Here is a 57,671-nt window from a genome sequence, read left to right on the forward strand (position 1 = left end):
CAACAGGGCTGAAAGTGGCCGATCATGTTATTGAGCTGGTTAGCTGGTTGGAAGAAAATATTTTTGATATTTTGCCCATCGATACGATCAATATGTCACTGTCTTCAAATTGAGATCTTTGATGTTGCTTGTTGCCTAAGTCGATTTAGCCAATAAGCAAGGGTATAAATAATTAAGAGAGCCACCAGTAATTCAACCGCTCTTAAAGCAATAGCATTTAAGCCAAAATCATTGCCATATCTTGCCGCATAAAGTTGATAAGGGATCAAAAAGCCCATTAACGCATCTGCATGAATGGCTCGATCTCCCATTTCAGCATAATGACTCCAATGCAAAATCAAATACACAAGCAAGAATGACACTACAAAATAGGTGAACACTCACTACCTTGCCGGAGTAAACTAGCGAAGCAATTACAGCCAGACTACAGCCACCAATCTGTGACAAGACTCTCTTACCACGTTTCTCATTAAGTCATAACAGAATTTGGGTTAAAAAGGTTTGATTTATTGACGTTTTAGAGGCGGAATTCTTTTGACGCGTTGCGTTATCATAAAGGTTTAGTTGTGTTTTAAATGGATTGCTGTATGAAAACGATTTATCTTGCAGGCCCCGAGGTTTTCCTAGCGAACCCGAAAGAAATTGGCGAAGCCAAAAAAGCCTTATGTAAGAAGTATGGTTTTATCGGTTTATTTCCTCTCGATAAAGACATAAAAGCGCAACCAAGTCGCTTCGAAACGGCCATGGCGATTAGCCAAGGGAATGAAGCTTTAATCATGCGTAGTGATATTGTCGTCGCTAATCTCACTCCATTTCGTGGCCCCAGCGCGGATGCCGGCACTATTTATGAATTGGGCATGGGACGTGCTTTGAATCTGATGATTGCCGGTTATTCGAATTGTCAGACACCATATTTTGATCGGGTCTGGCAAGTCTATGGTCAAGGGGAACAATTAAGTACAGACTCTCGAGAGATTCGTGATTCTGATGGTAACAGCATAGAGAACTTTGGTTTGATGGATAATTTAATGCTAGAAGGTGGCATTCAAGCGTCCAGCCAAGTGTTTGTGACGCAACAGGTAGAAGCTACACAGCGTTTTACGGATTTAACCGCTTTTGAAGCCGTATTAAAACAATTGCAAGATTTATGATGTCTTTACCCTAAAAAAACAATGATCATTTTAGGTCGACAGCATCGCACCAAAATTCGCTGTATCCGTCACAAAAGAGTTCCACTTTTATCGTGCTAAAATCCCGTTGGGTATCTTGCTCTTGGCTGATGGTAATTTGTCTAAAGTCGATTAATTCAATCAAATTCTGAGGGTCATCCAGACGCGTAAATTCAAGTGTTATGCTGTTATCTTGTTGGGCAAAAGTGGCTGTTAGAGAAACCTGTACTTCTTCTAAAGCACGCTTGATGACCAGTTGAGTGATTTTCCATGTATGGTCAAATTCGTATAGGGTTTCATATTGAGACACATTCATTCCTACTATCAAGAAAAATCTATATTAACATGGCGTTGAAGCGTCTAGAAATAACATTGCAAAACGATGGCGAAGACTATGAGGATACCAAATGAACAATAACGCGTTCAGCATTAAAACCATGACGCGATCCGAGTTGGATCTTGCCATGAAGTGGGCGGCACAAGAAGGCTGGAACCCAGGATTTCACGATGCCGACAGTTACTATAAAGCGGATCCAAACGGATTTTTAATGGGCTATCTGGGAGACGAACCGATCGCCTGTATTTCGGTCATAAAATACCATGATTTCTTTGGTTTTCTAGGATTTTATATTGTGAAATCCGCCTATCGAGGCCAAGGTTATGGGATGCAAATGTGGCAGGCTGGGTTGCGCTATCTTGAAGGATGTAACATTGGATTGGATGGGGTGGTTGAGCAGCAAGAAAACTACAAAAAATCGGGTTTTAAATTGGCATACGGCAACATTCGATTTGTTGGGAATACCTCAGACTTTGTGAGTGCCAATAAGCCATTAGCTTCTTCTGAAAATATTGATATTGTGCCTTTAGCTGAGATGCCTTTTTCAATACTCGACGCCTATGATCGAGACTTTTTCCCGGCAGAACGAAGCGAATTTACTCAGCAATGGATCACTCAAAAGGAGAGTAGGGCAGTGGGCGTACTACAAGACGGAGTATTGTCCGGTTATGGTGTGATTCGACCCAGTCAAGACGGTTTCAAGATCGCGCCTCTGTTTGCAGATACACCAGAATTGGCAGAGCGATTATTTTTGCATTTAATCTCTTTAGTGAAAGGCAATGCTGCTATTTTTATTGATGTGCCGAATGTGAATGAGGCAGCCATGGCGCTGGTTATGCGCTTTAATATGACGCCCAGTTTCGAAACGGCGCGCATGTATACAGGCAATGTGCCCGATTTACCCTTATCCAAAACCTTTGGCGTTACCTCTTTCGAAATTGGCTAGTTACGGTAGATGCGCCTCCAAGCGTTGGAGGCGCGTTAAAGAGGCGCAGGCATCAAACGTCCGACTACTTCTAGTTGGTTATTGTCCGGTGAAAGGGCGACGAGCACCATCTCACCAGAGCGTGGAAAGATGCCAGTTAAGGCAGTGATGTTAACCTGATGGGTGACCAAAAGCGTTTTGCTATCACTCGGTAAGCTTGATAAAAATGCTCGCAGTGCTGATGTTTGCGCTTTTGATTTGCCCGGACGGCTGAAGAAAGAATTCAACATGGGCTCGACTTGCACGCTTCCCATCTTCATCAATTCTGCGGTTTCTAAGCAACGACACCATTGGCTACTTAAGACTTGATCAAAACGAATCCCTTGTTGGCGAAGCGCCTCGCCAATCTGGGTCGCTTGCTGTCGCCCCCTGCTGTCTAAAATGCGTTGAGTGGTACAATCATCAACTTGAAAATTCGCAGGGTCTCCCATACCAGGTGCCAAAGCATGACGAACTAAAGCATGTACGCCCGGTTGCGCCATAGTATCCCAAGTGCTTTGATCTGCTTGCGCAGCAGAGCCTAAACACACTGTTAGCAAAACCACCAAAAAACGAACTCGAATTGCGCTTTTCATCCTTCATATCCCCTAGTAATCGACTTTACTTAAGTGTGTACGAGGTAAGCGTTGAATGGGTTTGGTTGTTTTTTTAAGGAACCGAAATTGTCTTATGAAACGAAAATAAATCATATGCCTTCAGAGGCAAGGTAACTTATTCTTGGTTGGTCGGTATAATAAATAGGTTTAAATCTCACTATTTATAAAGGGATTATTTTTTAGTCTTATTGTGGCCAAATCAATGAAAGATCGTATTTTGGCATTTGCTCTTCGGCCATCAACACGAACAATCGATACAGGCAAAGGCGGTTCGTTGTAATCAATTAAGATAGCCTTCAGTAACTGTTTATCTAATTCCTCACCTATTTGATAAGACATCAATTGCGTAATGCCAAGCCCTAACACAGCAGCCTTAATAGCAGACGCATTCTGGTTGCAATACATTCTAGGAGTAAGTTTTACAATCTCTTGCTTACCATTTTTCATAAATTTCCAAGATCGAGAATGGTTCTGGTTTGCTGGAAGTATAATTTGATGTTTCGTTAATTCACTGGGGTGTACAGGTATTCCGTGCTGACGAAAATAGTCAGGTGCACCACAAACCATCTTTCTTACAGAACCCACTTTGGTTGCATAAAGATTAGAATCTTTGAGATTGTCAATTCGGATGGCAACGTCAATCTCTTCTTCCAGCAAATTGGTGATTCGATCATAAAATACCGCCTTTACTGAGACATTGGGATGTAACCTAAGGTATTCATTGATAATAGGAATAATGTGTTTTTCGCCAAATAAGACTGGGGCAGTGATAGTGAGAATGCCACTGGGCTTAATTTGTATGCCTCGCACCGTATCTTCAGCTTCTGCAAGTCGCTCCAGTATTTGTTGAGTATCATGGAAAAACTTTTCCCCAGATTCGGTTAATCGAACAGTGCGCGTTGTTCGATTAAAAAGCTTAACGCCTAACTGACCTTCTAATTCTGCAATGGCTCTTGTGGTGGTTGGTGCTGTGATACCGAGTATCTCGCTGGCAGCGGTAAAGCTTTGTTGCTTTGCCACCTCAACAAACACTTGCATGGTATGAAACTTGTCCATTTGTACACCACTATTGCGAGTTGTGAAATAAACTATTGTGGATTCTTTTAATTATTATCCAAAACGATAGCTGTATATTGGCTTACAAGGGTCAGATTATCAATTCGAAACGACATCGTCTCTCAATGAAATAATTCGTTAAGGAAGATACTTAATTTCCATTGACTGAAAATGGCTTTACTTATGTTAATAAAAAAATGTTTCGGCTTGAAAGTTTTTATCTAGTGCCTGCGCATTAACATAAGGAGATATTGGATAGATTAGAAAGTTTTATTTAGATGGTCATTGGCGTTTTAGCCAATAGCCATCGTGAGTAGAAAAGCTTGGAGTTTAAGCTCTTTTTATTTTTTTACGCATTATAAACAAGGAGAATCGACCATGAATCCGAAATTTCTAACGCAAAGTTCACCGGTTAAATTGTACCGGCATCCAATTTCAGGTCATTGCCATCGTGTTGAATTAATGTTGTCGTTTTTGGATATTCCTTATGAAACCATTGATTTGGATTTGCTTAAGGGAGAGCACAAAGCGCCTGAATATTTAAAAATAAGTCCATTTGGCCAAGTGCCCGCTATTGATGACAATGGTGTGATTTTATCTGATTCAAACGCCATTCTGATTTATTTAGAGAAAAAATACAGTGATGGCTATGATTGGTATCCACAGGACCCTATAAAAGCCGCTGAAGTTCAACGCTGGTTGTCAGTCGCGGCTGGTGAAATTGCATATGGCCCCTGTGCTGTACGCTTAGTCAAAGTGTTTGGCGTTGAGCTTGATTATGATGTTGCTAAGCAAAAAACCATTGCTCTGTTTGATGTATTAGAACCGCTTCTAAATTCTCGTCACTATCTTGCTGGCGATGCTATTACACTCGCTGATGTGGCAGGTTACAGCTACATATCACACGTGCCCGAAGGTGGAGTGAGTTTGGCTGATTATCCGGCGATTCGAGCTTGGCTTGGACGTATAGAAGCTCATCCTCGCTTTGTTGGTATGAAACGCACGCCAGAGCCTACGGAATAAAAGTGTACTTATATGGATTCTAAAATGTCTCAGCCACAGCCTTCTCCGTTTCACCATGGTGAAACCACCATCCAACAACGGGTTGGTGTGGCTGAAGCGGTAGTCCAAAGAAACGCCAGAATGATACGTTCAGAGTTGTTAGCTCAGCATAGAACTTTTTTTTCCAATCTGTCTATGCTGGTTGTTTGCATAACGGATCATGATGGCATGCCTTGGGCCATCCCTTTATTTGGCAATCCAGGTTTTATTCAATCACCTAGTGTCAATAAGCTTGAGATAATGGCTTTACCAACATTAGCTGAGTTACTAAAACTCGATTTTATGCCACACAAAAAAATAGGGTTGCTTGGCATAGAATTGCATACGCGTCGTCGTAATCGTGTGAATGGCACCATTCAAGCAATCGATATTAATGGCTTTTCAGTGTTGGTTGAGCAGAGTTTTGGCAATTGTCCCCAGTACATACAAAAGCGATCATTATCATGGGAAAATACTCATGCTAATCAAACAGATATAAATGATCTTTCTTTAAGTTCTAGGTTGTCCCCTGACGCTATCGATCTAATTCAAGTGGCAGATACTTTTTTTATTGGCTCTCGAAGCAAAAGCCTCTCCAGTGATAGTAAAGAGGGTTTGGATGTATCTCATAGAGGAGGGAAACCGGGTTTTGTAAAGCTTGAAGGCGATACTTTATGTTTTCCCGATTTCAAAGGTAACCGTTTCTACAATACCCTAGGCAATATTCAATCTGATGGGCGAGTCGGCTTGTTTTTTCCAGACTTTAAGAGTGGTAATACCGTATTTATGACTGGAACGGCTGATGTCATCTGGGACTCAAATACACTGGCAGAATTCGAGGGAGCAGAATCGATAGTGGCGATTCAAATCCACAGTAGTCTTTTTATTGAGCGTTTTCTGCCAATGCGAGGAGAGGTTGAAGAACCCTCTCCTTGGTTAAAGACGACAGGTACTTGGAGTCAGTATGAATAATCAAAGACTCATGGACTCCTAGGTTTCAAATCGAAAGCGCAAGTAAAGTAAGTGCGCTTAGCTTAAATTAATATGCCTTAGGCGGTGAATTTGATCATGAAGCCCATGTTGGTTATTACTCAATATTCTGAATCTGTTCTCTCATTTGTTCAATCAATACCTTCAATTCCACCGCACTTTGGGTGGTTTCCACCACAATGGATTTAGACGATAGTGTGTTGGCTTCACGGTTGAGTTCTTGCATTAGGAAGTCGAGGCGGCGGCCAATGGGGCCTTTTTGTTTTAGCTGACGACGGACTTCTTTGGTGTGGGTGACAAGGCGATCCAGTTCCTCGGCCACGTCGGCTTTTTGTGCCAAGAGGACGATTTCTGCTTCTACGCGCATTGGGTCGAGTTCGACTTTGGCGGCTTCCAGTTTGTCGATTAGGTTTTGCTTTTGTGCGGCAATGATGCCGGGGAGTTGGCTTTGTACTTCGGCAACTATGGCATCAATGCTATCAAGACGTTGCTCTATGATGGCGACCAATTGCTCACCTTCGCGCAAACGCATTTGAATGAGTTCGTCTACGGCTTTTGCGAAAAGTTCTACCACGGCTTTTTTGATGGTATCGGCGTCTTCGCTGGTGTCACTTAAGATGCCCGGCCATTGTAGTATGTGCAATGGCGATGGGGTTTTGATGCCATCAAACCAAGTGCCCAGTTGTTGAATGGCGTTGGCTAAGGCTTGGGCGTTATCTGGATTGATGGTTAAGCTGGTGGCTGCTTTGTCGACCGCTTGGAAGCGCAGTTGGCATTCCAGTTTGCCGCGATTGAGTTTTTTTCTTAACAGGTCGCGGAAGGAAAACTCTAATTCACGAAAGCTTTCTGGTAAGCGGAAGTTAGGTTCTAAATAGCGTTGGTTTACTGAGCGAACTTCCCAACTGATGGTGCCCCAGTCGTAGCTGGCTTCTTGGCGTGAGAAGGCGGTCATGCTTGCTGTCATTTTATCTACCTAGGTTAAGAAAAAGTGGCGTTATTGTAACTTAAGCTATATCAAGACGACAGTTTCCCCATTCTGAGGGGGTATTTTTATTTAGGTTCGCTATAATTGCCGCTTTAGAAAAGATTAATCAACAGAGAGAGCTAGTATGCGTCCAAGTGGAAGAGCCCTTGATCAGTTACGTCCCCTTAAAATCACTCGAAATTTCACCAAACATGCCGAAGGTTCTGTATTAATTGAATGCGGTGACACTAAAGTTATTTGTACGGCGACCGTTGTGCCGGGTGTACCGCGTTTTTTAAAAGGCAAAGGTCAGGGATGGATCACCGCAGAATACGGTATGTTACCGCGTTCTACGGGCAGTCGTATGGATCGTGAAGCGGCACGTGGTAAACAAGGTGGCCGCACGGTTGAAATTCAACGCTTAATTGGTCGTTCCTTGCGTGCTGCGGTGGATTTGAAGAAGTTAGGTGAAAATACCATCACTATTGATTGTGACGTGATTCAAGCCGATGGCGGCACGCGTACTGCTTCTATCACAGGTGGTTTTGTGGCGCTGGCAGACGCAATGCGTTATCTGGTAGAAAATAAGAAAATCAAAGAAAACCCGATTGTGTCGCAGATTGCTGCCATTTCTGTTGGTGTGTACAAGGGCTCTCCTGTACTGGATTTGGATTATCCAGAAGACTCTAATGCCGAAACGGACATGAATGTGATCATGAATGACAAGGGTGGTTTTATTGAAATTCAGGGAACAGCCGAAGGCGAAGCCTTTGGCGATGAACACATGATGGGCATGCTAGCGGTGGCTCGCAAAGGCATCGCAGAAATCATCGACCTGCAGCGTGCGGCCCTGTTCGAAAATAAGGCTTAAAAAAATAAGAACTTGAGAAATAAGTTCTTATTCGTAATAGAAAACCTGACCATCAAATAGGGCGGTCAGGTTTTTTTTGGCTCTGAAATCTGTTTAAACAAGAAGGTTATGGCGTTAATTGTTAGTCATTGTGGGTGTTTTTGCACCTTACATAACAAACCTTCTCTGCGATCATCTGATGACAATAACAATAAAGGAGAAGGCTAGTGAAGAAAATGTTAACCATGGGTGTATCCGTAATGCTGCTCAGTGGCGCCTTGCAGGCGGCCAATTTAGAGGGTAAATGGCAGCTACAAGATGCCGCCAATACGCAAGCAAAGTTGGATGAAGCGGTTGAAAATGTGGTGCAAGAAATGAATTTCTTCATCCGCGCTTTGGCAAGACCTGTATTGAAAAAGCAAACGCAAATTTGTCAGCAATGGCTTTTGGCTAAGCAAGCAGGGGAGTTTTCTTGGCAATGTGATCAAGAAGAAGCCGATAGCATTCCTTTGACCGCCAAGGGTGAAGTCTTTAAGACAGATGAAGAAGACATTGAAATTTCTGGTACTTTTACTGAAACCGCACAAGCCATTGTGGTTGTCGTGGAATCTGAGCGCGGTAAACGTACCAATACTTGGCAGAAAATGTCAGATAATGAGCTAAGATACACGGTAAAGTTAGAGTCTGAAAAGTTACCAACGCCATTAACTTGGACATTAATCTACCAGCGTTAAGTCCATAAAACTTTTTTCACAGAGAACAAAAAAATGCCCCGCAAGCTGAGCTTGCGGGGCATTTTACTATAGGGTTGATTTATGTGCCGTTTGATTAGCGTTTAACATCACCTTTTGGTGCGAAGTTAGCCACATCAAGAGGGGCGTTGTTTTGCACGTATTCAACCAAGACATCAGCGTCAACATAACCTGAGTTCACGTAGTTAGCGTGATCGATCACTTTCGGATAACCGTCACCACCAGTTGCCACGTAGCTGTTGATCGCGATACGGTAGCTCTTAGCTGTGTTTAGTGGTTGACCGTTCACCAAGATGCTGGTTGCTTTACCATCTTTCAACGTTAATGAAACACCATCGAATTGAGCGAAAGCCCCTGTACCAGCTTGTTTGCTTGCCACAGCGGATAAGTAGTCAGTCAATTCGGCTGCAGAAAGGTCAACATAAGAAATGGCGTTACCGAAAGGTTGTACCTTAAGTACGCTCTTATAAGTGATGACGCCCGCTTCCATGTTGTCACGGATACCACCAGAATTCATGATACCAATGTCAGCGTTTACTTTTTCTTTCATGGCGCGGGCAATTAAGTTACCTAGGTTGGTTTCTTGGTTGCGAACCACACTGCGTTCACCCACGAAGTCGCCGTTAGCGGAGCCAATTTCAATGTTTAGCTCTTCTTGACCTTTTTCTTGGAAAGGCGTCAACATAGCAAGCATTTCTGGATCTTGAGCTATCTCTTCTTCGATAAAGACGCGTTCCGTTTTGCCGTCAGCGGTTTTGACTTTTTTCTTCAAGTTGACAGGGATGAGTCGGTATTCAGACCATACTATGTCACCATTCTTGAAGACGAAATCGAGACGACCAACGTATTTGCCCCATTCGTGAGCTTGTAGAATAAGGGTGCCGTTTTGCTCATCTGGCTCGAATAATGGGTTTTGAGAGTGACCACCTACTACCACGTCAATACCCGGTACTGTTCGAGCTAGGGTCACATCACCAGGTGCGTTGCCGCCGTAGTTTCCATTGTTGTAATGACCCATGTGCGTGACAGCAATCACAATGTCGGCTTGTTTGCGTAATTTAGGCACTAATTTCTCTGCCACTTTAATGGGCGATTCAATCTTAATGCCCTCTAGGTATTCTGGGTTACCTAATTTAACGGTATCGTCCGTTGTTAACCCCATGACTGCTATTTTTAAATCATCCACTTGGAAGATTTTGTAAGCGTCGAACAATGGCTTACCTGTTTTGGCATCCGTAATGTTTGCTGATAGGAAGGGAAACCCTGCCCATTCTTGCTGCTGTCTCAGTACGGAAAGCGGATTATCAAATTCATGATTACCCAATGCCATTGCATCGTATTGCAACATCTTCATGCCACGGAAATCTGGTTCAGCATCCTGTAGATCCGACTCAGGCACACCTGTGTTAATGTCACCGCCCGATAACAATAACGAGTTGCCATCGTCTAGGGCTACTTCCTCTCGAATGTTGTCGATGAGGGTTTTACGAGCGGCCATACCGTATTCGCCACGACTGTTTTGCCAAAAACGACCGTGATGGTCATTGGTGTGCAATATGGTGACTCGATATTCTTTATCTTCCTGCCAGCCAGGCTGTTTTGGTCCCATCATTGAACAGCCGGCAATGGCGATAACAAGACTAGAGACGGCAAGATGCGTCACAAAACGCGTCGTAGATTTCATGCTATGAGATTCCTTGATTGTGATATTGAGTTTGGTCGAACAAATACATTAATCGAATGCATTTATGTAATAGCATTTCTGATCAATTATTACTGAAATGTATCTCATATTGGTGGCAAGTTCGAGGGATTAAGGAAAAAAGTTGACCTTTTGTACAGTTTTCAACCAAGCAGGCAAAAAAAAGCCCACTCAGCAAAGTAAAGCATCTGAGTGGGCTAAAAACGTTTTGTACAAAAACACAATGTGTCAGATAGTGCACATAACCTTATTGGTCTAGTCGTTTACCTGATTCAGCATCAAATACAACGGCTTTGGATGTATCGAACATCATTTCGATCACAGAGCCAGCGTTAGCAGGGTAAGCCGGATTGGAACGACAGTTGATCTCTGCATCACCAATACGGGTGATGATCATGGTGTCGGCACCCATTGGCTCGGTTACTTCGACCTTGATGTCAGTGGTAGTAACAAAGTTCTGTCCCACCTTGTGTGGCTGAGGCTCGGTAATCATTTCAGGACGCAGACCAAGCAAGACAGTTTGTCCAACCTGTTGAGCAAGTGCTTCTGGTTTCGGGAATGGCAAACTAACGCTAGAGTGGGTTGCCAGTTCCAACATGGGTGTGCCATCGACAGAGACCACTGTTGCTGGAATGAAGTTCATGGCGGGTGACCCCATGAAGCCGGCGACAAACAAGTTTGCTGGATTGTCGTAGATTTCCTGCGGTGTCCCAAGTTGTTGTACTTCACCATCTTTCATTACGGCAATGCGATCAGCCAAGGTCATGGCTTCGATCTGATCGTGGGTTACGTAAACTATGGTGGTGCCCAGCTTTTGGTGTAGCTTTTTGATTTCAGTACGCATTTCCACACGCAGCTTGGCGTCCAAGTTGGATAATGGTTCATCAAACAAGTAAAGCTGCGGACGACGAGCCAAAGCACGTCCCATGGCAACACGCTGACGCTGACCACCAGACAATTGAGCCGGTTTGCGATCCAACAAGTGGTTGATTTGTAGCAATTCTGCGACACGTTGTACTTCAATATCACGCTCTTCTTTTGGCACTTTGCGCATTTCCAAGCCAAAGGAAATATTTTGCGCCACTGTCATGTTCGGATACAAGGCGTAAGACTGGAACACCATAGCGATGTCACGATCTTTCGGGCTGGTGTAAGTTACATCGTTATCGGCAATCAGAATGCGGCCTTCTGACACCTCTTCTAGGCCCGCGATGGAATTCATCAGAGTGGATTTACCACAGCCTGAAGGGCCAACTAGGATAAGAAACTCGCCCGCTTCGATGGAAATATTAATGCCTTTCAGTACTTCTGTCGTACCGTAGCGTTTCTTCACATTATCAATGACTAAATTTGCCATGTTATTACTCCAAAATAGTATCTCACCCATGCCTTACAAGCTTGAGTGTTCAATGCCGAAGGCCTTAGCCCTTCACGGCACCAGCTGTTAGACCGCGGACGAAATATTTACCTGCAAGCACATAGACCGCCAAAGTGGGTAGTGCGGCTATGATGGCTGCGGCCATGTCCACGTTATATTCTTTACCACCAAAGCTGGTATTAACTAGGTTGTTCAAGGCCACGGTGACAGGCTGAGTGTCAAAGCCAGAGAAGGCCACACCGAACAAGAAGTCATTCCAAATCTGGGTAAACTGCCAAATAACCGTGACCACAATGATGGGTACAGACAAAGGCAGAATGATGCGATAGAAGATGGTGAAGAAGCCGGCGCCATCAAGACGTGCTGCTTTCACTAATTCTCCCGGAATTGCTTGATAGAAGTTACGGAAAAACAGTGTGGTGAAGGCCACACCATAGACCACGTGAACAAAGACTAGGCCTGTGGTGGTATTAGCAATACCCAACCAGCCAAGTGTGCGTGCCATAGGTAACAGTATGACTTGGAAAGGAATGAAACAACCTACTAGCAAAGCAGCAAAGAAGAAGTCACTGCCACGGAATTTCCACATGGAAATGACATAACCATTAATGGCGCCGAGTAGGGTCGAAATCGCCACGGCAGGCAAGACGATCTGGAAAGAATTCAAAAAGTAGGGTGAAATGCCTGCACAGTTGTTACCAGTACAAGCGCTGCCCCAGGCTTTACTCCAAGCACTTAAGTCGAGACTACCAGGGAGTGATAACAATGTGCCCGTACGGATTTCTTCCACATCTTTTAGTGAGGTTAACAACATCACCAAGAAAGGCATCAGATAAACGGCAGCCATGATCAGCAAAACCGCATACAGAGCAAAACGTAAAGCCTTTTCTATCCAAGTTGTTTGGCGGCCAGTAGAAGCATTACTCATGGCGTTTACCTCGCAATTCAGAGTACAAGTAAGGAACCAAGATAGCTAACACACAGCCCAACATCACCATAGCAGAAGCGGAACCTAGACCGATCTGACTACGTGTAAAGGTGTGCGCGTACATGAAGTTGGCGGGTAAATCAGAAGAGTAACCAGGGCCACCATTGGTTAAGGCGGCCACCAAGTCGAAGCTCTTAATCGCAATGTGCGACAAGATGACCAGAGCACTGAAGAATACCGGCTTGAGCGATGGTAAAATAATACGACGATAAGTGGTAAAGGTGCTGGCACCGTCCAGGTGAGCGGCTTTGATTAAGTCGCCATCCACACCACGTAAGCCAGCTAAGAAAAGAGCCATCACGAAGCCTGATGCTTGCCAGACGGCAGCAATGACCAAACAGTAAACCACCATGTCTGGGTTGATTAGCCAGTCAAATTTAAAGTTCTCAAAGCCTAGGTCTATCATGAGTTTTTCAAAACCGTTGGTTGGATTAAGTAACCACTTCCAAGCGGTACCTGTGACGATGAAAGAGATCGCCATAGGGTAAAGATAAATGGTTCGAATTGCGCCTTCGGCACGAATCTTTTGGTCTAAGAAAATGGCCAACATCACACCAAGGAACAGGCAGATGAGGATAAATAGCCCACCAAATACCCCTAGGTTGGTTAAGGCAACAATCCAACGGTCATTGTTAAATAGACGCTCATATTGATCGATACCGACAAATTTATAGGTCGGTAACATTCGTGAATTGGTAAACGACAGAATGGCTGTCCAAATCATGTAGCCGTAGATACAAACTAGGGTTACGACAACAGTCGGTGCCATTACGATTTTTGGCATCCAATCAGCCAAACTAAGGCGTGCAGGACGTCCTGACTGAGCCTGTCCCGACCCAGAATTGGCAGCTTTTGTATTCATAATTGATGCTTCACTACAGAGAAGAAACGAAGAGGCTGACCTGAGGGCCAGCCTCGATTACACTTGGCAGTTAGTCTGCCAAATCGGGTTTACATGCTGGCTTTAATTGCACGAGCTAGCTTGTCTACAGCTTCCTGCGATGTCATAGAGTCATCGTTGAAGAAGTTGGTTACTACGTCAAAGATGGCACCTTGAATCATAGAGTTCACAGCCATGCCATGCGCCATACTTGGTACTAGATCACCTGTAGTTGAGCTTGCTAAGAAAGCATCCATTGAAGAGTGTGCACAAGTATCAAATTTTTCGCGAGGCATGTTCAAGCGAGCCGGAATAGAACCCTTGTTCAAGTTAAAGGTTTCTTGGAACTTAGGCTCAAGAATTAAACGTGCTAGGTCTTTTTGAGCTTCTTGTTGGTCGCTACCATCAACAGTAAACATGGCCAAAGAGTCAATGTTGAAGGTGAAGGTGCCGCTGGTGCCTGGTGCTGGGTAACAAACGTAATCAATGCCAGCTTTTTTGCCTGCAGCGGTAAATTCGCCTTTCGCCCAGTCACCCATGATTTGCATGGCTGCTTCACCATTGATCACCATAGAAGTGGCGATGTTCCAGTCACGGCCTGAGAAACCTGGATCTACGAATTCACGCATTTGTTTGAAGGTATCAAATACGTCGATCATATCTTGACTGCGTAGGGTTGTATCAGACAGTGCGATAAAGGCGCTGTTGTAGAATCTTGAGCCTTTTGAAAGGGCAATGGCTTCGAATAGAGTAGCGTCTTGCCAAGCTTGGCCACCGTGTGCCAGCGGAGTGAAACCTGCCGCTTTAATTTTTTTGGCTTCGGTGATGAACTGATCCCACGTGGTTGGGATAGCCGCGCCAGCTTTACGGAATACTTCAGGGTTTGCCCACATCCAGTTTACACGGTGAACGTTTACTGGCGCTGCAACATAGTGGCCATCGTACTTCATAACTTCGCTGACAACGCCAGGTAGGATAACATCCCAATCGCCTTCTTCAGCAACGTCATCAAGGTTGGTTAGGAAGCCTAGATCACCCCATTCTTGAATGGTAGGGCCTTTGATTTGTGCCGCGGAAGGTGGATTGCCAGCAATGGCACGAGATTTTAGTACTGTCATGGCAGACTCACCGCCACCACCTGCGACTGCGAAGTCTTTCCAAGTGTGGCCTGTTTCAACCATTTCTTCTTTAAGAACATTGATCGCAGCAGCTTCACCGCCGGATGTCCACCAGTGAAGTACTTCTACTTCACCTGCTTGGCTGTGCGCAGCAGCCAATGAAAGAGCAACAGAAGTTAATCCTAAGGCAATTTTTTTCATGATAGAAACCTTTGTTATTGTTATTTCGACTTGTCAAATACAATGAAGTTTTGACATTGCGTAATGTTTTTGCGTTTCGACTCAGTTTTCTGATAAATCAATATTCTCTGAAAATCAGCTTAACCTTTGTTCGAACTGACGAATTTATCAAAGTAAAGAAAGTACGGGGGTAAAGTAGAGCAACCTAATGTAACAAAGTCTTGCAAAGTGGTGTCAGCTTCGCTGAGTTTAGTGGCGAGGTAACCAGACTTTGGCTTCTAAGCCTTGCTTAGGATGGTTGCGCAATGTCACTTCACCGCCATGCGCACGGGCGATATTGCGGGCAATACTCAAACCTAAGCCCATGCCAGTAGGATGACCATTGTGCTCATCAATTAGGCGGGTATAAGGTTGGAAGACCTTGTCAATCTTGTCGAGCGGAATGCCGGGGCCTTGATCACAAATACGTATACTGACGCCTTCTTCATCGTCTTCAATATGAATGGTGGCGCGTTTACCATAGTACAAAGCATTATCCACCAAATTACCCAAACAGCGTTTAATGGCGAGTGGCTTACCAATGTATGGGTAGTTAAGCTCGCCTTTTAGAATGATTTTGAGGCTGTGTAAGTTGGCCGTCATCTGCATGTCTTTGAGCATTCGACTTATGTCCACTTCGACGCGATTTTCGTGAATATCTGTCTCTTTTACACTCTGTAATGCGCCTTTTACTAACATGTCCAAATCTTCTAAATCACGAATCATGGCGTCACGAGTGTCGTCTTCATCAAGCATTTCAGCTCGCAAACGAAGGCGAGTAATAGGGGTTTTTAAATCATGGGAAATGGAGGCAAACAACTTTTCTCTATCATTCAAGTAGCGTTGAATACGGCGCTGCATGTCATTAAAGGCTTTTGCTGTGTTGCGTACTTCAACACTGCCGTCTTCTTTAATGGGTTGCCAATCGCCCTGACCAAAACGTTCAGCAGCACGTGCTAAAGTGGCTAAGGGTCTTGTGACGCGGCGCAAAATGACGATGCTTAACAACAGCACAGTAATCACCGACATGGCCATGGAGAATAAACGATCACCACTTAAGGCGGTGGTCTCATCCAAGAAGTAGGGATCGGGCATCAGACTGGCAAGATATAGCCAGTCTTTTTCATTGATCGGAATTTGAATGACGATAATGGGTGGTGTCAGAGGTTTTACCAGTAAACTGTGGTGACCCCAACGTTCAGGTAAATCCATTAGGCGGGTCTGATTGTTGATAACGTGCAAATCGCTGGGGCTAGAAAAGGTGATTTTTGCATTGTGGATACCTAATTGTTTGACTAGAGTCGATTGCACTTCCTGTTTGACTATGTCTTTTAATGGGGAATCTTCCAGTGGGTTGATAAAGATTTCTTCTTTATTCAGAGTGACAAAAAAGCGCGTGCCACCCATGTCTTGCAGCTGGTCTATTACTATGTGGCGATAATTGGTTGGCAAGGAGGTGAAATAGCTGACGGTGGCTGCGATACGAAACGCCATGTGTTTAGAGACTTCACGGACATTTTGTTCTGTCTCGGACTCTAATTGGCGTAACCAAAAACTTGAGCTGATGAATTGCGCACTGGCCACGCCCAGCGCCATGATGATGAGAATCTGTCCCGTTAATGATTGCGACCAAGTTTTCAAGCGTGTTGCAAAATTGTCTGAACGATTAGTCGACATGCTCTTCTACTCTTACCGAAGCGGTCAGAATATAGCCTTGACCGCGTACGGTTTTAATCAGTTGGGGATGGCGAGCATCTTCACGCAGACGATGACGTAAACGACTGACGTGCACATCAATAAAACGATCTAGTGGTGCACTGTCTCGTCCTCGAGTGTTTTCGGCAATGTGTTCACGAGTCAGTACTTCCCCTGGATTATCTAAGAACAGCATTAACAGGTTGTAATCCGCACCTGACAAAGATTCTTTTTCTTGCTGGTAATGCAGTTCCCGTGACAAGGTGTCTAAAGTGAAATTGGCAAAATGATATAGACGAGGGCTGTCATGATGCTGTGTAGGTTCATGACTGACTTCGATTTGTTCCATCCGTCTTAGAATGGCTTTCATTCTGGCCAGTAATTCTCTAGGGTTAAAAGGTTTGGCAAGGTAGTCGTCGGCACCAATTTCTAAGCCAATAATACGATCCATTTCATCGGAATTTGCGGTCAGCATAATGACGGGAACATGGGACTGTTCGCGTAAGGCTCGACAAATGGAAAAGCCATCTTGCCCTGGTAGCATTATGTCTAAGATAACCAAATCAATTTCTTGTTCCGGTCGGAAGTCTGCCAAAAAGGCTTCTCCAGAATCGGCACTGAAAACGGTAAACAGATGTTTTTCTAAATAGGATTTGAGCAAGGTGCGAATTTCGTCATCATCGTCTACCACATAGATACGTTTGGCTTTTGTCATACTATTGCTCAGAGTTATTGCATTTTTTGTTGGCACTGAGTCTAGCAAGAAAGTTGCGGTGAACCAATTCGCAGTCGGTAAGTTACGCGCAGATGAAGGGTTAGTTTGTGTTTACAGGTTAGAGATTGCACGATTCGTTTTAAATAAATTAAATTGATTTAATTATTTCTGCCCTGCATAATTTTTCGACTAATCTTACCCATATTTATTTTTAAGAGATCAACACAATGACAACGAAAGTGATGGCTTTTGGTGAAGCCTTAATTGACTTTTTATCAAATGGTGCGACCCAGGCAGGAGAGCTGGAATCCTTTACTAAATTTCCGGGTGGAGCACCTGCTAATGTGGCCGTTGCGGTTGCCCGTTTGGGGGGGAATAGTCACTTTGTTGGTCAGGTGGGAGACGATGCTTTTGGTCACTTTTTAAAAGCCTCGCTGGATGAGTATGGTGTTGATACAGGCAAGATGTTGATGACCAAAGAAGCAAAAACCGCATTGGCGTTTGTGAGTTTGGACGAAACGGGCGAACGCAGCTTTGAATTCTACCGTAGCCCATCTGCAGACATCTTGTTTCGCGAAGAAGATTTTGAGGCGGCTTGGTTTACGGATGCCAAAGGGGTATTTCATACCTGTTCAAATACCCTAACGGATGCAGATATAACGCAAGCTACCTTGGCTGGTATTCAAATGGCAAAGCGAGCTAACTGGATTATCAGCATTGATGTGAACTTGCGAACTAACCTTTGGCCAAATAGTGAGGTTGATACTCAGAGAGTGATTGACTGGATGCAGACTGCGGATGTGGTGAAGGCCAGTTTAGAAGAGTTGGCCATAATGGCTGAAGATCCATTTGCTCTCATTGAAGAATCTTTGCAGGCCGGGGTGACCTTGTTTGTATTAACCGATGGTGGCAACCCGATTCGTTTTTATACAAAAGGTCAAGCGGAAGGTAAGGTGACAACGCCAAAAGTGGCAGTAAAAGACACTACAGCAGCGGGCGATGCTTTTGTTGGTGGTCTCTTGTATCAATTGGCAGAACAAGGAGGCGATCGTCAATCCTTGACAAATTTTTCGCAACAAGACCTACACAATGTGATTCGTTTTGCGGCCGCTTGTGGTGCAGATTCGGTGACCAAGTTAGGTGCTTACCCTTCCTTACCAAACCTAGAGCAGGCAGAAGCACAACTGAAGCGCTTTTAAACGTCACTATTTGAGGCGAATTTAGAGGCTTCTGTTAAACGGTTAAGAATAAATTCAGCGAGTTAAGAATGACAAGAGAAGCGTGTTTTGATCACGCTTTTTTTGTGTCTGTTGAAATCTGACTTGAAGCTAAGAAATGTTAGAAAAAATGATCAGTTAATCGATTTTACAAAACTTTAACCCCCTGAAATATAGTTAAAAAAACAAGCCTGTTTGTTTTTTGTACAGAAATGAAAATAAAATATTGCTCGCTTTTTCGCCAAAGTCTACTAAATTGAAAAAACAATTAAGATAATATTAAGGATGTATGAAGCTTGAAGCAGGGCGTTTGATTGTTAATAATCAAAAACCTTCTTAATCCTTATAGAAGAACATGATTACCTTGTTTCGACTCATGATAATAACAAACAAAGGAAAGCTTAGGATTTCCTTGGCGAGTCTGAAAGGAGCAATGATGAAAAAATCAATTCTGTCCATGGCAGTCGCCATGACTCTTTCCGCCACTACTGCAGGTGCAGCAGATCTAGTATTTAAGCCAGGCGAAGATTCTCGATTTCACTGGGAAAGTTACGAAGCCTTAAAATCTCTCGACCTTTCAGGTGAAACCATTTCTGTTTTTGGTCCTTGGTTAGGCGATGAGAAAGCTAACTTTGATCGCGTCATCGCGTATTTTGAAGACGCAACGGGTGCGCAAGTAGATTACGCAGGTTCTGATTCTTTTGAGCAACAGATCGTAATTGATGCGCAGGCGGGCAGTGCGCCAAATATCTCTATCTTCCCTCAGCCAGGTTTGGCTGCGGATTTGGCAGCGAAAGGTTTTTTAGCACCGCTTAGTGATGAAGTGAAAGAGGCTGTTGCAAAAGATTACGCTGCAGGCCAGTCTTGGGTTGACTTGGCAACCTTTAAAGATGGTCAAGGCAAAGACGAGTTGTACGGTATCTTCTATCGTGCCGATTTGAAATCCTTGGTTTGGTACTCTCCTGATAACTTTGCTGATGCGGGTTATGAAATACCAGAAACCATGGAAGAGTTAAAAGCGCTTACTAAACAAATTGTTGCCGATGGTGGTACGCCTTGGTGTATTGGTTTAGGTTCAGGTGCCGCGACGGGTTGGCCAGCAACAGACTGGGTAGAAGACTTGTTGCTTCGCACACAGCCTGCGTCTGTTTATGACCAATGGGTAACTAATGAAGTGAAATTCGATGACCCACGCATTGTTGGTGCAATTGAAGAATTCGGTTGGTTTGCACGTAACGACGAATACGTTGATGGCGGTGCAGGTGCAGTCGCTTCTACTGACTTCCGTGACAGCCCGAAAGGCTTGTTCCAATCACCACCAAAATGTTACATGCATCGTCAAGCGTCTTTCATTCCAGCTTTCTTCCCAGAAGGCACACAGCTTGGTTTGGATGCTGACTTTTTCTACTTCCCATCTTATGCTTCTAAGGACTTAGGTAACCCAGTACTGGGGGCCGGTACTTTAGTAAGCATCACTAACGATTCTAAAGGTTCGCGTGCGTTTGTTGATTTCTTACGTTCGCCAATCGCTCACGAATTGTGGATGGCGCAAACAGGTTTCTTGTCTGCTCACTTGGGTGCTAACCCAGAGCTATACTCAAGCGATGCTGCGCGTAAGCAGGGTGAGATTTTACGATATGCTACTACTTTCCGTTTCGATGGTTCTGATTTGATGCCAGGTAAGATTGGTGCTGGTTCTTTCTGGACTGGTATGGTTGATTACACTGGTGGTAAAGATGCCAAAGAAGTTGCGGAAGACATTCAGAAAACATGGGATGCGTTGAAGTAATCCTATTTGGTAAAGCCCCTAAGTGACCGGTTTACTTAGGGGCTTTTTGTTATTTTTTGCCGGACAAAAGATGAAGGACATGTGTCCTGTTCATCGCAGATGTATTTTGGAGATGCTATGGCCCAGCTCGCTTCCGCATTAGCGATTATGATAATGGGTGTATTAGGATGTGCTGCCTATTTTTATGGATCTAATTTTATATTAGATAAAATTTTTCCAACTAAGGATCGCCCCGCAGACCGTATTGCGCGTAACTTGCGTATTGCGAACAGTGTGCGTCCTTGGCTGTTTTTAGGTCCAGCCGTTCTGTTATTAACCTTTTACCTTTTTTACCCCGTGATCGACTCGTTCCGTTTGTCGTTTTTTGATCGCACCGGTGATGAGTTTGTTGGGCTTTCCAATTATGTTTGGTTGTTTGGTAATGATGAGTTTTTCGAATCTTTTCGCAATAACATGTTGTGGTTGATCGTTGTGCCAACGGCGGCAACGTTTTTTGGTTTAATTATTGCGACCATGACGGACCGTATCTGGTGGGGCAATATTGCAAAAAGTCTAATCTTCATGCCGATGGCCATTTCTTTCATTGGCGCCTCGGTTATCTGGAAGTTTATTTACGATTTTCGTAGTGGCGATGACGCGCAAATTGGTTTGTTGAATGCAGTTGTGGTGTTTTTTGGTGGCGAGCCGCAAAACTGGATCACCATTCCTTTCTGGAATAACTTCTTCTTAATGGTCATTTTGATCTGGATTCAAACGGGTTTTGCTATGGTGATCTTGTCTGCCGCGCTGCGAGGCATTCCTGACGAAACCATTGAAGCTGCGGTATTAGACGGTGCAAACGGTTTGCAAATATTCTTTAAAATTATGGTGCCACAGATTTGGGGAACTATTGCCGTGGTGTGGACCACCATTACCATTCTGGTGTTGAAAGTATTCGATATCGTGTTGGCCATGACTAATGGTCAGTGGGACACACAGGTTTTAGCCAATCAGATGTTTGATTGGATGTTCCGTGGCGGTGGTGATTTTGGCCGGGGAGCAGTGGTTGCGATTGTTATTATGGTATTGGTTATTCCTATCATGATTTGGAACATTAAGCGTGCAAACGCAGAAATGGAGGGCCGTTAATATGATTGCCTCTTCAAAGCGAACGCCGCTCACATTTTTGGTTCATGCCACTGTGTTGTTTTTGGTGGTGATTTGGACCATACCAACAGCGGGTCTGTTTATTTCTTCGATACGTGATAAAGACCAGTTGTCTGTGTCTGGCTGGTGGACAGCCTTATCCACATCGGAGCAACGTCTGGTTGCGCGAGCGGAAACACCGCAGTCGCAAGTGCAAGAAGGTGATGTATTTGTTATCCGTGGTAATTTGCTTGAAGGTGAAAGCGGTGAAATTGCGCGTTTTGGCTATAGCTCATTAAAACCTGAAGCCTTTGCTGTTGGTGAAGTGGCCGAAATGAAACAGGGCCGTTCCTTACAAGTGAATGCCAATGGGGATTACGTGTTGTCTTCGCCTACCGAATGGAAAGGCTCCCGTGGACAACGTATTTTCTACACCGCAGAAGTGCCACCTCGATTCACCCTAGATAACTATCGTGAAGTACTGAGTGCAGAAGGACTTGGACAGTCTTTTATTAACTCCCTGACAGTGACCATTCCCGCCACCATTATTCCCATTTTGGTAGCGGCTTTTGCGGCATATGCTTTGGCGTGGATGCGTTTTCCCGGGCGTGCTTTGCTGATTGCTGGCGTGGTAGGGTTGTTGGTGGTGCCTTTGCAGATGTCATTGATACCTCTACTAAAGAGTTACAATCTAATTGGGGAATTTTTCGGTGTGGGCTCGAAAACCTATGTGGGAATCTGGCTGGCACACACCGGCTTTGGTCTCCCCTTAGCGATTTATTTACTGCGTAATTATATCTCTGGTTTGCCGGGTGAAATTATCGAATCTGCGCGTGTCGATGGGGCGTCTGACTTTGATATTTTCCGCAAAATTATTTTGCCTTTATCTTTCCCTGCGCTGGCGTCATTTGCCATCTTCCAGTTCCTTTGGGTATGGAATGATTTGCTGATTGCCATGGTGTTTTTGGGGAACAATCAGGAGCATTTGGTGCTGACGGGGCAGTTGCGTGAATTGTTGGGTTCCCGTGGCGGTAACTGGGAGATCCTGACGGCGTCAGCCTTCATTACCATCATTATTCCTTTGTGTGTCTTCTTCAGCTTACAGCGTTATTTAGTACGCGGTTTGCTGGCAGGATCAGTGAAATAAACCATCCAGGCGAGTGAGTTGAGCAAGGCTCCTCACTCAAGCTAAGCATTTAGATTGAGGCATTAAAATCATGGCTGATGTTAAGTTAACCCATGTAAAGAAAATTTATTCGAATAAAGTTGAAGTATTAAAAGACATTAATTTGGACATCAAACAAGGTGAATTCATTGTGTTTGTGGGTCCATCTGGTTGTGGTAAATCAACCTTATTGCGAATGATTTCTGGATTGGAAGAGATTTCAGCTGGTACTTTGGAAATCGATGGGCAGGTGGTAAACGATATTCCTCCGGCTTTGCGTGGCATTGCCATGGTATTCCAAAGCTACGCTTTATATCCGCATATGACAGTCTATGACAATATGGCGTTTAGCTTGCAAATTGCTAAAGCAAGCAAGGAAGAAATCGATCAGCAAGTGCGTAAAGCGGCAGATATGCTGCAATTAACACCTTATCTTGATCGCTTGCCAAAAGCCTTATCTGGCGGTCAGCGTCAGCGTGTGGCGATTGGCCGTGCCATAGTGCGTCGTCCAAAAGTCTTCTTATTTGATGAGCCTTTGTCTAATTTGGATGCGGCATTGCGCGTGGCAACACGTATGGAAATTGCCAATCTGAAAGACAGTATGCCGGATTCAACTATGATTTATGTCACCCATGATCAGGTTGAAGCCATGACCTTGGCCGATCGTATTGTGCTGTTGTCAGCGGGTAACATTGAACAAGTGGGTTCACCTTTAGAGTTATATGAAAACCCTGCTAATGTGTTTGTTGCTAAGTTTATCGGTTCTCCGGCGATGAACATCTTGCCGTGCCGTATTGAGAAAACGGGTGAGCAAACAGAGCTGTCTTTGTCGGATGATATGTCTGTAACAGCGCCCATCACCACTGCTGAAAGCGAGCAATCTAAGCCTGCTTTCTTTGGTATTCGTCCTGAAGATTTGAGTGTGGTAGCCACCGCAGATGAAGGCTTCTTGTCAGGTCGTGTGTCGTTTGTTGAGTCTTTAGGTGAAGCTACCTTGTTATACATTCAGGTGCCAGGTTGTGAAGACATGGTGATTGCTAAAGAATCCGGAACCTTGAATACCCAGCGTGGTGACCAAGTTCATTTGTCTGCGTTGCCAGAAAAAATGCATTTATTCGACGAACAAGAATTGTCTTACCGTCGTTAATATCAATCTGATTGTTACTTGTGATGAGGCTGTGCCTTATCACAATTTTTTTGTTTTTGGAGAGTCAATATGACAACCAATTTGAACTGGTGGAAAGGCGGGATCATTTACCAAATCTACCCGCGTAGTTTTATGGATGCTAATGGCGACGGTGTTGGCGATTTGGTTGGTATTACCAGTAAATTGGACTACGTAGCCTCGTTGGGAGTGGATGCCATTTGGTTATCGCCGATTTTTACTTCACCAATGAAAGATTTTGGTTATGACGTATCGGATTATTGCGATATTGATCCAATGTTTGGTAGTTTGGAGGATTTCAAGAAACTCGTGAACCGTGCTCACGAGCTGGATTTGAAAGTAATGATCGATCAGGTGATCAGTCATTCTTCTGATGTGCATCCTTGGTTTGAAGAAAGTCGTCAGGATAAAAGCAATCCAAAAGCGGATTGGTATGTTTGGGCTGATCCTAAGCCAGATGGTTCGCCACCAAATAACTGGTTGTCTATCTTTGGTGGCAGTGCTTGGAAATGGGATAGCCGTCGTTTGCAATACTATTTGCATAATTTCCTAGAATCTCAGCCAGACATGAACTTTCATAATCCTGAAGTACGTAAGGCGCATCTAGATAACATGCGTTTCTGGTTAGAGTTAGGGGTCGATGGTTTCCGCTTGGATACCGTGAACTTTTACTTCCATAGTGAAGGCTTGGAAGATAACCCTCCAGTCCTGCCGGGCGAGCCAAAAACCAAAGGTGCGCCAGAGGACAACCCATATACTTATCAGCGTCATGTATATGATTTGAGTCGTCCAGAAAACTTGGCATTCCTGCAAGAATTGCGTGCTTTGATGGATGAATTCCCAGGCAGTACCACTGTGGGTGAAATCGGTGACGATTTTCCTCTGAATCGTATGGCGGAATACACTTCTGGTGGTGATAAACTACACATGGCTTATACTTTTGATTTATTGAATAAGCCCCATTCACCTGCCTATATCCGTGATGTGTTGAAAAATATGCAGGACATAGTGGGTGATGGTTGGCCATGTTGGGCGGTTTCGAATCATGATGTAGAGCGTTCACGTACTCGCTGGGGTGCGAATGAAGATGCTGAAGCTTATCCTTTGATTGTCACGGCGTTGATTTCTTCCATTCGCGGTAGTGTGTGCTTATATCAAGGTGAAGAACTGGGTTTGCCAGAAGCGGATGTACCTTATGATCGCATCCAAGATCCATATGGTTTTCCGTTGTGGCCGGTTTTTAAAGGTCGTGATGGTTGCCGTACCCCTATGGTTTGGGAAAACAAAGCTCAAGGCGGTTTCTCTGTTGTGGAGCCTTGGTTGCCAGTGGATAGTGACCATCTGCCGTTGAGTGTGGCAGAGCAAGAAGCTAAGCCAGACTCTCTATTACAAAAGATGCGTCGGTTCATTAAATGGCGTCAACAACAACCTGCTTTGGTCAATGGCGAGCTAGAACAGATCGATGTTGCCAATGAAGACTTGATTGCCTTTGTACGTGACTACCAAGAAGACTCCTTATTGGTGGTATTGAACCTGACCGGAAAAGAACAAGTTGCTACCTTAAATACAGGTGATTTAGAGCTTCTTGAAGGTCATGGTTTCCAATGTCAGTTATCGAATCAAACTTTAACTTTGCCTGCTTATCAAGCTTGTTATGCGCGTCAGCGCTAAGGACGTGGTGACTTTTGCTGGTTTGTTGTTTATTGGGATCTAGTAGAAGTCGAGGTCTTCGTACTTTTTAGAAAGCTTGATAGAATGCATGAGTCTTGCCGTTATGCAAAATGGAACTCAGTAGGCAAGACTCTTATTTCTAGTGAGTGTTCATATGAAGAAAAACATAAAAAAGTTGACCTTGAAAGATGTAGCGGAACGCTTAGAGGTCTCCACCGCAACCATTTCAAATGCCTTTAATCGGCCGGATCAATTATCGGCGACTTTGCGTGAAAACATTCTCAGCGAATGTGAAAAAATGGGTTACTTTGGCCCGAATGCGGCTGCACGTAGTTTGCGTACAGGGCGAACTGGTATTGTGGGAATTGTGCTATCGGATGACTTGAGTTATAGCTTAACCGATCCGGTTGCTAATCAATTTTTGAAAGGCATGGCGGAAATTTTTGAAGCTAACGAATACAATATGCTGCTGTTGTCTTCAGATCAGGTAGAACAAGACGCCCAAAGCCGCATGCAATCTTCTATGGTAGATGGCTTTATTGTCTATGGACACAAACCTCAACAATGCATTAACGCACCTTGGTTAATGCCCAACAAAAACATCATCACAGTGGACAGTTTTATTCCTGGCACCACCTCGGTGAATGTGGAAAACCACAGTGGCGCTTATACTATTGCTAAACACGCCTTGACGCATAATCCTCAAAGTGTGGCCATTTTGGGCTTGAGTTTATTAGACACGGATCGTGTCTGTCGTATTCGTGAAGATGAGTTGTTTGATCGTGCTGCGTCGATCTCGATTCAACGCTTATATGGTTATTTTGAAGCCCTCAAAGAGCATCAAATTGTTGTACCGTCAGAGTGCATCTGGAACATTCCTGAGAACAATCACAAATTGGCTTATCAAGCAGCGAGAGAAGCGTTGACCATGGCTAACCGTCCTCAGCTTTTACTGTGTATGAGTGATTGTATTGCCATTGCTGCGGTACAAGCGGCTCTGCAATTGGGCATTCGTGTACCGGAAGATCTGCAAGTAGTGGGTTTTGACGGTATAGCCGAAAGTGAAAACTTTCACCCTTCTATTACCACCATTCATCAGCAAACGGTTGAGAAAGGTCGTTTAGCGGCGGAAGTCTTTTTAGGATTGCGCGAAGCGAAAGACGTGGTATTAGAGACAGAGCTGGTAATACGTGAGAGTTGTCCAGCGCTATAAACAGCACCTTTGTTCAGCAGAGTCTCCTACAGCCAGTAGCGACTAATTGGGGCTGCAAGGTCCATGTGATGAGCTATTTGAGCTTGTAACAATTCCGCCGATGATATGGCATCTGTCAATGCGTGATGGGCCTTGTATCTCGGCAAATGGTAGCGCTGTCGACAAGCATCTAAACGCAATGACGGCGCTTTACCAAACTGTCTCCACCAAGGTTTGTGTTGTGCTTGCCGCTCTATGTCCATGGTGTCCAAAACAGGAAAATACAAAGGGTAACCATAGTGTTTCAAGGAGGCCTCTAGAAGGAACTGCCTTTCAATCGCCACGCAATGTACTACCAGGACTTGTTTTGACATGACATCCAAGATGTCGTCCAAAATGTGATCCAATTGCGGTGCATCGGTAAGCTCAGAATGAGTGATTTCGTGAATGGTGACCGATTCGGCATGCAAAGCTTTTTTTGGCTTTGCCATCCAGTAACCTGCTCCCTGACAACGAATGGCATTGTGTTTCATGGGGATCAAGCCCAAGCTGATGATCTCGTCGTTATTCGGATCTAAGCCAGTGGTTTCAAGGTCTAAGGCCAGTAAGGGCACGTCTTTTAATGGTGTATTAGCCGCAATCATCCCTGCTTGATAATAGCGTTTTAATGCCCCTTCTGGCGCTTCTTTTGCCCACTTTTTAAAGAGATTTGGCCAATCAAGAGGCTCGCTGTGTTGGTTGGAAATATGCATTGCCATAACTTAACTGCGCTTTCCCGCATAGCGGAATTTAATAAATTCTTGTTGACGAGCAACTATGTCAAAAGCGTCTCTGAGATGGCGTTTTTCAAAGGATGACAAATTGGCAGGATTAACATGATTGTTAGGCGATTCTCCTGAATCAATTTGTTCTTTCTGATGTCGAATTCGTACCATACCAATCATTTCCAGTGCCAGAGTCAAATCTTTAGCGCGACCATCAGGTAATAGGCCTGCGTCTTCAATGTCTTCAAGGCGCTCAAAGGTATTTAACTTATCGCTACCCATGGCCAAAGCATGTACACGTACTATGTCAATGATTGGTGCAATGCCTCTTTCTTTGAGGTTGAAAGTACGTGACTGCTTACCTTCGCCGTCGAGCACGAACTGCCGGAAGAAGCCGAGAGGCGGTTTTCTCTGGTTGGCATTACGTGCCATAAAGGTTAAAAAGCCCGTGTGTTCTTTGGCTTCTTTGCGTATGTGTCGATTGAGCTGAAGAGCGAGACTTTTATCACCATAAATTCCACGTAGATCGAAGAAGATGGACAGTCTTAATAAGGCTTCTGCTTTGGGCTCACGAATCCATTGACTGAAATAATCTTGCCAGACGCTTAATGGCTGACGCCAGCGTGGATTAGACGCCATGATGTCGCCGCTACACAAGTCGTAACCACATTTGTCTAAGTTCTGACAGACCCAATTGCTGAGTGTGGCAAAATACTCACCATGCGCTTTAGGGTCGTATTTATCACTCAGAATCAGTGCGTTATCTTGGTCGGTTTTAATGGTTTGTTCTTCTCGAGCTTGTGAACCCAAGGCAACAAAGCAATATGGTACTGGCGGTTTGCCAAATTTTTCTTCTGCTAATTGGAGTAGTCGCTTTACAAAGGCGATACCAATGTGGGACATGGCATTACCTATCATTTGCGTGTTAGCGTCAGCATTCACCAGTTGAGTAAAGGTATGGGTCATTTTACGGCTGATGTTTTGCAGACCTGCAATATTACTCTGCTTAAAAATATCACTGATTAAATAGACGCTGCCATGACTTTCTCTTTGAACAATATCACCTGCGCTAATGACGCCAATAGGCTTACCATCTTTAATGATGGGCAAATGATGAACATTACTAGCCATCATTTTGAGAACGGCTTCAGAGGCATAATCATGACTATCAAGCACAATAGGGTTAGCTGTCATGATGTCGGCGATAGGGGTGTCAAAAGGCAGTCCCTTTGACAAAGCACGGGTGCGCAAATCCCGGTCGGTGACTATGCCAATCAGCTCTTGTTGATTTGTGATCAGCAAACTAGAAACCCGATGTTCTGTCATGATTTGCGCGGCGGTCAGTAAATTTGAATCCGCTTGAGTGCTGATGGGCTGTCGTCTTAATAAACTAGTTACGGGACAGGTCATGAGAGAAACATCAGAGCTTTGCGAATCCATGGCGAGTCGCAAGCGAACTTCACGAGCCAGTTCGAAAAAGTCTGAAAAGGTATCGTTCTCTTCATACAATTTAATAAACCAACGGGCTGGGATGCGATAAAGTAGGCTGTCTTCTATGGTTCTCATGGTTTGTGAAGACTTACCACCTCTGAGTATAGAGGCATAACCGAAGAGTTCTCCTTCGTTCATGCGACGTATCAGTATATTGTCTTTATTGAGCACTTCGATTGCGCCGCTGCGGATGAAGAACAGGGTGTTATTAAAGGCGTCGGGAGAAATGACCCATTCTCCTGCCCGCACATACTGAATCTCGATTTCTTTTGTCATGTCTGCCAAGGGGGCTTCATCTGCAATTTCATTGAAGGGAGCATATTGGCATAGGGCGTCTAAAATCTCGGTTAATTCAACATCCATAGTGAAACCTTTTATTGCAGATAAGGCGTGACCAGAGTAATCATGCCAATGATAATGAAGAGTAGGCAAGCTAATTGACGAGTGCGCTTGGCATTTACTTGATCCATCAACCAGCGACCAGCAAAAATGACCGGTACGTTGGTCATCATCATACCCACAGTGGAACCTAGTAAGACAGCCCACATGCTGCCATAGTGCGCTCCGAGTAAGACAGTGGCGACTTGCGTTTTGTCACCGATTTCGGCTAAGAAGAACAGCATGAAAGTAGCGCAAAAAGCGCCATATTTTAGTAGCTGATTGTCTGCGCTTTCGTCTTTATCGGGAATCAATAACCAGAGGCCAACTGCGATAAAGCTGAAGCCTACAATCCAGTTGATGATATTAGCTGGAAACCATTGTGCTAATTCTATACCGAGCCAGGTCGACACGGCATGGTTTAGTAAAGTTGCACATAATATACCTAATACAATGTTTATTTTGGAGGCAAAACGAGTAGCAAGAAATAGAGCCAATAATTGAGTTTTATCGCCCATTTCGGCTAAGGCAACGGTTGAGGTAGAAGTAAACAGGGCTTCCATCGATTGATATGTCCTAGGTGGGCGATAATACAAAAGACAAACAACTTGAGCCCACCAGAGTCAAGTTCTTGTCTTAAGTCTCATCAATCCTGTACTTGGCATCAGGACTTCTTTGCCATGAGCGTGAGGCCCAATTATGTTGACAAAGAATCTTCGTAAAACGAAGAAGATTACTCCCCTAAGATGCGCAGATAATAGTGTATTTTTTGTATTGAAACAAGAAGGGCGGTCTAAGCCGCCCTTTGAATATTTATATAGCTTTATTTATACAAGTGCATGTCACTGCGTAGACCTTTCCATAAACTGATACACATGATTAACATCAACAGAGTGAAAGGTAGTCCAATGGTAATAGCAGCAGCCTGAATTGCTCCTAGTGCTTCAGAACCACCTCCAACCAGTAAAGCAATAGCAATGATGCCTTCCAATACCGCCCAGAAAACTCGTTGAATCATAGGGGCATCGGTTTTACCTCCGGCCGTAATACCATCAATAACCAAGGATCCAGAGTCAGAAGAGGTTACGAAGAACACCAATACCAGCACAATACCCACAAAAGAAGTAATGGCAGTTAGTGGTAGATTTTCAAACATTTGGAACATAGCCAAAGATGAATCACTGATGCCATTGGCCAGAGCGCCAACGCCATTTTGTACTTGCTCAATGGCAGAACCACCGAAAACAGCCATCCATACAAGTGTAACGAGTGTGGGCACTAGCAGTACTGCGATGATGAATTCACGAACGGTACGACCACGTGAAACACGAGCGATAAACATACCAACAAATGGTGACCAAGAAATCCACCAAGCCCAGTAGAATACCGTCCAACCATGATAGAAGGTTTCATCCTCACGACCAATCCAATTACTTAGTGGAATGATGTTTTCCACATAATTCAATAGGAAAGAACCGATAGCAGCGAAAATAGCACCTGTATGGCCTACTATCACAATGAAAATAGCCAATATTGCAGCAATGATCATATTGACGTTAGAAAGCAGTTTCACACCACCTTCAAGGCCTCGCGCGACAGAGAAAATGGCTACGGCAGTAACACCGCAAATAACTAAAATTTGGGTAGTTAATGTGTTAGGCAGTCCAAATAGGAAAGCCAAACCACTGGTGGCTTGTTGAGCACCAAAACCAAGTGATGTTGCTAAACCGAAGATGGTCGCAATAACCGAAATAATATCGATTACATGACCAATCCCCCCCCATACTTTCTCACCAAAAAGTGGATAAAAAGCAGAGCGTATGGTCAGTGGTAGACCTTTGTTATAAGCAAAAAAGGCAAGTGATAGTGCGACAACCGCATAAATGGCCCATGGATGTAAACCCCAATGGAACATGGTTGCGCCCATGGCTACATCTTTAGCTTCAGGGGTATTTTTCATAACGTCAAATGGGGTGCCATACCAGCCAGTGTAGTAAGCTACCGGTTCCGCCACACTCCAGAACATCAGACCAATTCCCATTCCTGCTGCAAATAACATACAGAACCAAGTAAGGGTAGAATGTTCTGCTTTGGCTTCTGTACCACCAAGACGAATTTTACCGAATGGCAAGAGAATCAGAGCCAAACAAAATAGAACAAAGAGGTTACCAGCGACCATGAAGAACCAATCAAAATGACTGATAGACCAGTTTTTTGCGCTAGAAAGTAAAGCGCTGGCATCGGAAGGGAAAAGAATACTGCCAATGATGAAGGCGAGTATGATGATAGCACTGGTACTGAAAACAGGGTTTAATACATCCAAACCGAGAAACTGGACGTTGTCCTGACCCACTTTATAAGAAGTGTCGTATTCCGCCCGACCACTGTCAGGTGTTTTATTACTCATATTTTTCTCCTGATTTAGTGAAAACTCAGCCAGCCTTTTTCTATTTCACAATGAAAATCACATGCACTAGAAACAGTGGCCCTTAATAACCCTATAAGAGTAGGTTATTGAGCAATGTTCTTATCGCGACGTATTCTGTTCTTTTTTTGATCATATGCATATGAATCAACATAAAACTCAAAGAGTGTGAGTGTTAAGGGGTCAAAACAAAATGGCATTTTCATGGTGAAACTATGATTGACTGGCATCACTATTTTGATAGCTCCAACTAGACTGAGTAAAAAGACCTCATTCAAGATGATCTTTTATCATAGTCGAAGTAAGCGTTACATCAATTTGTTTAGATGTCAAACCATATAAGGCGAGTTAAATCTTATCTAAAGAAAGAGTTCAAGTAATTCATTGAGAAAAAGTTTGCCTTTTTCTGTGGTTTGAATGCGCTGATTTTGCCAAGCTTGAGCATCCAACAAGCCGCGTTCTAAAGCAGTTTGGCAAGAATCCATCAGATGCTTTGGTATGCTTTTTTGTGCATATTGTTGATATTCCATGAGATTAAAGCTTTCAAACAGACGTAAGCGATTCATCATAAATTCTAGAGGCATGTCATGTGGTGCAATGGCTTCCTTAGTGACTAAGGCTGCAGGCAGATTATTGAGATAATGATTTGGGTGACGAGTCTTTCGAGTACGAAATATTTGACCATTAACTAATGTGATTTTTCCATGAGCACCTGCGCCTATGCCGAGATAATCTCCGAAGCGCCAATAGTTCAGATTATGAGCTGCTTGTCGACCTGTTTTAGCGTTGGCTGAGACTTCATACTGATGGTAGCCATGTTGGTTCAGCAATGTCTGTCCTGCGTCTTGGATTTCCCATAAAGTGTTATCTTCTGGCAGAGTCGGAGGGCGACGATAGAATTCGGTATTGGGTTCTATGGTTAGTTGATACCAAGATAGATGTTCGGGGTTGAGTTGAATAGCCAGCGACAAATCTTCCATTGCCATGGTAAGGCTTTGTTCTGGTAGGCCGTGCATTAAATCCAGGTTGATGTTGTCAAAGCCAGCAGCGCGTGATTTTTCCACAGCCAGAATAGCTTCCTCTCGGTTGTGGATTCTTCCTAGGGTTTTCAACAGCTTAGGTTGAAAACTTTGAATACCAATGGATAGACGGTTAATGCCTGCTTGACGAAAGTGACGAAATTTTTCTTGCTCGAATGTGCCTGGGTTGGCTTCCATGGTGATTTCCGCCTGTTCTACCCAGCTAAGTTTACTGCGCAGCGCATCCATTAATTGATAATAAAAATCTTCGCTCATTAAACTGGGTGTGCCACCGCCAATAAAGGCCGTTTGAATAGGTCGATTGGCAACATATGCCATATCTTCGTCTAAATCGGCGAGCAGTTGCTGTAAATAAGCTTCTTCCGGTAATTGGCCTTTTTGATGAAAACGATCTGCTTGGTGAGAATTGAAGTCACAATAGGGACATTTCTTGACGCACCAAGGCAAATGGATATAAAGGCTAAGTGGCGGTAGAAGGGTACTCACTTAGCGGCATCCTGTTGGAAGGCAGCTAATAATTGTTTTAACGCTTTGGCGCGATGACTGATTTGGTTTTTCACTTCTTTTGGTAAACTGGCTGCACTACAGTTGTACTCAGGTACATAGAATAATGGGTCATAGCCAAAGCCTTCTTGACCTGCCAAAGACTCTAAAATTCTACCTTCCCAAACACCATGGAAGACTTTTGGTGTGGGGTCGTCTTTGTGGCGTAAATACGCCAATACACAATGAAAGCGGGCACTTCTTTGTTCGCTAGGGACACCTGCCAGCTTTTGTAGAAGCAGTTCATTGTTCGCTTGGTTGTTACCGTGTTCGCCAGCAAAACGTGCTGAATATATTCCGGGGGCCCCATTTAAGTAATCCACTTCAATACCAGAATCATCTGCTAGTGCGGGCAAGCCGGTTTTTTCACAAGCGTGGCGTGCTTTTAATATGGCGTTTTCAATGAAGCTTAAACCGGTTTCATCTGCGTCTTCCACAGCGAATTCCTTTTGTGCTTTGACGTCAAAGCCAAGGCCACTAAGTAGGGCGTTGAACTCTTTGATTTTACCAGCGTTATTGCTGGCTAAGACTAGGATTTCATTCACGGAAATGTCCTCAAAATGAGCTTCGGTCAGGCTGGGATTGTATTGACAGCCTGACGGAAAATTAGTTGTTACGACTGATGTGAAAAATCGCCGTTTCACTGAAAAGGTTCGGCATGGAGCGGATCCACCAATGGTCTTTGAGTTGACCGTCTACTGCAGCCCAGCGTAATACTTTGATGTTCTTCTCCTGACATAAACGCTCAAAATCCTGAAAGGTGAAGAAGTGGATGTTGGGTGTGTCGTACCAATTGTATGGCATAAACTCAGACACAGGCATGCGACCTTTTAGTGCCAAATGCAGGCGGCTGCGCCAGTGACCAAAGTTAGGGAAGGTAATGATGCATTCTTTACCAATGCGAAGCATTTCGTCGATCAATAAGTCAGGACGACGAAATTGCTGTAGGGCATGAGTCATCAAAACTAAATCAAAACTCTGTTCGTCAAAGTTTTGCAAACCTTCATCAATGTTTTGTTCTAATACAGGGATGCCTTTTTGGATACAGGTATTCAGATCGTCAGCATCGATTTCCAGACCATAGCCATGGATTTGTTTTTCTGTAATGAGGTGGTGTAGCAATTCACCCGGACCACAAGCCAAATCCAAAACACGAATGTTGGGCTGAATCCATTCATCAATGATTTCTAAATCAGGACGCATTGGCTGACTCCTTTTGCTGACCATCAGCAGTTACTTGATTAGCAATGCGCGTTAAAAAGCTACTCAAAGCTTGCATGTAACGTGGAATAGGAAACAGAAAAGCGTCGTGACCTTCAGTGGCTTCAATTTTAGCGTACGACACCGCTTTTCCTGCTTTTATCAAGGCGTTGACAATTTCTTCACTGCGCTGGGGTGAAAAACGCCAATCAGTGGTGAAAGACACCAATAAAAACTCACATTTTGCACGGCTCAATACTGCAGCCAAATCACCATTGGCTTGTGCGGCTGGATCAAAATAATCCAATGCTTTGGTCATCAACATATAAGTATTGGCATCAAAGCGTTTGGTAAAAGCTTCGCCTTGATAACCTAGATAGCTTTCAATCTCGAACTCAATGCCATAATTGTATTGATAAGACTCGTGACGCCTCTGGCGACCAAATTTTTCCCCCATGGCATCGTCTGATAAGTAGGTGATGTGCCCCAACATGCGGGCCAAACCTAAACCATTGGTCGGTACCGAGTCGTTTGCTAAATACTGTCCGTCAAAAAAGTGTGGATCACGACGAATGGATTGACGCGCCACTTCATTGAAAGCAATGTTCTGTGACGATAATTTGGGTGCCGAAGCAATGATAACAGCAGCTTGCAAACGCTCAGGATAGCGAATGCTCCATTCCAGAACTTGCATTCCACCAAGACTGCCTCCGACAATAGCAGCAAAGCTTTCGATACCAAGTCTGTCTGCTAGGCGTGCTTGGCTTTCTACCCAGTCTTCAACTGTGACAATAGGAAAATCAGCTTGCCACGCCTGACCTGTGGCTGGGTTGATACTGGTGGGTCCAGTTGAACCGCCGCAGCCGCCAAGATTATTTAAAGCAATGACAAAAAAATGATTGGTGTCGATGGCTTTTCCCGGACCAATGGCAGAATCCCACCAACCGGGTTTTTTATCTGCTAGGTCGTGATAGCCGGCTGCGTGATGGTCTCCACTTAGAGCATGGCAAATCAAAATGGCATTGGAAGCGTCTTGATTCAGAGTGCCATAGGTTTCATAAATGAGCTGATACGATGCCAAGGTTTGCCCGCAAGCTAAGGTTAGAGGCTCGTCGAATTGCGCTGTCTGAGGTATGACTATGCCCACAGAATCAGCAGGAATGGCGTCTGGCATGTGTTTTGATAATCCTAATGAAATATCCATGTTTCCACGAAATTGATGAGGAAACAGACTCGAAAAATAATCCACACAGTCTAGCGGCTGAGCGGAATACCATCAAGTGAAGATAGGGCAAATCCCCCTATTTAGAGACAGAGACTAAATTAAGGGGGCGTCTGTGTGAATGGATTTTAAGCCAGGCTAAAAACACGCGTTTTCTCAGCCAGTTGTTGTGATAATTGCTGAATCTGTTGCGTCTTGTCAGCCATTATGTCGATTGACCCTGTATCTTCTGTCAGTTGCTGGGCAATTTGATCCATTTCTGCACTCATTTGAACAGCAGTGCTGGCTACATCCTGAATCGCAGCAGCCATGGAATCCGTTGATTTTGTGCCTGTCATGGCGAAGTTTTCAATATTACGCATGGCTTCTTCTGCTTTACTGCCATTTTCACTGATAACACTTAAATTGGATTTACCGCTTTCCATGGTGGTGATGGCAGAGTGAGTAGAGGTTTGAATGGTGCTAACGATTTCTGTAATTTTCGATGTTGCATCCACGGTTTTTTCCGCCAAAGCGCGTACTTCGTCGGCCACTACAGAGAACCCGCGTCCGGCTTCACCAGCGCGAGCGGCTTCAATGGCAGCATTCAGTGCCAATAAGTTAGTTTGATTGGCAAGATCGTTGATCATAGAGATCACATTATCTATGTCTTTTGATAATTGACCAAGATGGTTTAATTGTTCGCTGATAACCTGTACTACATTGACTGTGTCATTGATGCTGGTTAATACCTTGTTTATGGTATCAGCGCCCGCTTTAGCAGATTGGTAAGTATCATTCGATTGGTTTTTTAACAATTCTGTGGTGTTAGAAAGTTCAGTCAGACGACTGGAAATGTCGTCTGTGGCGGTTGCCAGCGAATCAGTGCGTTGATTAACCACATGGTTGCTGCTGGAAATATTGCCTATGGTATTGTTCAAATCGGTAGACATAGTGGTAAAAGTGTCGGTAGTGGTCACCACATCTTTAAGTACACTATTGAGTCCTTTGGCCATTTCATTTAGGGAAGTGCCTAACAAATCAAATTCATCATTACGCTTGGTGTTAATTGCTACCTGGGTTGTCATGTCACCTTGTTTGACATTATTTAGATCATTGCCAATGCTTTTCAAAGAAGCGTTTACACTGCGGCCAATAGTAATCATCAATAAGGTTGCCAGTACGATAACTACCAAGCTTACAACCAGTAAAGTGGCGTTGGCTTTGTTAGAGCTGCTTTCTGAGTCTGCTTCTGCATTAACCAGAAGTTGCTCAATGAGTTTACTGGCTTCGATCTGGCTGGTATTAAAAATTTGTTTAAAGTTATCAAAAGTTTCTTCAATGTTTTTTAATAATTGAAATTCTTCACCATATTTTAGGATGGCATCATGATAGGCGTTTGCTGTGACACCATGAGTACTTTGAAAACCAAAGTTTGAAATTCGACGATCAAACTTTTCGAAATTGGCGCTAAATTTTTCAAGATTATCGGCGGTTGGGTCAGACAGATAGCTGGCTTCGGCTTGTCTTACACTAGAGAATTCACGCTTTAATAAACTTAAGCTGCTGATATCGTCAGTGAGCTTTGCGCCAAGTTGATCAATCTCGCCGCGCATTCCTGAGGTTGAATCAAAGCCAATAAGGTTTTGTTTATTTACCAACGCCAGAAGTGATTGGCTATAGTCTTCTATCTTAATTAAATTGGCCTCAAGTAATGCTCTGAGCTCGTCATTACTGGCTAATGCCATGTTTTCTTTAATAATATTTTCGTTGTATAGGGCCTGATCTTTTACCTTCTGAACATATTGTTCAATATTACTGCTGGTGACAGAGCGCAAGTTATCAGCACTGGCCAGCATATTAATGCTGACTTGATCATTTGATGCTTGAATTTTTGACAGCGTCCTAAGTTCGTTGTTGGCATTTTGCTGTGAAGATAAGCCTTCAATGGCAACAAAGGTCACCAAGACAAAGCCAACAATGGCGGAGACTAGTAACAGTATGAGTTTGGATTTAAAAGAAAGGTTATTGAGCATTGCTTACACCTACCTGCCTTTTGAGCGGTTAATGGATCAATTAGAATTTGACTTATCTAGATGATGCATGGCCTATGCAAATACTGTGCACAGGTCAATAATATGTATGAACGCAGTAAATGCTAGGTTTGGTTGAGAATATTGATTGATTTTTGCCCTTTTATAGTGCGTTTAAGGTTTTTGTAATTTTAAGGCGTCTTTAAAAGAAGCCTCTTTAATATCCAAGTATTGCGTATTCAGCCAGTATGAACTATTTCTAACCTGGCAAATCACTCAAGTTTTCATTGGGGGGCAAATCACTTCGAATAAACGATACGTCAATTGTCCGGCCGTTTTCTCTTTTTTAAGCTGCCAGTGTACGGGCAACTCTGGTAAAGAACTTTCTTTTTCCATCTCTATATACACCAATGCACGTTCTGCTAACCAGTCATTTTGCAATAGGGGTATTATCTTTTCTAACCAGCCTTTACGGAAAGGGGGGTCAAGGAAGACGAGATCAAATTTGTTTTGAGGAGACTGTTGTAAATAACTTTCGGCACCTTGGGTAATCACTTGTCCTTGATGCGTTTGTAATGTTGTTAGATTGTTCAGCATTTGCTTGGTTACTGGTAGGGCACTATCCACAAAGGTGACATGCTTTGCACCACGGGATAAGGCTTCTAAGCCTAAGGCGCCAGAGCCACAAAAGAGATCTGCACAAACCGCTCCTGGCACATGGGGGCTGAGCCAGTTAAATAAAGTTTCACGTACGTGGTCTGGTGTAGGTCTTAGACCTTCCAAATCGGGAATGGGTAATTGCCGTGAGCGCCACTCTCCCCCAATGATACGTAATTTTGCAGTTTTGCTTTTACCGCTATTATGCTTATTTTTAACGCTATTATGCTTAGAAGAGGGACGTTTTGTCATTGGTAAACCTGAATTTCTTGATATGTTTGTGCGTTAAATAATTCTTTTAATGCCTCTTGATAGGCTTGGAAATTGAAATTATCCACAGCTTCTCGATAGTTGTTAGCGAACTTTTCTAACGTTAGTTCAGTATTTTGGTGACTTACTTGGCTAGCAATCTGCGCCCACCAAGTTGGCGACTGAGCGTTTTGCTCAATTTGTTGCAATAACTGTTCACGAAGTGCATTAAAGCCGTCTTTATCATTGCTTGATGGGATTTGTTCAGCAAACACAAAGCTTTTAAGGCTCAATTGCGGTGCTCCAGTCGATGGCGTCCTAGCGTCTAGGGTATCATTTAGATGATATTGTACATTCCAACCTACCCAAGGATGTTGAGGTGCTAACGTCAGATTGAGTTGAACAAAATTGATTTTTTCTTCGTTATTAAGTTTGTTGACTAAATCGGCCCCCCATATTTGTAAACTGAGCCATTGAGTGACGTTACTTAATGGGGTGAGAGCCACTGCGCTGCGAGTCTGCCAAAGCTCACCATGATGTCGCTGAATTACCGTGCTGACTGAGGTTATCTGTATATCATTTTCCATTGTGTTGGGAGAAAAGTTCTCAGTGATGGCGTTCAAGGCCGCTTCTACAAGTGCTTTGCTTCGATCAGACAAATCTCCGGTTAAGTAGATGGCGGAGACAGATTGGGTCATGTTTTGGTAATAATTCTTTACTTCTGAAAGACTGAATTGCTCTTGTGGTAGCGTGCTAGGTTTTACAAACAGTACTTGTTCTAGTTCGTGTAGTGGCTCGTGTTGATAAGGGTCGCGGTCAAGCCAATTGGTGTAAGTGCGTGTTTTGAATTTGGTTTCTGTTAGCCAAGTTTTAGCGAGCTTTAACGCTGGAATCAGATAATTTGGATCATTGCTGATGGTGAGTCCGATGACTTGATTTTCATGATCATAATAGGTCATGGCGCTTGCGGCTAAAGGAGAGAGACGCTGATTGATCGATGCTGTACTAAGGGGTAAGGCATCGCTCATTAACATGGCCATGGTGGACTGAATGAGTTTGGTATTGGTGTTGGCGGCGCGAAAGCTGAAGCGGATTTCCAATTTATCGCTGCCTTGCCAGTCTTTTTGATTCAGCCAGATAACTGGAATATTCGATTTTGTTGACCATTCTTGGATACTGGTTTGCGGCAAGTTTGCACTTGGTGCAGTCAGATTAAGTAGCCAAATTGCCAAGCTAGAGAAGAGCATAATGACAGCCAACATTGGGCGGCTGAAAAGAGGCTTATTTGTGTCGCGCATTAGAGCACCTTTAGAAGACCTAAACACAGGCTAAATAGTGTAAAAACAGGCCTGATTGCTAATCAGAATGATGATAAAATAATCATTTTGTGCGTCCACCACAATGACGCAGAGTTTTATAATAGCATTTCACTGGTGTTAACTGCATCAGCCAAAACGAAGAGATGAATTTAATGGAAGTTGTGAATCAGATTATTGCTTTTTTAACCCCATATTTTGGTGAATACGCCCGCTTTGTTCCTATGATAATTGGTATCCTGTTGGCGGTATTAGCCTTTGTGATTCGTCGCCGTTTTGTCAACAAAATGAGAGCAGATATTGCGGTCGCTAAACAAAAAGACGTTGCAGCCCGTGAAGTGGAAAAGCCTTCAACTGAAGCTCAAGATTCTTCGTCACAAGCCATGTCTGCAGATATAACGCCTTTGACAAGCGAACAGCCTGTATCTGAGCAGCAAGCGTCTACACAGCTTGACAAGCCAGAAGAAGAGCCTGCTTTGTCTTGGTCAGAGCGAATTAAATCAGGTTTGTCTCGCACCCGACATGGTTTAGGTAATGGTTTGTCTTCCATCATCAGTGGCAGTAATAAAGTTGATGATGACTTGTTAGAAGAACTGGAAACACAGTTGTTGATGGCGGATGTTGGTATCGACGCTACGCGAACCTTGATTGAAGGATTAATAGAAAAGCTAAATCGTAAAGAATTAAAAGATGCCGACGCTTTGATGACACACTTAAAAGCTGATATGCAAGGGATTCTAGGCCTGTCACAACAAGAGCTTGAGCCAAGCAAAGCGGACGGCCCTTTTGTTATTTTGATGGTGGGTGTTAATGGCGTTGGAAAAACCACTACTATTGGTAAGTTGGCGAAAAAGTATCAAGCACAAGGTAAGAGTGTGATGCTCGCCGCAGGCGATACTTTCCGTGCAGCTGCGGTAGAGCAGTTGCAGGTTTGGGGGGAACGAAATAATGTTCCTGTTGTGGCGCAACATACGGGCGCTGATTCGGCCTCTGTTATCTTTGATGCGATTGAGTCTGCAAAGGCGAAAAATATTGATATTGTGATTGCCGATACAGCTGGGCGTTTGCAAAACAAACAAAACTTAATGAACGAATTGTCTAAAGTCGTTCGTGTGATGAAAAAGTTGGATGAAAGCGCGCCGCATGAAGTGATGTTGGTGTTGGATGCGGGAACGGGTCAGAATGCCATTAGCCAAGCGAAACTTTTTTCAGAAGCAGTGGGTGTATCTGGTATCACTCTTACTAAGCTTGATGGTACTGCAAAAGGCGGTATTATCTTTGCCATTGCCAAACAGTTTGGCTTGCCGATTCGATATATTGGCGTTGGTGAGCAAGCTGATGATTTACGTCCGTTTGTTGCCCAAGAATTTATTGATGCTCTGTTTGCAGGGGATCAAGATTAATCACCTTTGAAACAGGACAGTGAAGCAGAGTGGAAATCGAATTTCAGCGCGTAGGTAAGAAGTACGACAGCGGTCAGGAAGCTTTGTCGCAGGTGAGTTTTCATTTGCAGCAAGGTGAAATGGCATTTTTAACTGGCCACTCTGGTGCAGGTAAAAGTACCTTGATGAAGCTCATGATGATGATTGAGCGTCAAACATCAGGGCAAATTTTTATCAACGGTATTGATTTACGGACCTTAAGTCGCCGTGCTATTCCGCAGCATAGACGTCGTGTTGGTGTGGTGTTTCAGAATCACCAATTGCTGTTTGACCGCAGTGTTTTTCATAATGTTGCTTTACCTTTGCAGGTGAGTGGTGCAGACCACGAGCAGGTGGCTAAGCGAGTGCGAGCTGCACTGGATAAGGTGGGCTTGTTGGACAAGGAAAAGTTTAACCCTATGGCCTTGTCAGGCGGAGAGCAACAAAGGGTAGGTATTGCTCGTGCCGTGGTAAACAAGCCTCAGTTGCTGCTGGCGGATGAGCCAACGGGTAACTTGGACCCTAAATTGTCTGCGGAAATCATGAACCTGTTTCAAGAGTTTAATCGTGTCGGTGTTACTGTGTTGGTTGCCAGTCACGATTTGGCTTTGGTGGCGCGTATGCGTCATCGCGTTTTGACCTTGAATCAAGGTCGAATGGTCAATGATGGAGGGTTTGCTTGATGGCGCAAAAGCCCAATCAACGAGGCGCTACCCGTGCCTCTGTGAAAGCCACAAAGCATCATTGGCCGTCGCGGAATCGATTTAACATGAGCTTGTATTTCCGTCAGCATAAAACCACCTTGACGGAAAGTTTTACACGCTTGTTGACTTATCCGCTTGCTAGTGTGATGACCATTATGGTGATTGCCATTGCTTTGTCCTTGCCGGGAGGTTTGTATGTGGCACTGAAAAATGTGCAAACCGTTACGGACCAATGGGAACAGCAGTCTGTCATTACCTTGTATCTTTTCCCCAACTTAGAAGATACCGAGGCATTGGCTCTATCACACCGTATTTCTGCGCAAGCGGATGTGGATTCGGTGGAGTATATTTCGAAAGAAGAAGGTTTGAGGTACTTTGAGCGCTCTAGCGGTTATGAACAAACACTGTCTTCTTTGTCCGAAAATCCTTTACCAATCGTATTAAGAGTGATCCCGCGGGAGTCGGTTGACGTAACGACATTGTCTAGTTTACAGGTGCTACGTGATGAGTTGGCCAACAACCCAGAAGTAGAAATCGCCGAATTAGATGCACAATGGTTACAGCGTCTTGCCAATATCTTGAGTTTTGGTCAGCGTTTTTCTTATGCATTATCGGTTTTATTGGTGATTGCCGTGTTTCTTATTGTGGGGAACACCATTCGTGTAGCGGTGGAAAATCGTCGTGATGAAGTACTGGTAATGAAGCTGGTAGGAGCGACGGACGCTTATATTCGTCGTCCATTTTTGTACATGGGCTTTTGGTTTGGCTTGTTGGGTGGAATCTTTGCTAGCCTATGTATTTTGGTGCTTAGCTGGTGGGTGAGTGCTCCTGCTGAGCGCTTGATTGATTTGTATCAAAGCGATTTTCAATTGCAGACTTTTAATGCAGATGAGATTGTTTTATGTTTAACTATTAGTGCATTAATTGGTGTAGTCGGTGCTTGGATTGCGGTAAACCGACACATCAAAGATATGGAGCTGCAGTGAGATAAAGCGGCGATCGCTCAACAAAATGCATTCGCCACGTTATATCCACATTTATGTCACACATATGCAGAATTAACTTGTTAGTATTTTTGTCATACAGGGTATGAACAATTAAAAGGTGGAAATAGAGATGGGTAAAGCTCTTCAGCCTATAGATATGATGACTCCAGGTCAGAACCTTGAGTCGTATGTGCAAACAGTAAGTCGTATTCCGATTTTAACTGCTGATGAAGAAAAAGCCTTAGCAGAACGTCTTTATTATCAAGAAGACTTGGAAGCGGCGCGTACACTCGTCATGTCACATTTGAGATTTGTTGTGCACATTGCAAAAAGTTATTCAGGTTATGGCTTGGCTCAAGGTGATTTGATCCAAGAAGGTAACGTTGGTTTGATGAAAGCCGTAAAACGTTTTAATCCTGAAGTGGGTGTGCGTTTGGTTTCTTTCGCGGTGCATTGGATCAAAGCTGAAATTCATGAATTTATTCTGAAAAACTGGCGTATTGTGAAAGTGGCAACCACTAAAGCGCAGCGCAAAATGTTCTTTAACTTGCGTAGTGCGAAAAAGAGTTTGTCATGGTTTAGTAATTCTGAGGTCGAGTCGGTGGCTAATGATCTTGGTGTGACGCCAGACGTGGTTCGTCAAATGGAAGGGCGTCTAAGCGCTTCAGATATGGCGTTTGATGCGTCTGCTGACGATGACGATGACAGTGCGTTTCAGGCTCCGTCGCAGTTTTTAGAGGATCATCGCTCTGATCCGGCGTTATTGTTGGAAAACGGCAATTGGGAAGAAGATTCTAATCAACGTCTTGAACTCGCTATGGCCGATTTGGACGAACGTAGTCGTAATATTCTGGTGCAACGTTGGTTGTCGGATGGTAAGTCTACTTTACATGAATTAGCCGATGAATATGGAGTTTCTGCTGAACGTATTCGTCAGCTTGAAAAGAACGCCATGAAGAAAATTCGTTTGGCGATGGGTGATGGTCAGTTTGACTGATCTACCTAAAATAGTTTGCAAAGCCCTCTCCATGAGGGCTTTTTTGTATCTGAATCTTGTTACTTGATAAACAACAGAAGAAAGCTTTGCTAAGCTGATCGCTGTTACTGACTACGTAATTGATCGCCAGGAATAAAACGCCAAGTGCGTATGATTTCTAATTTATCCACCTCTTTCTTTAATTCGCTAGGGAAGGTCTGAAAAGGTTCGGCTAGACGCACAATTCGCATGGCCGCATCATCTAAAACTCGAATACCGGAAGAATGTAATATTTCAATGTCGTCTACGTAGCCGTTAGGTAAGATGACAACGGCTAATCGTAACTCACCATATAAATGGTCTCGTTTGGCTTCTGCTGGGTAGTGTATGTTACCTATGCGTTCGATACGCCGACGCCAATCATCAAGATATTTTGCGTCTACTGCGGCTTTGGCTGATACGGACGTTAAACGTCTAATACGAGGACGTTTGGCGTATGACTGTCGTTGTTGGTCAAGTAAAGCCTCTAGCGTTGCTATGTCATTAGACAGATGGCTAGGAATCTGTGTTTCGCCACGAAAACGCTCTTCTAATGTTTGAGGTTCTTTTTCGACTTCTTTTGCGACTTCTAGGGTTGATTGTTGCTCTTGTGTTGCTAATAGACTGGGTTCGTCAATGGGTTCTGCTGAGGCCAGTTGGGGTTGTACTGGCGGTGAAATTTCTTGAATGTTATCAGATAGAAATTGCGCTTCTTCCGTGGTGGTGAGCTTTTTCTTACGTAGCTCAGTACCACTTGCTTGTTGGTTTGCTTGCGCAATGAAGTCTGCTTCTACTGGCGCTTTGGTAGTATGCTGTACCAAGGTCACTTCTAAGGTTTTTGGTTTGGGTGAGGGCAGTTCAAAATCAAAACTAACTAAGATCGCCAACAGCAAATGTACGCTGATGGCGATAAAAAGGGTAACGGAAAATTTATCAATCACACGCATGATATTAGGCTAAGCGTTTCTCAATGGCTTCGATTAATGTCATGGCAATATTGAGATCAAATTGCTGGTCTAACTCCCTGACACAAGTTGGGCTAGTGACATTGATTTCAGTTAAGTAGTCGCCAATAACATCCAAACCAACAAATAAAAGCCCTTTTTCCTTAAGTGAAGGAATGACCTGCTGACAAATCCAACGGTCTCTGTCACTCAGAGGTCGACCTTCTCCACGGCCACCAGCTGCTAAATTTCCTCGGGTTTCACCAGAAGCTGGAATACGGGCTAGAGCATAAGGAACTGGCTCACCATCAACGATTAAAATGCGTTTATCACCCTGTTTGATTTCAGGAATGAATTTTTGCGCCATGATTTGCTCAGAGCCCATGTTAGTCAGAGTTTCAATAATCACGCTGACATTAGAATCGTCTGGTTTTAGACGGAAAATAGACGTGCCTCCCATGCCATCTAATGGTTTAAAGATGACGTCGCCGTGCTCTTTATGGAAGGCTTTTAATAAGTCCGCTCGACGAGTCACCAGTACCGGTGGGCAACACTGAGGAAATTGTGTGGCAAAGAGTTTTTCATTACAGTCGCGTAGACTTTTCGGGTCGTTAACCACCATGCAGCCATCGCGTTGAGCCTGTTCTAAAATCATGGTGCTGTATACAAATTCACCATCGAAAGGTGGATCTTTACGCATCAGAATAACATCCAAATCGCCTAATGCAATTTGTGACTCTTCACCTAAATCATAAAAATGCTCTGGCTTTTTGTGTACAGTAAGTGGACTCGCCATAGCATAAGCTTTGCCATTGTCGAGAAATAGGTCTTTTTGTTCCATGTAGATAAGCTCCCAGTCTTTTTCAGCGGCGGCCCATAACATGGCAAGTGATGTGTCTTTTTTGTAGTTGATGGATGCGATGGGGTCCATCACGATCCCTAGTTTAACGGTCATTCTGCAGTGTCCTCAAAAACGAGTATCCGACTGTGCTCAACTTAGTCGTAATATATGTATTGATGCTATAGAAATATGCAGGCGCTGAGAAGAAAAAATAGCTCTGTTTTTTCAATAGTTTGGGAGGACCGCAAAATTTCCTTATTCGACATGCTACCGTTGAGAGCAAAAGGAATCGACTTGGCTCTCAGTAATAATGTTACCAACTGCCGGATGCTTCATCTGCATCAATAAATAAATCATCAGCGCTTGGTCGATCTGACGGTAATAGGAGGTCTTCTGCTGAAGCTGGATCGGATTCTTCAACTTTTGGCGTTACTGTGGCCTCGATGTTTTCTAATTCGTCCGTCGCCGCCTTTTTGGTTGGTGCCTGCCGTGGCGGTTCAAATTCATCTTTGAAGCCAAGTAAAGGTGGACGATAAATACGGAAAGAGCGCATTAACTCGCCTTTGGCGTTAAATAGACGAAATTCAGAGAACAATTCATCGTAGTCCGCATTAACGTAATCCTGGCGAGCTTGGAAAAGCTCGTTTTCACTGTCTAGAACGTCTAATAGAGTGCGTCGGCCTAAGCGAAATTGCTTCTCGTAGGCCACTTGGGACTCTTTGGTGGCGATCACGTAGTCACGGATGTGTTTTTTTTGGCCAGTAGTCGCCTCAAAAGCAGCCCAAGCAAGGCGTACAGTTAATTCTGTATCGCGAATGGTATTTCGGCGAATTTCCTTAGCCTGGATGTTTTGTTGAACTGCTACTTCTTTTTGACGCTTAAAAGAACCGCCACTATAGAGGTTGTAGTTCAATCTGACCATAGCGAGCAAATCTTCACTTGGGCCTTCATCACCGTCTAGGTTATTGTTCCAGGTTCGCTCTAATACAAAGTTTACGCTTGGGTATTTTCTCGCATCTGAAATTTTTTGAATGCTTTCGGTGGCAGCCACATCCCAATATGCTCCCTCGATGGCGGGATTTTTTGCCAATGCTTGCTTGATGGCGCTATCTAAGTCTTTGGGTAGTAGATCACGGTCTGGAATTGGGTAAATTAAGTCTTTAGGTGGCATTTCGCCGACCACTTTGTTGTAGTTACTTTCCGCATCTATGAGATTGTTAGTAGCAGCAAGGTAGTTGGCATGAGCTTTAGCAAGGCGTGCTGTGATTTGACTTAAGTCCGATTGACGTCCAACGCCTGTGTCGCTTTTTAGTTTGATCTGCTTGTAGATGCGTTGATGAGTTTCTAAATTCATGTTTGCCAAATTGACAAGCTCACGGTAACGCAGAATATTAGCGTAAGCTTGTGCCACCTCTAGAGCCGTGTTTTCTACGGAGATAAGGGCACTCCATCGATCAGCTTCGGCTTCGTTAAACAAACGATCAACCTCGTTTTGTGAAGCAAAACCATTAAAGATGGGTTGATTTAACGACAGAGAGAGTTCACGTCGTGTCAGTCCTATGTCATCTGAATTGTTTTCATCAGCATAAGTGGTTTCGTGACCAATACCGGCGGTTAAATCAACACTGGGATAATAACCATTGCGTCTTGCTAGATCCATGTTCTCTTTTGATTCACGGTATTTGGCAATGGCTTGGCGCACTGTTGGGCTGTTTTCAATTGCAGTATAGGTTGCTTCTTCAAGTGTGAGCGCGGCACTGGTTATAGGCAGTATGAGTGTTCCTATACAAAACATGCATGTAATGGCTGTTCGGTAAAACATGTGTCTCAGTATCCTGTCTATATATCCAGACAAGATAGTAAAACGAAATTTGCCATTTTGTATGTAGCGATTCTGTTAGCTGATTTATAGAATACGCTTAATTTATATCCCCCCATAAAGTGTTGATCACACTCAGTGCCACCACAGGTGCGGTTTCGGTTCGTAACACTCTTGGTCCTAGGGTAATGGGATTAAAACCTTGTTTTTCAGATAGTTGGACCTCTCGATCGGTTAAGCCTCCCTCAGGACCTATGAGTAATCCAACTTGTTGATCTGTTTTGAGGGAATAGTTCTTTATTGATTTGTCGCTGTGATGATGCAGGGTGAATTTTAACATTTGGTTACATTCATCAAGCCAATCTTCGAGTGCCATTGGCATGCGTATTTCCGGAACTACGCCTCGACCACATTGTTCAGTAGCGCTAATGGCAACTTGTTGCCAATGTGCGAGACGTTTTTCAATACGCTTGTCTTCGAGCTTTACTTCACATCGTTCACTAAACAAGGGTTGGATGGCAAACACGCCTGCTTCAACTGATTTTTGAATGGCGTAATCCATACGCTCTCCACGTGACAAAGTCTGTCCTATGGTCACTTTTACTAAGGACTCATTGTTTAAGTCTTCAAATCTACTAGTCGTTATATTAGCTGAGCGCTTTTCTACGTCGCATAAAGTGGCGTGATATTGACCACCTTGACCATTAAAAACCCGTAATGGATGGCCCGATTTGAGCCTTAAAACTTTACACAGATGTTGGAAACTGGTGTCAGGCAAGGTCAGCGTTTGGTTTTCACTGAGTTCAGTATTGATATAAATTCGTGGGATTCGCATACCTTGTCCTAATGAATAGAAAACGCATAAAAGTGAATTAAAAATACAAAAGCCTTCCAGCGCGATGCACCAGAAGGCTTTTTATAACGGAAATTAGTGGAATTATAAACCAGCGGCTTTACGTAATAATTCGGCTTTGTCGGTTTTTTCCCAGGTAAAATTATCACCAGTACGGCCAAAGTGACCATAAGCTGCTGTTGGTAGATAAATTGGGCGTTTCAGATCCAGCATTTTGATTAGACCTGCAGGGCGCAACTCAAAGTGTTCGCGAACCAGTTCCACAATACTGGCATCGCTGATTTTGCCAGTACCAAAGGTGTTGATGCTAATGGAAGTCGGTTCTGCCACACCGATGGCGTAAGATACCTGAATCTCACATTTGTCGGCTAAGCCGGCTGCTACTATGTTTTTTGCCACATAACGACCTGCGTAAGCGGCTGAGCGATCCACTTTAGAAGGGTCTTTACCAGAAAATGCACCACCCCCGTGACGTGCCATGCCGCCGTAGGTATCTACGATGATTTTACGCCCCGTCAAACCACAATCACCCACTGGGCCACCGATAATGAATTGCCCTGTTGGGTTGATGAAGTATTTGGTCTCTTTAGATAACCATTCTTCAGGTAGCACTGGCTTGATGATTTCTTCCATAACCGCTTCGCGAAGGTCTGCCTGTTTCACTGCGGCACTGTGTTGGGTGGACAATACAACGGCGTCGATAGCGCATGGTCTGCCATTGTCGTCGTAGCGGAAAGTAACTTGGCTTTTTGCATCAGGGCGTAAGAAGTCTAATGTACCGTTTTTACGAACTTGGGCTTGGCGTTCAACCAAGCGGTGCGCATAAGTAATAGGCGCTGGCATTAATACATCAGTTTCGTTGGTGGCAAAGCCAAACATTAGGCCTTGGTCGCCCGCACCTAATTCTTTTTCATCGGCTTCATCGACACCCACGGCGATGTCCGCAGATTGTTTGCCGATGGCGTTCATCACAGCACAAGATTCCCAATCGAACCCCATGTCTGAACTGTTGTAGCCAATTTCACGAATGACGCCACGGGCGATTTCTTCGATGTCGACCCAGGCATTGGTACGAACTTCGCCCGCAACTAATACCATGCCGGTTTTGACGAGTGTTTCACAGGCCACACGAGCTTCTTTGTCTTCCGCCAAAATGGCGTCAAGAATGGCATCGGAAACCTGATCGGCCACTTTATCTGGATGGCCTTCAGAAACGGACTCGGAAGTAAATAATGAATATTCTGACATGTTTAGTGCCTCTATCAATAAGATGAAAAAGCGCTAAAAAGGTATAAAAAAACCCGCTTAGCATGAGATTCGCTAAACAGGCATCTATACTGCTTCTGTTTAGCTGATTTTATATAGCGTCCGCAAGCCGAAACAAATCGACGCTTTGAGCGGTGAATAATGGCGGATAAATTGTTAAATAGCAACCCGAAGCCTACATTTGTACGAGGCAAAAGGTGGTTTTTTTGATAGCATGGTGCAGATTTTAAGAGAATGCATTTTCTTGGCCCTAAAATGAGGCAAATGAACTGAGTTGGCATTGCATGCTGCTTCAGTCTATGGAGAATGTTCCTTCTATTGTTCGTCAAGCTACCAGGAGTGGAATAACCATGCCGTCTCGGAAACAACTCGCGAATGCCATACGTGCTTTAAGTATGGACGCTGTTCAAAAAGCTAAATCAGGTCACCCAGGTGCTCCCATGGGGATGGCAGACATTGCAGAAGTGTTGTGGAATGACTATTTAAAGCACAATCCATCCAATGCTAAGTGGGTGGATCGTGACCGTTTTGTGTTGTCTAACGGTCACGGTTCTATGTTGATTTATTCTTTGTTGCATTTGTCTGGTTATAACTTACCGATTGAAGAATTGCAGCAATTCCGCCAGTTGCATTCAAAAACTCCAGGTCACCCAGAGTATGGTTATACGGATGGTGTTGAAACCACCACAGGCCCATTGGGTGCTGGTATCAGCAACGCGGTGGGCATGGCAATTGCGGAAAAGACCTTGGCGGCACAATTTAATCGTGACGGCCATCAAATCGTAGATCACAACACATACTGTTTCTTGGGTGACGGTTGTTTGATGGAAGGTATCTCTCACGAAGCTTGCTCTTTGGCCGGTACACTTGGCTTAGGTAAGTTGATTGCATTCTGGGATGATAATGGTATTTCCATTGATGGACATGTTGAGGGCTGGTTTACAGACGATACGCCAAAACGTTTTGAGTCATATGGTTGGCATGTTATTGCGGGTGTTGATGGTCATGACCCAGAAGCCATCAAAGCTGCTATTGACGCGGCAAAAGCGGAAACCAGTAAGCCAACTCTGATTTGCTGCAAGACCATCATAGGGTTTGGTTCGCCTAATAAATCTGGCACCCACGATTGTCACGGCGCGCCACTGGGCGAAGAAGAAATTGCTGCAGTACGTGAATTCCTTGGCTGGCCGCATGCACCGTTTGAGATTCCAGCGGATGTTTACGCGGGTTGGGATGCGAAGCAGGCGGGTGCTGCTCGTGAAACTCAATGGCAAGACAAGTTTGCTGCCTACCAAGCAGCATTCCCTGAGTTGGCAGCAGAATTTGAACGTCGTGTGATCAAGGGTGAATTGCCTGCTGACTTCGAACAAAAAGCCCAAGCTTTCATTCAAGAATGTCAGGACAAGGGTGAGAACATTGCTAGTCGTAAGGCTTCGCAAAATGCTATTGGTGCATTTGGTGCTATGTTACCTGAATTGTTAGGCGGTTCAGCAGACCTTGCCGGTTCAAACTTGACACTTTGGTCTGGCTCAAAAGGTATTCAAGATGATCCAGCGGGTAACTACATTTACTACGGCGTGCGCGAATTTGGTATGAGCGGCATTATGAACGGTGCGTCTTTGCACGGTGGTTTTATTAACTATGGTGCGACTTTCATGATGTTTATGGAATACGCGCGCAATGCAGTGCGTATGTCCGCATTGATGGGGATTCAAAACGTCTTTGTTTATACCCATGATTCTATTGGCCAAGGTGAAGACGGTCCGACTCACCAACCTGTTGAGCAGCTTGCTAATCTTCGCATGACACCAAACATGTCGGTGTGGCGTCCATGTGACGGTGCGGAAACGGCGGTGGCTTGGAAAGCCGCAATTGAGCGTCGTAATGGTCCAACATCGTTAGTCTTCTCTCGTCAAGGTTTACCTGCTCAGGCTCGTGATGCAGAGACACTTGCTAATGTGGCGAAAGGTGGCTACATATTGCAAGATTGCGCTGGTACACCAGAACTTATCTTGATTGCAACCGGTTCAGAAGTGAGCTTGGCAGTGGCTTCTGCCGAAGCGCTAACAGCAAAAGGTAAGAAAGTACGTGTTGTATCTATGCCATCCACCGATGTATTCGATGCACAAGACGCAGCTTATAAAGAATCTGTTTTACCTAAGGCAGTGACTAAGCGGGTGGCAATTGAAGCGGCTCACGTGGATTACTGGTACAAGTACGTTGGCTTTGAAGGCGCGACGGTTGGCATGACAAGCTTCGGTGAGTCTGCACCTGGCGGCGACCTAATGAATCACTTCGGCTTTACCGTCGACAATGTGGTGGCTACTTCTGAAACCTTGCTTTCAGCGTAACTTGACCCAATTGGAAAAGAGACGCAATAAAGCGTCTCTTTTTTCTTTTTATTGCGATAAGTAGTGAGACTATGTTGCGAATCGCTATTAATGGTTATGGTCGAATCGGCCGTTCTGTATTGCGGGCCTTGTATGAAAATGGTTACCGTGAACAGCTGCAAGTGGTGGCGATAAACGAGTTGTCTGATGTGGAGACAATGAGTTATTTGACGCGCTATGACACCACCCATGGTCGTTTTCCGCAATCTGTTACCACACAAGATGATTGCTTGTTGATTGGTAACGACCGCATTCAATGTTATTCCAGTGCTGACGCTCAGGGCATAAATTGGGCGTCCCTAAATTTGGATTTGGTGTTGGAGTGTTCGGGTAGTTTTAGTGACAGTGCCAGTGCGCGGCAGTATATTGCTGCAGGGGTGCCACGACTTTTATTATCTCAGCCTGCTGACGCGGAGGTAGATGCTACTTTAGTGTATGGCTACAACCATCACATTATCCAAACCCATGACCAAATTGTGTCAGCGGCTTCTTGTACCACAAACTGTTTGATTCCTGTTTTGGATGTGCTGCAAAATTTTTGTGGTGTGGTACATGGCACCAGCCAAACCATTCACTCTGCGATGAACGATCAGCCAGTGATAGACGGTTATCATACCAAGGATCTACGCTTAACCCGGGCTGCACTCAGCTCCATCATTCCAGTTGATACGGGACTTGCTAAGGGCATCACCCGAATGATGCCTGAGTTGGACGGTAAAATGGGATGTAATGCTTTGCGCGTTCCAACATTGAATGTGTCATTAATTGATTTGGTGTTGCGAACAGAAACCCCTGTTACTTTGCAACAGATTAATCAGCAGCTAGAGCAAGCAGCAGAAGGGAAATATCAACATATTATGGGCTTTACTCGAGAGCCTCATGCTTCTGTGGATTTTAATCATGATTCACGATCTGTCATTATTGATGGTACGCAGACTCAAGTTATTGATGATCACATGGTTAAGATTTTGTGTTGGTTTGATAATGAATGGGGTTACGCTAATCGAATGTTAGACGTAGCCAAGCATTGGGCACAGCTGATCTCTGCCTAATGCGATTATAGGATTGTTAAAAGATAATAATGAGGACATACCCATGACGGTAATTAAGATGAAAGACTTGGATCTCGCCGGTAAACGAGTATTGATCCGTGAAGACCTGAACGTACCTGTGAAAGATGGCAAGGTAACCAGTGATGCTCGAATTCGTGCTGCCTTGCCGACCATTCAGTTGGCTTTGGCCGCAGGCGCGAAAGTGATGGTGATGTCGCATCTTGGCCGCCCGACTGAAGGTCAGTATGAAGAAGCGTACTCTATGTTGCCAGTGGCACAGCATATGTCAGCTTTGTTGGGCCTGGATGTTCCTCTAGTTAAAGATTGGTTAGATGGCGTTGATGTGGCAGAGGGCCAGTTGGTCTTGGTAGAAAACGTGCGTTTTAACTCAGGCGAAAAGAAAGATGAGGAAGCATTGGCGAAAAAAATGGCGGCTTTGTGTGACGTGTTTGTGATGGACGCTTTCGGCACTGCTCATCGTGCGCAAGCGTCTACTCATGGCGTTGCCAAATTTGCTCCAATTGCTTGTGCTGGGCCATTGTTGGCCGCTGAGCTTGAAGCTTTGGAAAAAGCTTTGGCGAAACCTGCTCGCCCTATGGCGGCGATTGTGGGTGGATCAAAAGTATCTACCAAGCTGACTGTGCTTGAATCTCTGTCTGATAAGGTCGATCAATTGATTGTGGGAGGTGGTATTGCTAATACTTTCTTGGCAGCCGCAGGGTTCCCTGTAGGTAAATCTCTTTATGAAGAAGACTTGATTCCACAAGCCAAAGCCTTGATGGCGAAAACCAGCATTCCGTTACCAGAAGACGTAGTGGTTGCCACTGAGTTTGCTGCGGACGCTAAGGCGACAATTAAGGATGCGAAAGACGTTGCGCCGGATGACATGATTTTGGATATTGGTCCCAAAGCGGCGATGGCTTTTTCTGCATTATTAGAAGAATCTCAAACTATCATTTGGAATGGCCCTGTTGGTGTGTTCGAGTTTGATCAGTTCGGTGAGGGCACCAAAGCCTTGTCTATGGCAATTGCCAACAGTTCTGGTTTCTCTATTGCCGGTGGTGGTGACACCCTAGCCGCGGTAGACAAATATGACATCGCTGAACAAGTGTCTTATATTTCAACTGGTGGCGGTGCTTTTCTTGAGTTTGTTGAAGGAAAAGTATTACCAGCGGTTGCTATGTTAGAATCACGGGCGCAAAATTAATACTTATAAGAGCAGCAAAGACTGTTTTACATAATAAAGGCTAAAAGCCTAAGCCGCTGACTCAATGAGGTCAGTGGCAATTACGAGAGAGTGACCTATTCGACAGTAAGTTGAATATGACAATAACGATAAGGCGTAAGCCACACTTCATCTGTAGATGGAGTGAAAACAAAACTGAGTGCATCGGGAAGCGATGCACTGTCTGTAATAAATAGAATATTAGACAAATTGTCAGAGGAAACCTTTTATGCCTTTAATCAGTATGCGCCAGTTACTGGACCATGCCGCAGAGCACAGTTACGGCTTGCCCGCTTTCAATGTGAATAACATGGAGCAGGTAAAAGCTATTATGGAAGCAGCCGACGAAGTCAATTCTCCTGTAATCATGCAAGCGTCTGCCGGAGCCCGTAAATACGCAGGCTCACATTTTTTACGCCACTTGATTGCCGCTGCGATTGAAGACTTCCCGCACATTCCTGTGGTGATGCACCAAGATCACGGTACGTCTCCCGCGATTTGCCAACGTTCTATTCAATTAGGTTTTTCTTCCGTGATGATGGATGGTTCCTTGATGGATGATGGCAAAACCCCCGCAAGCTATGAATACAACGTTGATGTGACACGTCGTACGGTTGAGTTTGCTCACGCCTGTGGTGTGTCTGTTGAAGGGGAGCTGGGCGTGCTAGGGTCGTTGGAAACTGGTCAAGCGGGCGAAGAGGACGGTGTGGGTGCTGAAGGCACCTTGTCTCATGATCAAATGTTGACAGATCCACAAGAAGCGTTGGACTTTGTGAATGCTACGGGAATTGATGCATTAGCCGTGGCGATTGGAACCAGTCATGGTGCGTACAAGTTTACTCGTCCACCAACGGGCGATATTCTGGATATTGAACGTATTGCGACAATTGTGGAGCGTTTGCCAAATACTCACATTGTGCTGCATGGTTCTTCGTCAGTGCCACAAGATTGGTTGGCGATCATTAATGAGTTTGGTGGTGATATCCCAGAAACCTATGGTGTGCCTGTAGAAGAGATTGTGAAAGCGATTCGATATGGTGTACGCAAAGTAAATATTGATACGGATTTACGCTTGGCGGCAACCGGTGCTATTCGCCGTAGTTTGGCCGAGCACAAAGGTAACTTTGATCCACGTAAATACCTGACTGAAAGCATCAAGGCGATGAAGGCAGTTTGTATTGATCGCTATGAAGCCTTTGGTTGTGCTGGTCAGGCATCGCGTATCAACACCATTGATTTGGAAGAGATGGCAGTGCGTTATGAGCATGGCGAGTATAGCAACGGCCGTACCTTCTAATTGTTTTATTAAAGCGATAATGGTCAATGTTGTGAACAGGGTATTAGTCATTTTGATGAATGAGTAGTTTTTGCGTTTTTTTAGAAAAACTTGCAAAAAACAGTTGACCATCAAAATGATTTGCCTATAATGCTCGCCATTCCTTGCGGGAGTGGTGGAATTGGTAGACACGCTGGATTTAGGTTCCAGTGCTTCACGGCGTGAGAGTTCGAGTCTCTCCTTCCGCACCATATTTTAAAAAGCTGACTTTATGTCGGCTTTTTTTATGCCTGAAACTTATTAAAGGAATAAGTTAATTTCCTTTCTAACGTCATTTCTTGTTTCGTATTCGCTGAAAGTTCGATATTTTTGGATAATTCTAGGGAATTATCTATTAGCAGGAAAATGAGTAAGATGCGAAAACTTCGGTGTGTGTTGGTATGGCTTCAGCTAAGTTGCTTTAGTGTAATGGGCTTTACGGCCAGCTTAGCCGACCAAGTACTGACCGAGCAGGCTTTCTTTCAACTCCAGCCACAACAAAGTCCGTTGTCTGAACAGTTCACTGCCTTAGTGAATTCGCCCCCTAACCCGCTTAGAGTGTCACAACAAGAAGCCATTCGTGTGGTGTTCCTGCTATTTGGTGAACGAGATACATGGCAGAATCAATTGATATTGAGCGCATTTCGTAAGCGGATGCGCGAATTGGGTATTGTCTATCGATTGGATACTTACCTTGATCGCTCAGGCAGTGGTGTGGATTTTATTCCTCATTTAGATGTCATGGTGGCTGAATCGGATTATATAGTAGCAACTAAGATGAGCCTTGGCTTGAAGCGTCTTTATGAACGTTTTTTACTGGCTGAGAAGAGTAAGCTGATTTTGTTTGATTTTGCTGCACCACTTCGCCATTGGGTACTGGAGCCGCCGTTGATTTATCTTGGCTTTGATCAAGCTAAAGCCGTACAGCAGTTGGCAAGTTACCTTGATCGTCAGTTACCAGAGCAGGCAATGATATCCGCTTTGGTGTTGCCGGATGACTATATAGGGCAGATGCGTTGTGACCATTTTATTGATGAAATGCAAAGCCACGGTCGATCAATTACCGATATTTATGTGGTAAACAATGATCAGCAACAGGCTTTTTTGCGTGCCCAATCCCTACTGACTGGTAATGTTCCATCTGAGTTTATTTTTAGTTGTACGCAGAATATCGCTAAAGGAGTAATACAAGCTTTGCAAGCGCATTCAAGTCTAGAGGTTCAAACGAACGTATGGGGTCCATTTAATGACAATGTTAGTGATATTAAAACACCGTATATCAATGCCATAACATTGTTTTACTGGGATGATGTTGTGATTGCCATTGCCGAAGCGATTAAACTGGATTTGGAAGGACGCAATTCTGCCAATCTTTATATGGCGCGTTCATCCTTATTACCAGGCGATATTGACCGCGAAACTTTGAGTTTAATGTTACAGCAGGCTTATCACTATTCGGTGAAATCATGGCGTTAAGAATGAGTTTAAAAGATCGTCTAAAACAAAGAATATTACTGATAATGTTGTGTTTGTTACTCTTATTGGGGGTCGGCACTGTATATTTTGCTACTTTGTTAGAGCGAAATGCCGAGATGACTTCACTGGCTTTGAAACACCAAATAGTTGAACAAACATTGGCTTCTTATTTGGCTCGTGCAGAGACGGAAATGAGTTTTATTGCCAAAGAGTTAATGGCGCAAAATTATGCTGAAGGCCAAGAATTGGATTTATTGTTTAGTCACCATGAAGTGTTGTTTTCAGGCGGTTTGGACTTTTTTTATATC

52 protein-coding genes, 1 tRNA gene and 1 riboswitch (2 of these 54 running past the window's edge) are annotated in these 57,671 nt (G+C 44.2%); of the genes, 25 read left to right on the forward strand and 28 right to left on the reverse strand.

What is annotated here, in order from left to right; genetic code table 11:
• Positions 1-113 carry the 3' portion of a helix-turn-helix domain-containing protein gene (locus ABXS85_RS12160; protein WP_353666803.1) on the forward strand. 298 nt of this gene lie to the left of the window's left edge, so the window shows 113 of its 411 coding nt (coding positions 299-411); its start codon lies beyond the left edge, outside the window; its stop codon occupies positions 111-113.
• Here the strand turns inward: ABXS85_RS12160 and ABXS85_RS12165 are convergent.
• Complete coding sequence (locus ABXS85_RS12165; RefSeq protein WP_353666804.1) at positions 105-380, reverse strand: hypothetical protein; 276 nt, start codon at positions 378-380, stop codon at positions 105-107. The genes ABXS85_RS12160 and ABXS85_RS12165 overlap by 9 nt on opposite strands.
• Positions 381-587: 207 nt before the next feature.
• On the opposite strand from ABXS85_RS12165, the gene ABXS85_RS12170 reads away from it, so the two are divergent.
• On the forward strand, positions 588-1,151 hold the full coding sequence (locus ABXS85_RS12170) for a nucleoside 2-deoxyribosyltransferase (protein ID WP_353666805.1): 564 nt from the start codon (positions 588-590) through the stop codon (positions 1,149-1,151).
• 25 nt (positions 1,152-1,176) lie between these two features.
• Here the strand turns inward: ABXS85_RS12170 and ABXS85_RS12175 are convergent, their stop codons facing one another.
• Positions 1,177-1,479 (reverse strand): hypothetical protein, encoded by a 303-nt coding sequence (locus ABXS85_RS12175; RefSeq protein ID WP_353666806.1) that lies wholly within the window; start codon positions 1,477-1,479, stop codon positions 1,177-1,179.
• Between the two features lie 97 nt (positions 1,480-1,576).
• Here ABXS85_RS12175 and ABXS85_RS12180 point away from each other — a divergent pair, with 97 nt between their 5' ends.
• A complete protein-coding gene (locus ABXS85_RS12180) occupies positions 1,577-2,452 on the forward strand; it encodes a GNAT family N-acetyltransferase (protein ID WP_353666807.1) in 876 nt (291 codons plus the stop codon).
• 35 nt (positions 2,453-2,487) lie between these two features.
• Here ABXS85_RS12180 and ABXS85_RS12185 read toward each other — a convergent pair whose 3' ends face one another.
• Together ABXS85_RS12185 and ABXS85_RS12190 are read right to left on the reverse strand one after the other, a co-directional pair.
• Complete coding sequence (locus ABXS85_RS12185) at positions 2,488-3,066, reverse strand: histidine phosphatase family protein (protein WP_353666808.1); 579 nt, start codon at positions 3,064-3,066, stop codon at positions 2,488-2,490.
• A 168-nt stretch (positions 3,067-3,234) separates the two neighbouring features.
• Positions 3,235-4,143 (reverse strand): LysR substrate-binding domain-containing protein, encoded by a 909-nt coding sequence (locus tag ABXS85_RS12190; RefSeq protein ID WP_353666809.1) that lies wholly within the window; start codon positions 4,141-4,143, stop codon positions 3,235-3,237.
• Positions 4,144-4,521: 378 nt separating this feature from the next.
• On the opposite strand from ABXS85_RS12190, the gene ABXS85_RS12195 reads away from it, so the two are divergent.
• Both ABXS85_RS12195 and ABXS85_RS12200 read left to right on the forward strand, forming a co-directional pair.
• Positions 4,522-5,166, forward strand: coding sequence for a glutathione S-transferase (locus ABXS85_RS12195; RefSeq protein WP_353666810.1), 645 nt, complete (start codon positions 4,522-4,524; stop codon positions 5,164-5,166).
• Positions 5,167-5,190: 24 nt separating this feature from the next.
• A complete protein-coding gene (locus tag ABXS85_RS12200) occupies positions 5,191-6,156 on the forward strand; it encodes a pyridoxamine 5'-phosphate oxidase family protein (RefSeq protein ID WP_353666811.1) in 966 nt (321 codons plus the stop codon).
• 115 nt (positions 6,157-6,271) lie between these two features.
• Here the strand turns inward: ABXS85_RS12200 and ABXS85_RS12205 are convergent, their stop codons facing one another.
• A complete protein-coding gene (locus ABXS85_RS12205; protein WP_353666812.1) occupies positions 6,272-7,138 on the reverse strand; it encodes a YicC/YloC family endoribonuclease in 867 nt (288 codons plus the stop codon).
• Between the two features lie 145 nt (positions 7,139-7,283).
• Between ABXS85_RS12205 and rph the strand changes: the two genes are divergently transcribed.
• Together rph and ABXS85_RS12215 are read left to right on the forward strand one after the other, a co-directional pair.
• Positions 7,284-8,009 carry a ribonuclease PH gene (rph, locus tag ABXS85_RS12210; protein WP_353666813.1) on the forward strand — a complete coding sequence of 242 codons (726 nt, stop codon included), beginning with the start codon at positions 7,284-7,286 and terminating at the stop codon, positions 8,007-8,009.
• 215 nt (positions 8,010-8,224) lie between these two features.
• A complete protein-coding gene (locus tag ABXS85_RS12215) occupies positions 8,225-8,722 on the forward strand; it encodes a hypothetical protein (RefSeq protein WP_353669776.1) in 498 nt (165 codons plus the stop codon).
• Positions 8,723-8,816: 94 nt separating this feature from the next.
• On the opposite strand, the gene ushA is transcribed toward ABXS85_RS12215, so the two are convergent.
• The 7 genes from ushA to ABXS85_RS12250 all read right to left on the reverse strand — a co-directional run bounded on the left by ushA (position 8,817) and on the right by ABXS85_RS12250 (position 17,435).
• Positions 8,817-10,424: a bifunctional UDP-sugar hydrolase/5'-nucleotidase UshA gene (gene ushA / locus ABXS85_RS12220; protein WP_353666814.1), complete on the reverse strand. Its 1,608-nt coding sequence runs from the start codon at positions 10,422-10,424 to the stop codon at positions 8,817-8,819.
• Between the two features lie 265 nt (positions 10,425-10,689).
• Positions 10,690-11,799, reverse strand: coding sequence for an ABC transporter ATP-binding protein (locus ABXS85_RS12225; protein ID WP_353666815.1), 1,110 nt, complete (start codon positions 11,797-11,799; stop codon positions 10,690-10,692).
• Between the two features lie 64 nt (positions 11,800-11,863).
• Entirely contained in the window at positions 11,864-12,748 is an 885-nt protein-coding gene (locus ABXS85_RS12230; RefSeq protein WP_353666816.1) for a carbohydrate ABC transporter permease, read from the reverse strand.
• Positions 12,741-13,592: a sugar ABC transporter permease gene (locus ABXS85_RS12235; RefSeq protein ID WP_353669777.1), complete on the reverse strand. Its 852-nt coding sequence runs from the start codon at positions 13,590-13,592 to the stop codon at positions 12,741-12,743. The genes ABXS85_RS12230 and ABXS85_RS12235 overlap by 8 nt, the downstream gene beginning before the upstream one ends.
• 167 nt (positions 13,593-13,759) lie before the next feature.
• A complete protein-coding gene (locus ABXS85_RS12240) occupies positions 13,760-15,007 on the reverse strand; it encodes an ABC transporter substrate-binding protein (RefSeq protein WP_353666817.1) in 1,248 nt (415 codons plus the stop codon).
• Between the two features lie 228 nt (positions 15,008-15,235).
• Positions 15,236-16,702, reverse strand: coding sequence for an ATP-binding protein (locus ABXS85_RS12245; RefSeq protein ID WP_353666818.1), 1,467 nt, complete (start codon positions 16,700-16,702; stop codon positions 15,236-15,238).
• Entirely contained in the window at positions 16,692-17,435 is a 744-nt protein-coding gene (locus tag ABXS85_RS12250; protein WP_353666819.1) for a response regulator transcription factor, read from the reverse strand. Before ABXS85_RS12250 ends, ABXS85_RS12245 begins: the two co-directional genes overlap by 11 nt.
• 227 nt (positions 17,436-17,662) lie before the next feature.
• Between ABXS85_RS12250 and ABXS85_RS12255 the strand changes: the two genes are divergently transcribed.
• The 7 genes from ABXS85_RS12255 to ABXS85_RS12285 all read left to right on the forward strand — a co-directional run bounded on the left by ABXS85_RS12255 (position 17,663) and on the right by ABXS85_RS12285 (position 26,780).
• On the forward strand, positions 17,663-18,634 hold the full coding sequence (locus tag ABXS85_RS12255) for a carbohydrate kinase (RefSeq protein ID WP_353666820.1): 972 nt from the start codon (positions 17,663-17,665) through the stop codon (positions 18,632-18,634).
• Positions 18,635-19,088: 454 nt separating this feature from the next.
• Positions 19,089-20,441, forward strand: a complete 1,353-nt coding sequence (locus tag ABXS85_RS12260) for an ABC transporter substrate-binding protein (protein ID WP_353666821.1) — start codon at positions 19,089-19,091, stop codon at positions 20,439-20,441.
• A 117-nt stretch (positions 20,442-20,558) separates the two neighbouring features.
• Positions 20,559-21,569 (forward strand): sugar ABC transporter permease, encoded by a 1,011-nt coding sequence (locus tag ABXS85_RS12265; protein ID WP_353666822.1) that lies wholly within the window; start codon positions 20,559-20,561, stop codon positions 21,567-21,569.
• A gap of 1 nt (position 21,570) precedes the next feature.
• Positions 21,571-22,713: a carbohydrate ABC transporter permease gene (locus ABXS85_RS12270; RefSeq protein WP_353666823.1), complete on the forward strand. Its 1,143-nt coding sequence runs from the start codon at positions 21,571-21,573 to the stop codon at positions 22,711-22,713.
• Between the two features lie 70 nt (positions 22,714-22,783).
• A complete protein-coding gene (gene ugpC, locus ABXS85_RS12275; RefSeq protein WP_353666824.1) occupies positions 22,784-23,878 on the forward strand; it encodes a sn-glycerol-3-phosphate ABC transporter ATP-binding protein UgpC in 1,095 nt (364 codons plus the stop codon).
• Between the two features lie 69 nt (positions 23,879-23,947).
• On the forward strand, positions 23,948-25,567 hold the full coding sequence (locus ABXS85_RS12280; RefSeq protein ID WP_353666825.1) for an alpha-glucosidase family protein: 1,620 nt from the start codon (positions 23,948-23,950) through the stop codon (positions 25,565-25,567).
• A gap of 154 nt (positions 25,568-25,721) precedes the next feature.
• Positions 25,722-26,780 carry a LacI family DNA-binding transcriptional regulator gene (locus ABXS85_RS12285; protein ID WP_353666826.1) on the forward strand — a complete coding sequence of 353 codons (1,059 nt, stop codon included), beginning with the start codon at positions 25,722-25,724 and terminating at the stop codon, positions 26,778-26,780.
• A gap of 26 nt (positions 26,781-26,806) precedes the next feature.
• Here the strand turns inward: ABXS85_RS12285 and ABXS85_RS12290 are convergent, their stop codons facing one another.
• The 11 genes from ABXS85_RS12290 to ABXS85_RS12340 form a co-directional block, all read right to left on the reverse strand.
• Positions 26,807-27,517: a 3'-5' exonuclease gene (locus ABXS85_RS12290; protein WP_353666827.1), complete on the reverse strand. Its 711-nt coding sequence runs from the start codon at positions 27,515-27,517 to the stop codon at positions 26,807-26,809.
• A gap of 3 nt (positions 27,518-27,520) precedes the next feature.
• Complete coding sequence (locus tag ABXS85_RS12295; RefSeq protein WP_353666828.1) at positions 27,521-29,377, reverse strand: DUF294 nucleotidyltransferase-like domain-containing protein; 1,857 nt, start codon at positions 29,375-29,377, stop codon at positions 27,521-27,523.
• 11 nt (positions 29,378-29,388) lie between these two features.
• Positions 29,389-29,955: a TMEM165/GDT1 family protein gene (locus ABXS85_RS12300; protein ID WP_353666829.1), complete on the reverse strand. Its 567-nt coding sequence runs from the start codon at positions 29,953-29,955 to the stop codon at positions 29,389-29,391.
• An 86-nt stretch (positions 29,956-30,041) separates the two neighbouring features.
• Positions 30,042-30,146, reverse strand: a riboswitch (yybP-ykoY riboswitch).
• 69 nt (positions 30,147-30,215) lie between these two features.
• Positions 30,216-31,799 carry a BCCT family transporter gene (locus ABXS85_RS12305; protein WP_353666830.1) on the reverse strand — a complete coding sequence of 528 codons (1,584 nt, stop codon included), beginning with the start codon at positions 31,797-31,799 and terminating at the stop codon, positions 30,216-30,218.
• A gap of 377 nt (positions 31,800-32,176) precedes the next feature.
• Entirely contained in the window at positions 32,177-33,343 is a 1,167-nt protein-coding gene (gene hemW / locus ABXS85_RS12310) for a radical SAM family heme chaperone HemW (protein ID WP_353666831.1), read from the reverse strand.
• On the reverse strand, positions 33,340-33,945 hold the full coding sequence (locus tag ABXS85_RS12315) for an XTP/dITP diphosphatase (RefSeq protein ID WP_353666832.1): 606 nt from the start codon (positions 33,943-33,945) through the stop codon (positions 33,340-33,342). Before ABXS85_RS12315 ends, hemW begins: the two co-directional genes overlap by 4 nt.
• 61 nt (positions 33,946-34,006) lie before the next feature.
• A complete protein-coding gene (metW, locus tag ABXS85_RS12320; protein ID WP_353666833.1) occupies positions 34,007-34,603 on the reverse strand; it encodes a methionine biosynthesis protein MetW in 597 nt (198 codons plus the stop codon).
• Complete coding sequence (locus ABXS85_RS12325; protein WP_353669778.1) at positions 34,593-35,774, reverse strand: homoserine O-acetyltransferase; 1,182 nt, start codon at positions 35,772-35,774, stop codon at positions 34,593-34,595. Before ABXS85_RS12325 ends, metW begins: the two co-directional genes overlap by 11 nt.
• A gap of 176 nt (positions 35,775-35,950) precedes the next feature.
• Positions 35,951-37,837, reverse strand: a complete 1,887-nt coding sequence (locus tag ABXS85_RS12330; RefSeq protein ID WP_353666834.1) for a HAMP domain-containing methyl-accepting chemotaxis protein — start codon at positions 37,835-37,837, stop codon at positions 35,951-35,953.
• 273 nt (positions 37,838-38,110) lie between these two features.
• Entirely contained in the window at positions 38,111-38,743 is a 633-nt protein-coding gene (rsmD, locus tag ABXS85_RS12335) for a 16S rRNA (guanine(966)-N(2))-methyltransferase RsmD (RefSeq protein WP_353666835.1), read from the reverse strand.
• Positions 38,740-40,038, reverse strand: a complete 1,299-nt coding sequence (locus ABXS85_RS12340) for an insulinase family protein (RefSeq protein WP_353666836.1) — start codon at positions 40,036-40,038, stop codon at positions 38,740-38,742. Before ABXS85_RS12340 ends, rsmD begins: the two co-directional genes overlap by 4 nt.
• A 173-nt stretch (positions 40,039-40,211) precedes the next feature.
• On the opposite strand from ABXS85_RS12340, the gene ftsY reads away from it, so the two are divergent.
• The 4 genes from ftsY to rpoH all read left to right on the forward strand — a co-directional run bounded on the left by ftsY (position 40,212) and on the right by rpoH (position 44,164).
• Positions 40,212-41,459 carry a signal recognition particle-docking protein FtsY gene (gene ftsY / locus ABXS85_RS12345; RefSeq protein WP_353666837.1) on the forward strand — a complete coding sequence of 416 codons (1,248 nt, stop codon included), beginning with the start codon at positions 40,212-40,214 and terminating at the stop codon, positions 41,457-41,459.
• 29 nt (positions 41,460-41,488) lie between these two features.
• Positions 41,489-42,160: a cell division ATP-binding protein FtsE gene (ftsE, locus tag ABXS85_RS12350; protein WP_353666838.1), complete on the forward strand. Its 672-nt coding sequence runs from the start codon at positions 41,489-41,491 to the stop codon at positions 42,158-42,160.
• Positions 42,160-43,167 (forward strand): permease-like cell division protein FtsX, encoded by a 1,008-nt coding sequence (gene ftsX / locus ABXS85_RS12355; RefSeq protein WP_353666839.1) that lies wholly within the window; start codon positions 42,160-42,162, stop codon positions 43,165-43,167. Before ftsE ends, ftsX begins: the two co-directional genes overlap by 1 nt.
• A gap of 130 nt (positions 43,168-43,297) precedes the next feature.
• Positions 43,298-44,164, forward strand: a complete 867-nt coding sequence (gene rpoH, locus ABXS85_RS12360) for an RNA polymerase sigma factor RpoH (RefSeq protein ID WP_353666840.1) — start codon at positions 43,298-43,300, stop codon at positions 44,162-44,164.
• A 104-nt stretch (positions 44,165-44,268) separates the two neighbouring features.
• Here rpoH and ABXS85_RS12365 read toward each other — a convergent pair whose 3' ends face one another.
• From ABXS85_RS12365 to metK, 5 genes are all read right to left on the reverse strand, one after another.
• On the reverse strand, positions 44,269-45,129 hold the full coding sequence (locus ABXS85_RS12365) for an energy transducer TonB (protein ID WP_353666841.1): 861 nt from the start codon (positions 45,127-45,129) through the stop codon (positions 44,269-44,271).
• Positions 45,130-45,133: 4 nt separating this feature from the next.
• Positions 45,134-46,081, reverse strand: a complete 948-nt coding sequence (gene gshB, locus ABXS85_RS12370; RefSeq protein ID WP_353666842.1) for a glutathione synthase — start codon at positions 46,079-46,081, stop codon at positions 45,134-45,136.
• Between the two features lie 199 nt (positions 46,082-46,280).
• Positions 46,281-47,789, reverse strand: a complete 1,509-nt coding sequence (locus ABXS85_RS12375) for a TolC family outer membrane protein (RefSeq protein ID WP_353666843.1) — start codon at positions 47,787-47,789, stop codon at positions 46,281-46,283.
• Between the two features lie 97 nt (positions 47,790-47,886).
• Positions 47,887-48,621, reverse strand: coding sequence for a 16S rRNA (uracil(1498)-N(3))-methyltransferase (locus tag ABXS85_RS12380; protein WP_353666844.1), 735 nt, complete (start codon positions 48,619-48,621; stop codon positions 47,887-47,889).
• A 102-nt stretch (positions 48,622-48,723) separates the two neighbouring features.
• On the reverse strand, positions 48,724-49,887 hold the full coding sequence (gene metK / locus ABXS85_RS12385) for a methionine adenosyltransferase (RefSeq protein WP_353666845.1): 1,164 nt from the start codon (positions 49,885-49,887) through the stop codon (positions 48,724-48,726).
• A gap of 368 nt (positions 49,888-50,255) precedes the next feature.
• Between metK and tkt the strand changes: the two genes are divergently transcribed.
• The 7 genes from tkt to ABXS85_RS12420 form a co-directional block, all read left to right on the forward strand.
• Positions 50,256-52,256 (forward strand): transketolase, encoded by a 2,001-nt coding sequence (gene tkt / locus ABXS85_RS12390; protein ID WP_353666846.1) that lies wholly within the window; start codon positions 50,256-50,258, stop codon positions 52,254-52,256.
• Positions 52,257-52,327: 71 nt separating this feature from the next.
• Positions 52,328-53,347, forward strand: coding sequence for a glyceraldehyde 3-phosphate dehydrogenase NAD-binding domain-containing protein (locus ABXS85_RS12395; protein ID WP_353666847.1), 1,020 nt, complete (start codon positions 52,328-52,330; stop codon positions 53,345-53,347).
• A 43-nt stretch (positions 53,348-53,390) separates the two neighbouring features.
• Positions 53,391-54,554, forward strand: coding sequence for a phosphoglycerate kinase (locus tag ABXS85_RS12400; protein ID WP_353666848.1), 1,164 nt, complete (start codon positions 53,391-53,393; stop codon positions 54,552-54,554).
• A 247-nt stretch (positions 54,555-54,801) separates the two neighbouring features.
• Positions 54,802-55,869 carry a class II fructose-bisphosphate aldolase gene (gene fba / locus ABXS85_RS12405; RefSeq protein ID WP_353666849.1) on the forward strand — a complete coding sequence of 356 codons (1,068 nt, stop codon included), beginning with the start codon at positions 54,802-54,804 and terminating at the stop codon, positions 55,867-55,869.
• Between the two features lie 145 nt (positions 55,870-56,014).
• Positions 56,015-56,099: transfer RNA gene (locus ABXS85_RS12410), tRNA-Leu, on the forward strand.
• 163 nt (positions 56,100-56,262) lie between these two features.
• Entirely contained in the window at positions 56,263-57,363 is a 1,101-nt protein-coding gene (locus tag ABXS85_RS12415; RefSeq protein WP_353666850.1) for a substrate-binding domain-containing protein, read from the forward strand.
• A gap of 2 nt (positions 57,364-57,365) precedes the next feature.
• Positions 57,366-57,671 carry the 5' end (the start) of a hypothetical protein gene (locus ABXS85_RS12420; RefSeq protein ID WP_353666851.1) on the forward strand. It continues 2,340 nt past the right edge of the window, so the window shows 306 of its 2,646 coding nt (coding positions 1-306); the start codon lies at positions 57,366-57,368; its stop codon lies off the right edge, out of view.

The organism is Marinomonas sp. THO17 (assembly GCF_040436405.1).
Classification (GTDB): domain Bacteria; phylum Pseudomonadota; class Gammaproteobacteria; order Pseudomonadales; family Marinomonadaceae; genus Marinomonas.

Coding starts and splice junctions, on each gene's coding strand:
- ABXS85_RS12170 (WP_353666805.1), top strand. CDS start 588: ATGAAAACGATTTATCTTGCAGGCCCCGAGGTTTTCCTAGCGAACCCG.
- ABXS85_RS12180 (WP_353666807.1), top strand. CDS start 1,577: ATGAACAATAACGCGTTCAGCATTAAAACCATGACGCGATCCGAGTTG.
- ABXS85_RS12185 (WP_353666808.1), bottom strand. CDS start 3,066: ATGAAAAGCGCAATTCGAGTTCGTTTTTTGGTGGTTTTGCTAACAGTG.
- ABXS85_RS12190 (WP_353666809.1), bottom strand. CDS start 4,143: ATGGACAAGTTTCATACCATGCAAGTGTTTGTTGAGGTGGCAAAGCAA.
- ABXS85_RS12195 (WP_353666810.1), top strand. CDS start 4,522: ATGAATCCGAAATTTCTAACGCAAAGTTCACCGGTTAAATTGTACCGG.
- ABXS85_RS12200 (WP_353666811.1), top strand. CDS start 5,191: ATGTCTCAGCCACAGCCTTCTCCGTTTCACCATGGTGAAACCACCATC.
- ABXS85_RS12205 (WP_353666812.1), bottom strand. CDS start 7,138: ATGACAGCAAGCATGACCGCCTTCTCACGCCAAGAAGCCAGCTACGAC.
- rph (WP_353666813.1), top strand. CDS start 7,284: ATGCGTCCAAGTGGAAGAGCCCTTGATCAGTTACGTCCCCTTAAAATC.
- ABXS85_RS12215 (WP_353669776.1), top strand. CDS start 8,225: ATGTTAACCATGGGTGTATCCGTAATGCTGCTCAGTGGCGCCTTGCAG.
- ushA (WP_353666814.1), bottom strand. CDS start 10,424: ATGAAATCTACGACGCGTTTTGTGACGCATCTTGCCGTCTCTAGTCTT.
- ABXS85_RS12225 (WP_353666815.1), bottom strand. CDS start 11,799: ATGGCAAATTTAGTCATTGATAATGTGAAGAAACGCTACGGTACGACA.
- ABXS85_RS12230 (WP_353666816.1), bottom strand. CDS start 12,748: ATGAGTAATGCTTCTACTGGCCGCCAAACAACTTGGATAGAAAAGGCT.
- ABXS85_RS12235 (WP_353669777.1), bottom strand. CDS start 13,592: ATGCCAAAAATCGTAATGGCACCGACTGTTGTCGTAACCCTAGTTTGT.
- ABXS85_RS12240 (WP_353666817.1), bottom strand. CDS start 15,007: ATGAAAAAAATTGCCTTAGGATTAACTTCTGTTGCTCTTTCATTGGCT.
- ABXS85_RS12245 (WP_353666818.1), bottom strand. CDS start 16,702: ATGTCGACTAATCGTTCAGACAATTTTGCAACACGCTTGAAAACTTGG.
- ABXS85_RS12250 (WP_353666819.1), bottom strand. CDS start 17,435: ATGACAAAAGCCAAACGTATCTATGTGGTAGACGATGATGACGAAATT.
- ABXS85_RS12255 (WP_353666820.1), top strand. CDS start 17,663: ATGACAACGAAAGTGATGGCTTTTGGTGAAGCCTTAATTGACTTTTTA.
- ABXS85_RS12260 (WP_353666821.1), top strand. CDS start 19,089: ATGAAAAAATCAATTCTGTCCATGGCAGTCGCCATGACTCTTTCCGCC.
- ABXS85_RS12265 (WP_353666822.1), top strand. CDS start 20,559: ATGGCCCAGCTCGCTTCCGCATTAGCGATTATGATAATGGGTGTATTA.
- ABXS85_RS12270 (WP_353666823.1), top strand. CDS start 21,571: ATGATTGCCTCTTCAAAGCGAACGCCGCTCACATTTTTGGTTCATGCC.
- ugpC (WP_353666824.1), top strand. CDS start 22,784: ATGGCTGATGTTAAGTTAACCCATGTAAAGAAAATTTATTCGAATAAA.
- ABXS85_RS12280 (WP_353666825.1), top strand. CDS start 23,948: ATGACAACCAATTTGAACTGGTGGAAAGGCGGGATCATTTACCAAATC.
- ABXS85_RS12285 (WP_353666826.1), top strand. CDS start 25,722: ATGAAGAAAAACATAAAAAAGTTGACCTTGAAAGATGTAGCGGAACGC.
- ABXS85_RS12290 (WP_353666827.1), bottom strand. CDS start 27,517: ATGGCAATGCATATTTCCAACCAACACAGCGAGCCTCTTGATTGGCCA.
- ABXS85_RS12295 (WP_353666828.1), bottom strand. CDS start 29,377: ATGGATGTTGAATTAACCGAGATTTTAGACGCCCTATGCCAATATGCT.
- ABXS85_RS12300 (WP_353666829.1), bottom strand. CDS start 29,955: ATGGAAGCCCTGTTTACTTCTACCTCAACCGTTGCCTTAGCCGAAATG.
- ABXS85_RS12305 (WP_353666830.1), bottom strand. CDS start 31,799: ATGAGTAATAAAACACCTGACAGTGGTCGGGCGGAATACGACACTTCT.
- metW (WP_353666833.1), bottom strand. CDS start 34,603: ATGCGTCCTGATTTAGAAATCATTGATGAATGGATTCAGCCCAACATT.
- ABXS85_RS12325 (WP_353669778.1), bottom strand. CDS start 35,774: ATGCCAGACGCCATTCCTGCTGATTCTGTGGGCATAGTCATACCTCAG.
- ABXS85_RS12330 (WP_353666834.1), bottom strand. CDS start 37,837: ATGCTCAATAACCTTTCTTTTAAATCCAAACTCATACTGTTACTAGTC.
- rsmD (WP_353666835.1), bottom strand. CDS start 38,743: ATGACAAAACGTCCCTCTTCTAAGCATAATAGCGTTAAAAATAAGCAT.
- ABXS85_RS12340 (WP_353666836.1), bottom strand. CDS start 40,038: ATGCGCGACACAAATAAGCCTCTTTTCAGCCGCCCAATGTTGGCTGTC.
- ftsY (WP_353666837.1), top strand. CDS start 40,212: ATGGAAGTTGTGAATCAGATTATTGCTTTTTTAACCCCATATTTTGGT.
- ftsX (WP_353666839.1), top strand. CDS start 42,160: ATGGCGCAAAAGCCCAATCAACGAGGCGCTACCCGTGCCTCTGTGAAA.
- rpoH (WP_353666840.1), top strand. CDS start 43,298: ATGGGTAAAGCTCTTCAGCCTATAGATATGATGACTCCAGGTCAGAAC.
- ABXS85_RS12365 (WP_353666841.1), bottom strand. CDS start 45,129: ATGCGTGTGATTGATAAATTTTCCGTTACCCTTTTTATCGCCATCAGC.
- gshB (WP_353666842.1), bottom strand. CDS start 46,081: ATGACCGTTAAACTAGGGATCGTGATGGACCCCATCGCATCCATCAAC.
- ABXS85_RS12375 (WP_353666843.1), bottom strand. CDS start 47,789: ATGTTTTACCGAACAGCCATTACATGCATGTTTTGTATAGGAACACTC.
- ABXS85_RS12380 (WP_353666844.1), bottom strand. CDS start 48,621: ATGCGAATCCCACGAATTTATATCAATACTGAACTCAGTGAAAACCAA.
- metK (WP_353666845.1), bottom strand. CDS start 49,887: ATGTCAGAATATTCATTATTTACTTCCGAGTCCGTTTCTGAAGGCCAT.
- tkt (WP_353666846.1), top strand. CDS start 50,256: ATGCCGTCTCGGAAACAACTCGCGAATGCCATACGTGCTTTAAGTATG.
- ABXS85_RS12395 (WP_353666847.1), top strand. CDS start 52,328: ATGTTGCGAATCGCTATTAATGGTTATGGTCGAATCGGCCGTTCTGTA.
- ABXS85_RS12400 (WP_353666848.1), top strand. CDS start 53,391: ATGACGGTAATTAAGATGAAAGACTTGGATCTCGCCGGTAAACGAGTA.
- fba (WP_353666849.1), top strand. CDS start 54,802: ATGCCTTTAATCAGTATGCGCCAGTTACTGGACCATGCCGCAGAGCAC.
- ABXS85_RS12415 (WP_353666850.1), top strand. CDS start 56,263: ATGCGAAAACTTCGGTGTGTGTTGGTATGGCTTCAGCTAAGTTGCTTT.